This window comes from Pseudomonas sp. HB05 (genome assembly GCF_016756915.1).
GTDB lineage: Bacteria > Pseudomonadota > Gammaproteobacteria > Pseudomonadales > Pseudomonadaceae > Aquipseudomonas > Aquipseudomonas alvandae.
Genome location: NZ_JAESPG010000044.1, coordinates 1 through 41,909, shown reverse-complemented (window position 1 = coordinate 41,909; position 41,909 = coordinate 1). Strand labels below are relative to the sequence as shown.

Here is a 41,909-nt window from a genome sequence, read left to right as displayed (position 1 = left end):
TGGGCCAGTAGGCATAAATAATGACTGACCCACCGCATTCGCGAGCAAGCCCGCTCCCACCCAGATTTCACTTGGCTAAGCGGCCGCCCGCCATTGAACCATCCCACGTCTACGCTTCTCTATGAATAACACCATGCATTCATAGGGAAGCCCGCATGCTCAAGCCCTCTCATCTTTTGATCGTCGCCCTTGCTACAGGGCTAGTCGCTTGCGGCGAGTCTTCCACCTTGCAGGTTTCCGATGGGATCGGCCCGTCGCCGAAACTGCCCGAGCCGAACAAGACCCTGATCCCCACGGTGAATATCGCCGAAGCCGTCGGCTGGCCGGACGGCGCCAAGCCAACCCCGGCCCAGGGCCTGAAGGTAGTGGCGTTCGCCGAGGGGCTGGATCATCCACGCTGGCTCTATGTCCTGCCCAATGGCGATGTATTGGTGGCGGAAACCAACGCACCGCCCAAGCCCGACGATGCCAAGGGCATTCGTGGCTGGGTCATGAAAAAAGTCATGGGACGCGCCGGCGCTGGGGTGCCAAGCCCCAACCGCATTACGTTGCTGCGCGATGCAAACCATGACGGCGTTGCTGAAACCCGGACGATCTTCCTGGAAAATCTCAACTCACCGTTCGGCATGACGCTGGTAGGCAATGAGCTGTACGTGGCCGATACCGATCGGTTGATTCGCTTCCCTTATAAGGAAGGCGACACGAAGATCACGGCACAGCCGACCAAAGTGGTCGATTTGCCGGGCGGCACGCTCAACCACCACTGGACCAAGAACGTGATCGCCAGCCGGGACGGCAGCAAGCTGTACGTCACCACGGGCTCGAACAGCAACGTTGCGGAAAATGGCATGGAGGCGGAAGAAGGCCGCGCGGCGATCTGGGAGGTGGACCGGGCCACCGGCGCTCATCGCATTTTCGCCTCGGGCTTGCGCAACCCCAACGGCCTCGCATGGGAGCCCCGCAGTGGCGCGTTGTGGACCGCGGTAAACGAACGGGACGAGATTGGCAGTGACCTGGTGCCGGACTACATCACCTCGGTGAAGGATGGCGGTTTCTACGGTTGGCCCTACAGTTATTACGGGCAGAACGTGGACATCCGGGTCGAACCACAAAACCCCGAGCGGGTGGCCAAGGCTATCGCCCCCGACTATGCCGTCGGCCCCCACACGGCGTCATTGGGCCTGGCCTTCGCCGAAGGCAGCACCTTGCCCGCGCCCTTCACCGAAGGGGCCTTCGTCGGGCAGCACGGCTCCTGGAACCGCAAGCCCCACAGTGGTTATAAAGTGATCTTCGTCCCGTTTAGCGCAGGTAAACCGGTGGGACCACCGGTGGATGTGCTGACAGGTTTTCTCAACGCAGACGAAAAAGCCCAGGGCCGGCCGGTGGGCGTGGTGATTGATAAACAGGGCGGGGTGTTGGTGGCGGATGACGTCGGGAACAAGGTCTGGCGGGTTTCGAAGAACTAAGAACCGGAACCGAACCGTGGCGAGGGAGCTTGCTCCCGCTGGGCTGCGTAGCAGCCCCAAGCTTTTAGCGGTTGCTGCGCAACCGAGCGGGAGCAAGCTCCCTCGCCACAAGAGCCTCTCCAGCAGAGTCGATCTTCTTAATCGTCAGGGATTACGCGCCAGATGCTCCGGCTGCAACACGCGCTTGGCGCCCAGGTAGGCTTTCTGCCAATAGGCCTTGGACAGGCTGTCCAACTTGACCGTCCCGCCCGTGGCCGGCGCATGGACGAAACGCCCTTCCCCGACATAAATCCCGGCGTGGCTGACCTGGGAGCCGCCATTGGTGGCGAAGAAAACCAGGTCGCCGGTCTCCAACGCATCCTTGCCGACCTCCGGCGCTCGCATGCTGATCATTTCCCGGGTGGAACGCGGCAGGGAAATACCGGCGGCGTCACGGTACACGTAGCCGATCAAGCCACTGCAATCGAAACCTGAATCCGGCGTGTTGCCACCCCAGCGATAGGGCGTTCCCACGAGCCCCAGCGCGCGGAACAGCACGTCTTCAGCGGCCGGAGACGAAGGTTGGGAGGGAGCGAATACCACCGGAGCCCGCACGGGTGCGGGTGGCGGAGTACGACTGGCACATGCGCTGAGCAGCGCGGCAAGGAGCATGAGAGCGAGGCGGGCCGACGTCGACATATGCAGAACAATCCTGATCTGGATGCGGCTTTTTCTGCCGTGGAGATGGAAACAAATCCGCCCGCGTAATACGCAGGCGGATTGCCATCAATCAATGATCAAGGATTCTAGCGGCTATGGGGCAAACTTCAAGTAAGACTTTAAGTTTGCCCTACAAACTGTGCGCTTACTTGCGAGCGGTGACCACGGTCGGTGCCATGGCGAGGGCGCGCTTGGCTTCGAGGAAGGTCTTGCTCCAGTAGCTGTCGCCCAGGCTGTCGATTCGCACCCCACCGCTGCGGCGGCTGCTGGAGTGGATGAACTGGTTGTCACCCAGGTAGATACCGGCGTGGCTGACACGACCGCGACGACCGTTGGTGCTGAAGAACAGCAAGTCACCCGGTTCCAGCTGATTGCGTGCAACCAGTGGGGCGTTCACGTTGATCATTTCGCGAGTGGAACGCGGCAGGTTCATGCCGGCCTCTTCGCGGAACAGATAACCGATGAAACCGCTGCAATCGAAGCCGGCCTCAGACGTACCGCCAAAACGATAACGAGTACCGATCAAGGACATGCCACGCTCCAGGATGCTGTCTGCCAGCACTGGAAGCTGATAAGGCTTGCTGCCGGCGAACTCTGCCAGCTCTTTGTCGGTGGCCATTTCTTCCTGGAACGCAACGGAGGAAGACTGGGCGGTTACGGAATTCTTGACCTGTACTTGCGGCGCTTGCTGGGACACTGGGGAGTGGGCAGCGCAACCGAACAACAGGCTAACGAGTGCGAGAGGCACGAGGGGTGCGAAGCGATTTAGCATGGGCACGACCGTGGCTGAAGTAGTAAAGATGGCGAGACTATGCCTTCTATCGTCCTCATTTGCAAATTCAATCGATGCAAATGTGACTTCTCGGTTTTACGTTTACATCTAAGCGCTTAAGCCCCATTTAGAACGTCACGCAGCCTGCAACCCAGCAGGACCGCGGGTTTCGCCGCGCCCAGAGCAGGCTATAAGCCACTATTTGCGCCGGTTCTACCAGCCCAAGGTTTCTTTCAAAAAAGGAATAGTCAGCTTGCGCTGCGCCTGGAGGGAGGCCTGGTCGAGGCGTTCGAGCAGCTCGAACAACGCGCTCATGCTGCGGGTGCCACGGGTGAGGATGAAATGCCCGACCTCATCGGTCAGGTGCAGGCCACGGCGGGAAGCGCGCAGTTGCAGCGCCCGCAGCTTGTCTTCATCGGAGAGCGGGCGCATCTGGAAAATCAGCGCCAGGGTCAGGCGGGATTTCAAGTCAGCCAGTTTAACCGGCAGCTCTCGCGGCGACGTGGATGCCGCGATCAACAAGCGCCGCCCACTGTCGCGCAACCGGTTGAACAGGTGGAACAGCGCTTCTTCCCAATCAGCCTTGCCGGCCACGGCCTGGAGATCGTCCAGGCAGACCAGTTCGTATTGTTCAAGGTTGTCGAGAATTTCAACACCGCGATCAAGCAGCTCGGCCAGCGGCAGGTAAACCGCCGGCTCGCCCAGTTGTTCGAATCGCAGGCACGCAGCCTGCAGAAGATGCGTGCGCCCTACTCCATCCTTGCCCCACAGGTAGATCAGGCTCTCGGTCCAGCCAGCGTCGGCTTCGCAAAGCCGCTCGACATAGCCGAGTGCAGCGGCATTGGCGCCTGGATAGTAGTTGATGAAGGTGGCGTCATCACGCAGACGCACACCAAGGGGCAGCTGAATCGGTTTCATGCTGACTGAACAGTTCCAAAGGAACCATTAGTGGCCTCTGTGTAAAGTTCGCAAAGTTTATACCCGTGACGCGGACCGCACAATGCACCGGACCACGAGGAAAATCAAAGGTTTGCAGCGACAAGGGCGCGCAGCGTCAGTTTCCCTGACACCGCGCGCGCCCTTGGCCTTACAGGTCGGGGTCTTCGACGCCGCTATAGATGTCCGAATCCTTGTACAGATCGTGCACGTGACGCACCAGCACCATGATCACCGCTGCCACCGGCAGCGCCAGCAAAATCCCGGTGAAACCGAACAACTCGCCACCGGCCAGGATCGCGAAGATCACCGCCACCGGATGCAAGCCAATGCGATCGCCTACGAGCAGGGGCGTCAGTACCATGCCTTCCAAGGCCTGTCCAACCATGAACACCGCCACGATGCCGACCATGGGGTACAAGTCGCCGCCGAATTGGAACAGCCCGGCGACCAGCGCCGCGCCGATGCCGATGACAAATCCCATGTAAGGCACGATGGCCGCCAACCCGGCGATCATCCCGATCAACAACCCAAGCTCCAGCCCCACCAGCATCAACCCGGCCGCATAGATGAAGCCCAGCGCCACCATGACGAGCAACTGCCCGCGCACAAAGGCGCCCAGCACCTCATGGCATTCGCCGGTCAGGGTCATGATGCGTTCTTCGCGATGACGCGGCAGCAGGCTGCGGATCTTGGCCATCATCAGGTCCCAGTCACGCAGCAGATAGAAGGCCACCACCGGAATCAGCACCAGGTTCGCCAGCCAACCAATCAACGCCAGGCTCGAAGCCGTGGCCTGGCTCAACACAACCCCGACGATATCGGTGGTCTGGCCCATGTGCTCGCTGATGGCAGCCTTGACCCTGTCGAATTTCCAGAAGCCGTCCGCCAACCCCAGCTTCGATTGCACCCAAGGCACCGCGCTGTGCTGGAGCCAGTCGAGCATCTGTGGCGCCAGTTCATACAGGCGAAACAGTTGCTTGGCGAGCATGGGAATCAGCACCAGCAACAGGGCGCTGACGATCAAGGTAAACAGAGCGAACACCGCCACTACGCCCCAGGTCCTGGACAGCCCGAGCTTCTCCAGGCGATCCACCACCGGATCGAACAGATAGGCCAACAGCAGCGCAACCAGGAACGGCGTGAGGATCGGATGCAGCAAGTAGATAAATGCAATCAGCAGGGCGACCCCACCCAACCAGAACCAACGCCGCGTATCGCCCATGAACCACTCCTGATCCTATATAAAGAAGAAACTACCAGCGGAACCGCAGATTGGCCGCCGGCGCCGGCGCTGGCTGGGCGGGCGCAACGGTCCCATCGACGGCGGGCTGGGCCGCAGGCGGTGGCGCAACAGCCTCACCGGCGGGGATTTCCTGCAGCTTCGCCAGGGCCAACTGCGCCTTCAACTGCTCGGCACTGCCGTTGACCTTGTAGAAACTCATGTCACCCTCGACCCGCTGCAACTGCCCAGCGAACGGTTCGAGCAACCGCCCCAGCGCCGCGTAACGCTCAAGATTCATGCCCTGCACTTCCAGCAACTGCTCGGTCGCCACGCCCGGCTTGGCCACGAAACGTGGTGCCAGGCGCTGGCTCACCGCCAACATTACGGCATCGGCCAATGCCGCCGGATCAGCCCCTTGCGCGCTGCCTTGTTCGCGCTGGTCGCCCAACCACAGGCGCCAAGTCGCTTGCCATTGGCCGCCCTCTTCTTTCGCGTGGACAGCCAGCAAGGCGTCGGAGCCATAACGCTCCGAAGCATTACGCAACGGGGCCGGATCATTGCCTTCCAGGCTGGGTGCCGTCGCGACAATCTGCTCGCTCAGGTCAGCCAGCGGCAAGTGCAACGGCAAACCCCGGTGCTGAGCGGCACGGCGCAGCGGCGTAGCGCTGCCTTGCCCATCCCCCACCAGGCTGGAACCTTCCGCCGAATCATTCAGCCACCAGGCCAGGATCGAAGGACGATTCGCTCCCCAAAGCGATAGACCCGCCGAGCGCAACGCGCGATCGGTGCTGGCGGGATCGAAGTCCACCTGCAGGCTCTCAGGCGGACCGGCATCGTAGCCGTATTGAAGAATGATTTGCTGCGGGTCCTTGCGGATCGCCGCCAGGCCTGGGTTCTGCGCAGCCTTGGTGTCACCGGTCAGGCGCAGCACCAAGGTGTCCAGGGCTCGCAATGTCGCCTGGTTACGCTCGTCCGGCGCCTGGCTGCTGACCGGCTCACGCACCTGGTAAAGGTTATTGAGGGTTTCGGCATGGCTCGCGAGGCTGACCAGCGACAAGCAGCCAACAGACAAGAATTTGAACAAACGCATGGAAGATTCCCGGACATAACGGCTGGCACCGGCCGTGTGGAGAAGATTGAGCATGGCTGTGACACGGCACCAGGCAAAACATTCACCTGCCCGATGCAAGTTTCCACGGTCATAACCATAGTCGCTTACCGCTACACCTTATACAGACGCGTCGCACAGTACCAATACAAGAAATATCGGTTTTTTTTGGCGGATATGTCCCTGCCCGTCGGCGCGAGGATGGCCGCTGCTCCACAAGCCTGATAAAATCGCGCGCCTTCGCAGACCGGCAATGGCTGGGCACCCGGAATAATTCGTACAACGGTTATTCAACGGCCCCGGCGATCGGTCGTTACCCAGAAATCCCCCTTTAAAGGCCTGGATCATGAGCAAGCAACCCTCCCTGAGCTACAAGGACGCCGGTGTAGACATCGACGCCGGTGAAGCATTGGTCGAACGCATCAAGAGCGTCGCCAAGCGCACCGCGCGCCCGGAAGTCATGGGCGGCCTGGGCGGTTTCGGCGCCCTCTGCGAGATCCCGGCCGGCTACAAGCAACCGGTCTTGGTCTCGGGCACCGACGGCGTCGGCACCAAGCTGCGCCTGGCCCTGAACCTGAACAAGCACGACAGCATCGGCATCGACCTGGTGGCCATGTGCGTGAACGACCTGGTGGTCTGCGGCGCCGAACCGCTGTTCTTCCTTGACTACTACGCCACCGGCAAGCTGAACGTCGACACCGCTGCCCAGGTCGTGACCGGCATCGGCGCCGGCTGCGAGCTGTCCGGTTGCTCCCTGGTCGGCGGCGAAACCGCTGAAATGCCTGGCATGTACGAAGGCGAAGACTACGACCTGGCCGGCTTCTGCGTCGGTGTCGTGGAAAAAGCCGAAATCATCGACGGCTCGAAAGTCGCGGCTGGCGATGCCCTGCTCGCCCTGCCATCTTCCGGCCCGCACTCCAACGGCTACTCGCTGATCCGCAAGATCATCGAAGTGTCCGGCGCCGACATCGAGAACACCCAGCTCGACGGCAAGCCGCTGGCCGACCTGCTGATGGCCCCGACCCGCATCTACGTCAAGCCGTTGCTCAAGCTGATCAAGGACACCGGCGCCGTCAAGGCGATGGCCCACATCACTGGCGGTGGCCTGCTGGACAACATCCCGCGCGTGCTGCCAAAAGGTGCCCAGGCCATGGTCGACGTGGCGAGCTGGACCCGCCCGGCGGTATTCGACTGGCTGCAAGAAAAAGGCAACGTCGATGAAACCGAAATGCACCGCGTGCTGAACTGCGGCGTGGGCATGGTCATCTGCGTGGCCCAGGAGCACGTCGAAACCGCCCTGAACGTATTGCGTGAAGCCGGCGAACAGCCTTGGGTCATCGGCCAGATCGCCACTGCGGCGGAAGGCGCTGCACAAGTCGAGCTGAAAAATCTTAAGGCACATTGATGCACGAGCAGATGCCTGCAACCTGTAACGTCGTGGTGCTGCTGTCCGGCACCGGCAGTAACCTGCAGGCCCTGATCGACAGTACGCGGACCGGCGACAGCCCGGTCCGCATCCGCGCGGTGATCTCCAACCGCGCCGACGCCTACGGCCTGCAACGCGCCAAGGATGCGGGAATCGACACCCGCGTCCTGGATCACAAGGCGTTCGAGGGCCGCGAAGCCTTCGACGCCGCACTGATCGAACAGATCGACACCTTCAATCCGCAACTGGTCGTACTCGCCGGCTTCATGCGCATTCTCAGCGCTGGCTTCGTGCGGCACTACCAGGGACGCCTGTTCAATATCCATCCCTCGCTGCTGCCCAAATACAAAGGGTTACACACTCATCAGCGAGCGCTGGAGGCCGGAGACACGGAGCATGGCTGCTCGGTGCACTTTGTCACCGAGGAACTCGATGGCGGACCACTGGTCGTACAGGCAGTAATACCGGTAGAGTTGCACGACACGCCGCAAAGCCTGGCGCAACGGGTCCATGCCCGCGAGCACCAGATCTACCCGATGGCCGTGCGTTGGTTTGCCGAAGGACGGCTGACCCTCGACGATCGCGGTGCTTCACTGGACGGCCAGTTGCTCGCCGCCAGCGGCCATTTGATTCGATACTAGGAGATTTTATGCGTCGCGCCCTGCTCTTCGCTTGCGCTCTGCTTGCCTTGCCCCTGGCACAGGCCGCAGACCTTCAACCGTTCTCCGCCAGCTACACCGCCGACTGGAAACAGTTGCCCATGAGCGGCACCGCCGAGCGCAGCCTGACCAAGGAGGCAAACGGTACCTGGAAGCTGAGCTTCAAGGCTTCGATGATGATCGCCAGCCTGACCGAAGAAAGCACCCTGACGCTGGACAAGGACACCTTGCTTCCGCAGTCCTACCACTTCGAGCGCGGTGGCCTGGGCAAGGCCAAGAAGGCTGACCTGGACTTCGATTGGAACACCAAGATGGTCACCGGCACCGATCGCGGTGACGCAGTCAAGATCCCGCTGAACCGGGGCATGGTCGACAAATCGACTTATCAGCTTGCCCTGCAGCATGACGTGGCGGCCGGCAAGAAAAGCATGAGCTATCAGGTCGTCGATGATGGCGAAATCGATACTTATGATTTCCGCGTGCTGGGCTCGGAAAAAGTCGACACCAAGGCCGGCCAGATCGACGCGATCAAGGTCGAGCGCGTGCGCGACCCGACACAGAGCAAGCGCATCACCGTGCTCTGGTTCGCCAAGGACTGGGACTACCTGCTGGTACGCCTGCAACAGGTCGAGACCGACGGCAAGGAGTACAACATCATGCTCCAGGACGGCACGGTCAACGGCAAGGCTGTGAAAGGCAGCTGATCGACGCCGATAACACCAAGCCCCGCAAATGCGGGGCTTTTTGTTGCCCGGATTTCAAACCCACCCAATGGGCCTTTGGGAGTAAACCTGTGGGAGCGAGCTTGCTCCGGGCGGCGATCCGACGATAGCGCCGGATCAGCCAACTCCACTATCAACTGACACACTGCTATCGCGAGCAAGCTCGCTCCCACAGGTTTTATTTACGCTCACGCCTGGCAACATGAAAACTTTTTCATGAACACCACCTGCGACCGAATGCCGCGCCCTGCCTGGCCTGCAGGATTGTTGCGCTTTTCATGAAAACTTCTTAACGAGCCGGGGCATTTACTTAGCACGCTACCAAAATCTATAACAAAGTCCTGCACACGCCTTGCTGCAGATAACAGAGATTGGAGCTTGCAAGATGACTGTGAAAGTAACTGAACGCGACGACGCCCATATGTCCCACGAAGGGATTGCCGCCGGTATCCGGATCTGGGACGTGCATCAACAGGACATGCTGGTAGGGATGTTCCACTCCGAGACGGACGCCCACAGCTACAAAGCCGAGCTGGAGCGCGAGGAGCGGCAGCGTTTGCGTGAGACAGCTGAATCCTGAACCACACAAAACACCTGTGGGAGCGAGCTTGCTCGCGATAGCATCGTATCAGTCAATATTTCTGTCACTGATATACCGCTATCGCGAGCACGCTCGCTCCCACAGGGTTTGTGTTCAACTCAATAGCATTGTCCCGCTTACCACATCAAATCATCAGGAATCTGATAGGCCGCGTACGGATCATCGGCATCGACTTCTTCGGTCTGGGTGTTGAGCTGGACGATGCGCTTGGGGTCGCGCTCCTGGATCTTCAGCGCCGCTTCGCGCGGGATCACTTCGTAGCCGCCGGCATGGTGAACGATCGCCAGGGAGCCGCTGCTGAGCTTGTTGCGCATCAGCGTATTGACCGAGATGCGCTTGACCTTCTTGTCGTCGACAAAATTGTAGTAGTCCTCGGTGGTCAGCTTCGGCAGGCGCGAGACTTCGATCAATTGCTTGATCTGCGCAGCCCGGGCTTTCTGCTCGGCCTTTTCCTGCTGCTGGCGATTGAGTTCCTGGTCGCGCTTGACCTTCTCGGCCATGGCTTCCTGGGCAGCACGCTGCTGGGAATCATCCAGTTCGACCTGGCCTTTGTGGGCCAGGCGTTGCTGTTTCTGTTTCTCTTTGCCGACCTGCTTGGCCTGCTTTTGGTTGACCAGCCCTGCTTTGAGCAACTGGTCGCGAAGGGAAAGGCTCATGGTGCTTACTCACTTAGGCAACGGCCTCAGCCACAGCTGGGCAAATTCTTTTCCTGACGTTTGGCTTCGCCCCACAAGGCGTCCAACTCTTCGAGGGTGCAATCTTCCATGGGACGGTGGGTGTCGCGCAATGCCTGTTCGATAAATCGGAAACGGCGCTCGAACTTCGCGTTGGCGCCACGCAGGGCTGTCTCGGGGTCCACCTTGAGGTGTCGCGCCAGGTTGACCACGCTGAACAACAGATCGCCCACCTCATCGCTGATGGCTACGGGATCGTTGTCTGCCATGGCTTCAAGCACTTCGTCCAGCTCTTCCCTGACCTTATCGAGTACCGGTAACGGCCCCGGCCAGTCGAAACCCACCTGGCCAGCACGCTTCTGCAGTTTTGCCGAACGGGACAAAGCCGGCAGCGCCGCCGGGACGTCGTCGAGCAACGACAGCTGCTCGGGCGCCGAAGCCTTCTCGGCACGTTCTTCGGCCTTGATTTCTTCCCAGCGCTGCTTGACCTGCTCTTCGCTCAATCGCGGGATATCCACCGGTGCATACAAGTCACCGGTAGGAAACACGTGGGGATGGCGACGAACAAGCTTGCGCGTGATGCTATCGACCACGCCGGCGAATTCGAAACGGTTCTCTTCCCGCGCCAATTGGCTGTAATACACCACCTGGAACAGCAAGTCGCCCAATTCGCCCTGCAAGTGATCGAAATCGCCGCGCTCGATCGCATCGGCCACTTCATAGGCTTCTTCCAGGGTATGGGGGACGATGGTGGCGTAGGTTTGCCTGATGTCCCACGGGCAACCATATTGCGGGTCCCGCAGGCGATTCATCAGGTGGAGCAGGTCTTCGAGGCTGTACATCAATCCATCCCGTCACAAAAAAACGTGTGGGCGCGTGCTTGCGCGGTATTGCGGTGTGTCAGATAACCTTGATGCGTCTGATATACCGCTATCGCGAGCAAGCTCGCTCCCACATAAACCAAGACAACCAGCGATCACCCCGGTGTCCGATTCCGCCGCGTCTCGATGATGTTCGGCAACTGGGAAATCCGCCCCAGCAACCGTCCCAATGCATCCAGCCCCGGAATCTCGATGGTCAGGGACATCAGCGCGGTATTGTCTTCCTTGTTCGAACGAGTGTTGACTGCCAGCACGTTGATCCGCTCGTTGAGCAACACCTGGGACACATCACGCAGCAGGCCGGAGCGGTCGTAGGCGCGAATGACAATGTCCACCGGATAGGTGAGCACCGGCACCGGGCCCCAACTGACCTGGATGATCCGTTCCGGTTCGCGCCCCGCCAATTGCAGCACCGAGGCGCAGTCCTGGCGGTGAATGCTCACGCCGCGGCCTTGGGTGATGTAGCCGACGATCGCATCCCCCGGCAACGGCTGGCAGCAGCCGGCCATCTGCGTCATCAGGTTGCCCACGCCCTGGATCTGGATGTCGCCGCGCTTGCCGGGCTTGTAGCCCGTGGCCTTGCGCGGGATCAACTCCAACTGTTCGTTGCCGCGCTCCGGCTCCACCAACTGCTGGGCCAGGTTGACCAGTTGCGCCAGGCGCAAATCGCCGGCACCGAGGGCGGCGAACATGTCCTCGGCAGTCTTCATGTTGGCTTTTTCGGCCAGCTTGTCGAAGTCCACCTGCGGCAGGCCGAGGCGACTCAGCTCGCGCTCGAGCAAGGTCTTGCCGGCGGCGACGTTCTGGTCGCGGGCCTGCAATTTGAACCAATGGACGATTTTCGCCCGTGCCCGCGAGGTGGTGATGTAGCCCAGGTTCGGGTTCAACCAGTCGCGGCTCGGCGTGCCGTGCTTGCTGGTGATGATCTCGACCTGCTCACCGGTCTGCAGGCTGTAGTTGAGCGGCACGATCCGCCCGTTGATCTTGGCGCCACGGCAGTTGTGGCCGATCTCGGTGTGGACCCGATAGGCGAAGTCCAGCGGCGTCGCACCCTTCGGCAAGTCGATCGCATGGCCGTCGGGCGTGAAGATGTAGACCCGGTCAGGTTCGATATCGACCCGCAGCTGTTCCGCCAGGCCGCCGATATCGCCGAGCTCCTCGTGCCATTCCAGCACCTGGCGCAACCAGGAGATTTTCTCTTCGTAATGGTTGGAGCCGGACTTGACGTCGGTGCCCTTGTATTTCCAGTGGGCGCAAACACCCAGCTCGGCTTCTTCGTGCATGGCGTGGGTGCGGATTTGCACTTCCAGCACCTTGCCTTCCGGGCCGATCACGGCAGTGTGCAGCGAGCGATAGCCGTTTTCCTTGGGGTTGGCGATGTAGTCGTCGAACTCCTTCGGGATGTGCCGCCACAAGGTGTGGACGATCCCCAGCGCGGTGTAGCAGTCGCGCATTTCCGGAACCAGCACGCGAACGGCGCGAACGTCGTAGATCTGGCTGAATTCCAGCCCTTTGCGCTGCATTTTTCGCCAGATCGAATAGATGTGCTTGGCGCGGCCACTGATATCGGCTTCGACGCCGGTGGCCTGCAGTTCTTCGCGCAACTGGGTCATCACATCGGTGATGAAGCGCTCGCGATCCAGGCGTCGCTCATGCAGCAGCTTGGCGATCTGCTTGTATTGGTCGGGCTCCAGGTAGCGGAAGGACAAATCCTCCAGCTCCCACTTGATATGACCAATACCGAGGCGATGGGCCAGCGGTGCATAAATGTCGAAAACTTCCCGGGCAACGCGATTGCGCTTCTCGTCGTCGGCGGATTTCACGGCACGGATCGCGCAGGTGCGCTCGGCCAGCTTGATCAATGCGACGCGCACGTCGTCAACCATCGCCACCAACATCTTGCGCAGGTTTTCCACCTGGCCCTGGGTGCCCAGCACCATGGACTGGCGCGGGCTGAGGCTGGCGCTGATCGCCGCCATGCGCAGCACGCCGTCGATCAGCTTGGCGACCACGGTGCCGAAGCGCTGGCTGACCACTGGCAACTGGATCTGCCCTTCGCGCACGCCACGGTACAGCACCGCGGCGACCAGTGAATCCTGGTCCAGCTTGAGGTCAGCGAGGATTTCCGCGATCTCGAGGCCTGTCTGGAAACTCGACGTGCCTTCGGACCACAGGTTCTTCGCCGCGTTGTGCTGCTGTTCCGCCTCGCGAGCGAACTCGCAGGCGGCCTTCAAGGCTTCGCGATCCAGTGCCGTGTCGATACTGACCGCGTGATCGAGCCAAGCCTCGAGATTGATACTGCCGTCGGTGTTGATCGGCTGGTGTGCTCTCACCTGTACCATCTTTACTTACCTTCCCTACGACGCAGATTCAATGCGTCAACATCGCTGACCTTCGTTGCCCGTGTTTCCGCCCAGGGCCGTGGCGGACTGGCACGAACGGGTCAGTCGGACAAGCCATCCTGGCTCGCTTCAAATAACGCCATGGCCTCGACATGCGCCGTTTGAGGAAACATATCGAGAATCCCGGCACGTTTTAACCGGTAGCCCTGCTTGATCAGTTCGACCGTATCCCGGGCCAAAGTTGCCGGGTTGCACGATACAAAAACCAACCGTCTGGCACCCAGGGACGACAGCTTGCGTACCACCTCGAAAGCACCGTCACGGGGTGGGTCCAAGAGTACCGCAGAAAAGCCTTCGCCGATCCATTCGGCACCCACCAAAGGCTGGGATAAATCGGCCTGAAAAAAAGCAGTGTTATGCAAATTGTTGCTGAGGGCGTTGGCCGCGGCACGGTCGACCATGGTCTGCACGCCTTCCACCGCCACCACCTCGCGCACGCTTTTGGCGAGCGGCAAGGCAAAATTGCCCAGGCCACAGAACAGATCCAGCACGCGCTCTTCGGATCGAGGCGCCAGCCATTGCAAGGCCTGGGCGACCATAGCCTCGTTGACGGCGGCATTCACCTGGATGAAATCCCCTGGCCGGTAAGCCAGGTCCAGGCCCCAGGTTTCCAGGCGATAGCCCAAGGACAATCCCGGATCGACCGGTTGCGGCTCGCCTTCGCCATGCAGCCATAACTGGGCTTCGTGGAGGGCGCAGAAATCCTTGAGGAGCGTCAGGTCGGCGTCCGACAGCGGCGCCATGTGCCGCAACAACAGCGCCAGGGACGAACCGGCGAACAATTCCACGTGGCCCAATGCCTGGGGCTTGCCCAAGCGGCGAAGCATTTCCGGCAAGCGGCTCATGATCGGCTGCAAGGGCTGTACCAGCACTGGGCATTCGTCGATGGCGACGATGTCCTGGCTGCCGACGGCACGGAAACCCACTTCGAGTTTTTTTGCTTTCTGGTCCCAACGCACCGCCACCCGGGCGCGACGCCGGTAACCGAATTCCGGCCCGCTCAAAGGCTCAGCCCATTCCTCCGGCTCGACGCCCGCCACCCGTGACAGTTGCTCGGCGAGCATGCGCTGTTTCAGGGCGAGTTGTTCGTTGTGGGGCAAGTGTTGGACGCTGCAGCCGCCGCAGCGACCGGCATGGACACACGGCGCGGCACGACGCAGCTCGCTGGGCGAAAACACCCGTTCGGTGCGGGCCTCGACCACTTTGCCGTGGGCCCCGAGCACCCGCGCCTCGACCTCTTCGCCGGCCAGTGCACCGATGACAAACCAGGTGCGCCCGTCGACAAAGGCAATGCCACGGCCATCGTTGGCCAGGCGCTCGATGGTCAGGCGCTGCTTTTTGCCGGTGGGCACTTGCGGGGCCCGGCTTCCGCCGCTGGGCTGGAAGCGCAAGCCTCGTTCTTGCTTGGCCATCAGTTGGGCGCGTCGAAAATGCCGGTCGACAGGTAACGGTCGCCACGGTCGCAGATGATCGCGACGATCACTGCATTCTCAACTTCCTTGGACAAGCGCAGCATGCCCGCCACGGCACCGCCGGAAGACACGCCGCAGAAGATGCCTTCTTCGCGAGCCAGGCGACGGGTCACGTCCTCGGCTTCGCTCTGGGCCATGTCGATGATCCGGTCCACGCGCTCGGCCTGGTAGATCTTCGGCAGGTATTCCTGGGGCCAGCGGCGAATGCCGGGGATCGCCGAGCCTTCCATCGGCTGCAATCCGACGATCTGTACGTTCGGGTTCTGTTCTTTCAAATAGCGCGAGGTGCCCATGATGGTGCCAGTGGTGCCCATCGAGCTGACGAAATGGGTGATCGTGCCGTCGGTCTGGCGCCAGATCTCCGGGCCCGTCGTGGTGTAGTGGGCCTCGGGGTTGTCACCGTTGGCGAACTGATCCAGCACCTTGCCACGGCCTTCGGCCTGCATGCGCTCGGCCAGGTCGCGAGCACCTTCCATGCCCTCTTCCTGAGTCACCAGGATCAGCTCGGCGCCATAAGCCGTCATCGCGGCTTTACGCTCGGCGCTGGAGTTGTCGGGCATGATCAGGATCATCTTGTAGCCCTTGATCGCCGCAGCCATCGCCAGGGCAATGCCGGTGTTGCCGGACGTCGCCTCGATCAGCGTATCGCCGGGCTGGATCTGCCCACGCAACTCGCCACGGGTGATCATCGACAGCGCCGGGCGGTCCTTGACCGAACCCGCCGGGTTGTTCCCTTCGAGCTTGAGCAGAAGCGTATTGCTGGTCGCGCCGGGCAGGCGCTGCAAACGAACCAGCGGAGTGTTGCCGACGCAATCGGCGATGGTTGGGTACTGCAAAGTCATGGCGTATTCGCAATCCGGGCTGCGGGGGCGCCTATCATACCGACAAACCCGGCGAGGCCATATCACGCAAAGTGTGGTGGTTATGGCTTATGGGAATAAGCGTGCGCATACCCAGCCCCCACACCCGACTTCCCTTGGTTGCGGTCCCCATGGATCACGAACCCGGCGTCCGTGAATTTTTACGAAGATCACCTGCCCGCAAATCGCTACACTGCGCAGGTATTGCGTGCCGGATGCGCGCAAAGCTCAATCAGACCGCTGGATGCAGGAGACAAGTGTGCTCAAGAAACTGGGAATCAAAGGCCGCGTCCTGTTGCTGACCCTGTTGCCGACCAGCCTGATGGCGCTGGTCCTGGGCGGCTATTTCACCTGGATGCAGCAGTCGGACCTGCACGCCCAGTTGCTGCAACGGGGCGAGATGATCGCCGAACAGCTGGCCCCGCTGGTTGCGCCGGCGATGAGCCAGCACGACACCGATCTGCTGGAGCGCATCGCCACCCAGTCCCTCGAACAAGCGGACGTACGCGCCGTGACCTTCCTCGCCCCCGACCGCTCGCCCCTGGCCCATGCCGGCCCGACCATGCTCAACCGCGCGCCCGACGGCAACAGTACACAGTTGCTGCAGCGCACCGGTAACGACGCGACGCGTTACTTGCTGCCGGTGTTCGGCAAGCACCGCAACCTGGCGGGTGAACTGATTCCCGAGGAAGCCGACCGCCTGCTGGGCTGGGTCGAGCTGGAGTTGTCCCACAGTGGCATGTTGCTGCGCGGTTATCGCAGCCTGTTCGCCAGCCTGTTGCTGATCGCCGCCGGCCTGGGATGCACCGGGCTGCTGGCCTTGCGCATGGGTCGCACCATCAATCGCCCGCTGAGCCAGATCAAGCAGGCCGTGGCGCAGCTCAAGGATGGCCACCTGGAAACCCGCCTGCCGCCGCTGGGCAGCCAGGAACTGGATGAGTTGGCGTCGGGCATCAATCGCATGGCCGGCACGTTGCAGAATGCCCAGGAAGAATTGCAGCACAGCATTGACCAGGCCACTGAAGACGTGCGCCAGAACCTGGAAACCATCGAGATCCAGAACATCGAGCTGGACCTGGCGCGCAAGGAAGCCCTGGAGGCGAGCCGGATCAAATCCGAATTCCTGGCAAACATGAGCCATGAAATCCGCACGCCGCTGAACGGCATCCTGGGTTTCACCCATTTATTGCAGAAAAGCGAACTGACTCCGCGCCAGCTCGACTACCTGGGCACCATCGAAAAATCCGCCGACAGCCTGCTCGGGATCATCAACGAGATCCTCGATTTTTCGAAGATCGAAGCCGGCAAGCTGGTACTCGACAACATCCCGTTCAACCTGCGGGACCTGTTGCAGGACACCCTGACCATCCTCGCCCCCGCCGCCCATGCCAAGCAGCTGGAATTGGTGAGCCTGGTCTACCGCGACACGCCTTTGTCGCTGGTGGGCGACCCGCTGCGCCTCAAGCAGATCCTCACCAACCTGGTGAGCAACGCGATCAAGTTCACCCGCGAAGGCACCATCGTCGCCCGCGCCATGCTCGAAGACGAGCATGAAGACAGCGTGCAATTGCGCATCAGCATCCAGGACACGGGCATCGGTCTCTCCGCCCAGGACGTCCGGGCGCTGTTCCAGGCCTTCAGCCAGGCCGATAACTCGCTGTCCCGGCAACCTGGCGGCACCGGGCTGGGCCTGGTGATTTCCAAGCGGCTGGTGGAACAGATGGGCGGCGAGATCGGCGTGGACAGTACGCCCGGCGAAGGTTCGGAGTTCTGGATCAGCCTGCGCCTGCCCAGGACCCGGGACGACGCCGAGGACTTGCCCGGCCCACCGCTGCTGGGTCGACGCGTCGCCGTCCTGGAAAATCATGAGCTGGCCCGCCAGGCCTTGCAGCACCAGCTTGAAGATTGCGGCCTGCAGGTCACGCCGTTCAATTCGCTGGAAAACCTGACCAACGGTGTCACCGTCGCCCACCAGACCGACCAGGCCATCGACCTGGCCGTGCTCGGCATTACCAGCAACGACATGCCGCCGGAACGCCTCAACCAGCACATCTGGGACCTGGAACACCTGGGCTGCAAAGTCCTCGTGCTTTGCCCGACCACCGAGCAGACGCTGTATCACCTCTCTGTTCCCAACCCCCACAGCCAGCTCCAGGCCAAGCCCGCCTGCACCCGCAAGTTGCGCCGCTCGCTGTCCGACCTGGTCAATCCGCGCCCATTGCGCAACGAACCCAACGAACCGGCGCCCAGCCGTGCCCCCAAAGTGCTGTGCGTGGACGACAACCCGGCCAACCTGCTGCTGGTGCAGACCTTGCTCGAAGACATGGGCGCCCGGGTGCTGGCGGTGGAAAGCGGTTACGCAGCGGTCAAGGCCGTGCAGAAGGAAACCTTCGACCTGGTCTTGATGGACGTGCAGATGCCCGGCATGGACGGTCGCCAGAGCACCGAGACGATTCGCCAGTGGGAAAGCGAGCGACACTGCTCGCCGCTGCCGATCGTCGCCCTCACCGCCCACGCCATGGCCAACGAGAAACGCGCCTTGCTGCAAAGCGGCATGGATGACTACCTGACCAAGCCCATCAGCGAGCGGCAACTGGCCCAGGTCGTGCTCAAATGGACCGGCCTGGCCTTGCGCAACCAAGTGCCGGACCGAGGCTGGGACGGCCATGGCAGCGGAGAGCTGCTGGTGCTCGATCACGAAGAAGGCTTGCGCCTGGCCGCGGGCAAGGCCGATCTGGCAGCGGACATGCTGGCAATGCTGCTGGCCTCCCTGGAAGCCGACCGCGAAGCCATTCGCCAGGCCAGCGAAGCCAACGATCACAACGCCCTGATCGAACGGGTCCACCGCCTGCACGGTGCCACGCGTTATTGCGGCGTACCGCAATTGCGCGCGGCCTGCCAGCGCAGCGAAACCCTGCTCAAGCAGCAGGATCCCAAAGCGGCGGCGGCCCTTGAGGACTTGGAGCGCGCCATCGATCGCCTGGCCAGCGAGGCGCGTATCAGTGCCTGATCCAAGGCAATATCCTGGAAATCGGAATCACTGAAAATCCCCGCTCCGCCCCCCGGACCGTAGGAGCTCCTACGCAGTTCCTACAGGCTTATTTTTTTGCCAGGAGGCCGTCATGCGCGCCATTATTTTCAGCAGCCAGACCTACGACCGTGACAGTTTCAGCAACGCGCCCGTACCTGCCAACCTGGAGCTGCAGTTTCAACCTGCACGCCTGAACCTCGACACCGTGGCCCTGGCCGAACGGCACGAGGTGGTGTGCGCCTTCATCAATGACGATCTCAGCGCCCCGGTGCTCGAACGACTGGCTGAAGGCGGCACGCGGCTGATCGCCTTGCGTTCGGCCGGCTACAACCATGTCGACCTGCTCGCCGCCAAACGCCTGGGATTGAGCATCGTCCGGGTGCCGGCCTATTCGCCCCATGCCGTGGCCGAACATGCGGTGGCGTTGATCATGATGCTCAACCGATGCCTGCACCGGGCCTGCAACCGCACCCGGGATGGCAACTTCAGCCTCAACGGGCTGACCGGCTTCGACCTGGTGGGCAAGACGGTGGGCGTGATCGGTACCGGCCAGATCGGCGCGACCTTCGCCCGGATCATGGCCGGCTTCGGCTGCCAGTTGCTGGCGTACGACCCTTATCCCAATCCCCAGGTCGAAGCCCTGGGCGCCCGTTATGTGCCGCTAGCCGATCTGCTGGCGCAAGCGCAGATCATCAGCCTGCATTGCCCGCTCAACGAACAGAGCCGACACCTGATCAACGCCCGTTCCCTGGAAACCATGCAACGCGGCGCGATGCTGATCAACACCGGTCGCGGCGGCCTGGTGGACACACCGGCACTGATCGAAGCGTTGAAAAGCGGCCAGTTGGGGTATCTGGGACTCGATGTCTATGAGGAAGAAGCCCAACTCTTCTTCGAGGACCGCTCCGGCCTGCCATTGCAGGACGACGTTCTCGCACGACTGCTGACCTTTCCCAATGTCGTCGTGACCGCCCACCAGGCATTCCTGACTCGGGAAGCCTTGGCGGCGATCGCCACCACTACCTTGGACAATATCGCGGCCTGGGCCGCCGGCGCGCCGCAGAACCTGATAGCCAACTAGCCCCCCTGTGGGAGCGAGCCTGCTCGCGAATTAGATGGGTCATCTGACATCATTGCTGACTGATACACCGCTTTCGCGAGCAGGCTCGCTCCACAGGGGATGCATGGAGTTTCGTCGGCATGCCTTCCATCTGGATCATTCCAAGCCATGCCCCGTGCTAGCATGTCGCGCCTATTTGGAGGACCCATGGCCGAACACGATTTCCGCTACACCCTGATGAACCCACAGCACACCTTGACCGAGGTCCGCGCGCTGGCGCCGGGTCGTTATCAGGTCACCGGCAACGGCGGTTCGATCCAGGCCAACGATGTATTGCTCGTCACCCTCAAGGGCAGCAAGGATTTGTCCATGCGACTGACCGTGGACACCGTTCGCCATCTGCTCAAGCCGATGGGCCAATGGACCGCCATGACCACCGGCCCGGTGTTCGGCGAACTGGCGATCCACACCTGGCAGGTCAATTGCGACCGCTGCGCCAAGGAGCTGAGCTTCGAATTCGCCGTCGATGCCAAGCTTGGCACCAAGGCCCAGAAGCCAGCCGCCACCGCACGCATCGCCGAGTTGGGCTGGACGACGGTCGGCGAAAAACACCTGTGCCCTCAATGCCAGGAAGCCGCTTGATGAAACGCCTGGTCCTGGCCGCGCTGATCGGCGCCGGCCTGCTGGGTTGTGCCGGTGAGCCGGTGCAACTGCAACAAAACCGCAGCTACATCCTTGAATGGATTGGTGAGCGACCATTGATGGATTACAGCCACCTGACCATCACCCTGGGCGATGATGGCCGGGCCTATGGCAATGCCGGCTGCAACCATTGGTTTGCGCCGTATACCCTGGAAGGCCATCGGTTGAGTTTCGGCAAGGTTGGCAGTACCCGCAAACTCTGCGCCCCGGCAGTGATGGAGCAGGAGACGCGTTTCTTGCAGGCGCTGGAGAAGGTAGAGCGCTGGGACGTTTCGCCCATCGAACAGATGCGTTTCTGGCCCGCCCAGGGCAAGCCGCTGCGTTGGTGGTTGGAAGAAGGCTGAGAACAGCTGTTCGGGTTAACTGTGTGGCGAGGGAGCTTGCTCCCGCTGGACCGGTCCGACGCGTCGGGCGTAGCAGGCCCCTGCTTTCTACCTGACACACCGCAGTGGCAGATCCAAGGGGGCCGCTTCGCGGCCCAGCGGGAGCAAGCTCCCTCGCCACAAAAGCCCCATTATTTCAGTGCCTGCAACGCCTCCAGCTTCGCCATCACCGCCGCCGCCGTCTGCTCGCCCAGCAACTGCTCACGCACCTTGCCTTGGTTATCGATGATGTAGGTCACCGGCAGTCCTTCGCTGCGTGGAAGGTCGAAGATCTCGGCCGGGTCACGGGCCAGCACGGTGAAATGAATGCCCATCTTGTCGCTGGCACTCTTGAGTTCCTCGCCCTGTACCTGATCGAAGTTGACGCCGAACACCCCCACGTTCCGTCCCTTGAGCTGTTCGGCCAAGGCATTGAATTCCGGAATTTCAGTGCGGCATGGCGCGCACCACTCGGCCCAGTAATTGAGCACCACCCATTGTTTGTCCAACCGTTGCGAAGCAATGGGCTGGCCGTGCTGATCCACGCCGTAATCGTTTCCACAGCCGGCGAGCAATAAAATGCCGATGAATGTCATTGCCGCCGCCAATCGCCTTGTCATGTGCCAATCCTTGCCTGAAATGTGAACGCTGGCCGCCCATCAGGTGCTAGGCGCCTCGCTGCACAGTAGAATAGCCGCCACCTTACGCAAGATGCGACCCGCTCATGACTGATCTGACGCTTTATCACAACCCGCGCTGCTCGAAATCCCGCGGTGCGCTGGAACTGTTGGAAGCCCGCGGCCTGGCGCCCACCGTCGTCCGCTATCTGGAAACCCCGCTGGACGCCGCGCAGCTCAAGCGCCTGCTGGGCAAGCTCGGCATCGGCGCGCGGCAGTTGCTGCGCACGGGCGAGGACGAGTACAAGACCCTGAACCTGGCCGACGAAAACCTGGCCGAGGACGATCTGATCGCCGCCATCGTCGCCCACCCGAAACTCATGGAACGGCCGATCCTCGAAGCCGGGGAAAAAGCCATTATCGGCCGTCCGCCGGAAAAGATCCTGGAGATCCTGCCGTGACCACGCCGTACATCCTGGTCCTGTATTACAGCCGCAGCGGCTCCACCAACGAAATGGCCCGGCAAATCGCCCGGGGCGTCGAGCAGGCCGGGCTGGAAGCCAGGTTGCGCACGGTGCCGGCGATTTCCACGGAATGCGAAGCGGTGTCGCCGGATATCCCGGAACAGGGCCCGCTCTACGCCACGCTCGATGACCTTAAGAACTGCGCGGGCCTGGCCCTGGGCAGCCCGACCCGTTTCGGCAACATGGCCGCGCCGCTCAAATATTTCCTCGACGGCACCAGCAACCTCTGGCTGACCGGCGCCCTCGTGGGCAAGCCAGCCGGCGTATTCACCTCCACCGCCAGCCTGCACGGTGGCCAGGAAACCACGCTGTTGTCGATGATGCTGCCCCTGCTGCACCACGGCATGCTGATCACGGGCCTGCCCTACAGCGAATCGGCCCTGATCGATACCCAGGGTGGCGGTACGCCCTACGGCCCGAGCCATCACGCCGGCGCCGACGGTAAAAGCGGCTTGAACGCGCATGAAGTCGAGCTGTGCCGAGCCTTGGGCCTGCGCCTGGCGAAAACCGCTCTATTGCTGGAGAACGGCCGTGGCTAAGAAGCCCAAGATCCTCCCACCGGTCCACTGGCTGGAACCGCGCGTACGCATCGCCCGCGCCCTCAGCCTGCTGTGCTTTTTCGGTTTGGTGGGGTTGCTCAGTGCGTATTACTTGCTGATCGCCGACCTGCACGGCGCGCGCCCTTGGGTGATCCTGCTGATCGAGCTGGTGCCGCTGTTGATCCTCGCGCCGGGCATGCTCATCGGCAGCGCCCGCGGGCATTCCTGGATGTGTTTCGTGGTGAACCTGTATTTCATCAAGGGTGCACTGGCCGCATACGATCCGAACCGGCATGTGTTCGGCTTGCTTGAGATGGCGGCGAGCATGGCGGTGTTCTGCTCGGCGTTGCTGTATGTGCGCTGGCGGTTTCAGTTGAATCGAAGGTTGGCGGGCGAAGGCGAACCCTCCGTCGCCTGATATACCGCTATCGCGAGCAAGCTCGCTCCCACACTGGGTTTTTGAACGCTGAAAATCCCCTGTGGGAGCGAGCTTGCTCGCGATGGGCGCTACGCGGTCTCAATGATTCACTGTGTAAGCCAGCATCATCGAAATCTGCGACATCGGCCGCCCACCGCTCTCTTCATGCCACTGGTTGAAGGCATTCTGCACCGTCGCCAGGTCCCGCTGGCTGGTGGGGACTTTGTCGATGATGTCCTGGGCATTGAGCGCCGCGACCACGTCGTAACTGGGCACGAACGTGTCCTTGCCCATCATCCGCAGGAAGCGGGGTGCCGACAGGCCGCCCAGTTGATGGCCGTGTTTTTTCAGATAAGTCCACAGGCCGACGATCTCGGTCACCGGCCAGTCGGCGACCAGCGCGCCGAAACTGCCTTTTTCATGGGCCACGTCCAATATCAATTGCGCATTGCGCGGTACGCTCTTGAGCTTGCCCAGGTGGCGGATGATCCGCGCATCCTGCATCAGCCGCTCCAGGTGCTCGGCACTCATCAGCACGACTTTTTCCGGGTCGAACTTGAAGAACACTTCTTCGAACGCCGGCCACTTGGCGTCCACCAGGCTGTGCTTGAGCCCGGCACGGAACACTCGCAGCGCCATGGTCGAGAGGTAGCGGTCGTCGCTGATCTTGCGCAGTTGCGCCGGGGTCTTGGGTACAGGCAGGTGGGCTTCCAGTTCAGCCGCCGAACCGAAGCGGTTCAGACAATACTCGTGCAGCCACTTGTAATCGCGCATGCCCTCTCCTAGGGGTTAAAAACAAAAACGGCGCCTTCAAGCGCCGTGAATAGTGTCGTTGCGACCGTCAGAGATTCACCACATTGACGAACCGCGGCGTGGCGTTTTCATCGATGCGCAGGTTGGTAAAATCGAACAGGTTGCGATCCGCCAGTTGCGACGGAATGACGTTCTGCAAGCCGCGAAAAATGCTCTCGGTACGCCCCGGAGTCTTGCGTTCCCATTCCTGGAGCATCTCCTTGACCACTTGGCGCTGCAGGTTTTCCTGGGAGCCGCACAGGTTGCAGGGGATGATCGGGAACTGCTTGAAATCCGAATAGGCCTGGATGTCCTTCTCGTTGCAATAGGCCAACGGGCGAATCACCACGTTGCGCCCGTCGTCGGCACGCAGCTTGGGTGGCATGGCCTTGAGCGAGCCGTTGTAGAACATGTTCAGGAAGAACGTCTCGACGATATCGTCGCGGTGATGACCCAGGGCCATCTTGGTCGCGCCAATCTCGTCGGCGAAGGTATAGAGCGTCCCGCGGCGCAGGCGTGAGCACAGCGAGCAGGTGGTCTTGCCCTCGGGAATCAGTTCCTTGACCACCGAATAGGTGTCTTTCTCGACGATGTGGTACTCAACGCCCAACGACTCGAGGTAGGCCGGCAGCACATGCTCGGGGAACCCGGGCTGCTTCTGGTCCATGTTCACCGCGACGATGTCGAACTTGATCGGTGCAACCTTCTGCAGATGCATCAGCACGTCGAGCAAGGTGTAGCTGTCCTTGCCGCCGGACAGGCAGACCATGACCTTGTCGCCGTCCTCGATCATGTTGTAGTCGGCGACCGCCTCACCGGCCAGGCGGCGCAGGCGCTTTTGCAGTTTGTTCTGGTTGACCGTAAGAGTGCCCATGACGCGAAATCCGTGAGGTGTGACGAAAGGCCGGCATTTTACGCAAAAAATCCGCCGTCGGCGAAGGCTGATGACAGGCACTTTTGTGGCGAGGGGATTTATCCCCGTCGGGTTGCGCAGCACCCCCTGCGTTTAGCCTGACACTGCGCGGTGGTATGGGAATAATTGGGGCCGCTGCGCAGCCCAGCGGGGATAAATCCCCTCGCCACAGTAAAATCCGGCGCGCCAGAAACCTCGCGCACAGACCTAACGGCGATTAGCGCTCCCGGCTACAGCGCGATTTGCTCTAAGCCCCCCATCCCCCTCGCCGCCACTCCTTTCTATACTGCGGCATAAGGTCGCACACACTTACAGACCTTAACTTACCCGGCCACTTGGCCCGTAGGCGCTCCGTTGGGGGGCGATGGCAATAACAAAGGAGTGACTGACTATGATCCATCATGTCGTGGGGCTCTTTACCCACCCTGATCAAGAATGGAAAGAAATCCGTGGCGATCAGGAGGAAAGCATCAGCCACATGTACCTCACCCACACGCTGATCCTGGCGGCCATCCCGGCGGTGTCGGCGTTCATCGGTACCACGCAGGTGGGATGGGTCATCGGCAATCGTCCACCGGTCATGCTCACCCAGGAGAGCGCGCTGTGGATGACCATCATGTCCTACCTGGCCATGTTGGGCGGCGTGGCGGTGATGGGTGCGTTCATTCACTGGATGGCCCGCACCTATGACGCCAGCCCGAGCCTGGCCCGGTGTGTCGCGTTTGCCACCTACACCGCAACCCCGTTGTTCATTGGCGGCCTGGCGGCGCTCTATCCACACATGTGGCTGGGGATGATCGTCGGCACTGCGGCGATCTGCTACACGGTCTACCTATTGTACGTGGGCCTGCCGACGTTCATGAACATTCCCCAGGACGAAGGCTTCCTGTTTTCCAGCTCGGTGCTTGCCGTCGGCCTCGTGGTGCTGGTGGCGATCATGGCGTTCACGGTGATTGTCTGGGGGCTGGGCGTTGGTCCGGTCTATACCAATTGAAGGATTGAGGCTCTCCAACAAAAAACGATCTGCCACCACAGGCCGCCGCAAGGCGGCCTTCCTCTGTATCTGGATCTGCCGGGACGACCATTGGGCACCTGGGCGATTCGCAACGGCCAGCGCTTGCGGCATACTCGCCTTTCTGGAGACCCGTAAAGCATGCTCGAGCAACTCAATACCCGCGTCGAAGAGTGTTACCAACAAGCCGAATCCTTTTTCAAACGTCCTTTCAAACGCCCGGTGGTCAGCCTCAAGTTGCGCGGCCAGAAAGCCGGCGTCGCGCATTTGCATGAAAACCTGCTGCGCTTCAACCCGCAGCTGTACCAGGAAAACGCCGAAGACTTCCTCAAGCAGACGGTGGCCCACGAGGTGGCGCACCTGATTGCCCATCAGTTGTTTGGCGACCGTATCCAGGCCCATGGCGAGGAATGGCAACTGATCATGCGTGGAGTCTACGAACTGCCACCCAACCGTTGCCACACCTACGAGATCAAACGCCGCACCGCGACCCGCTACATTTATAAATGCCCGTGCGACGGCAGCGATTTCCCGTTCACGGCCCAGCGCCATCGCCTGGTGCGTCAGGGGCGGCGGTATTTATGCCGCAGTTGTCGCAATACCTTGGTGTTCAGTGGGGAGACGCGGGTCGAATAGTGCTTTTTGTAGTGTTTGGACTGGCCTCATCGCGAGCAAGCTCGCTCCCACACTGGATCCGTGAACGACATTAATCCCCTGTGGGAGCGAGCTTGCTCGCGATAGGGCCCTGACGGTCGCTACACAACCACCCTGTCACTGCGCAATTGATTGATCCGCTCCGCACTGAACCCCAACGCCCCCAATACCTGGTCCGTATGCTCCCCCAGCCTCGCGCCGATATGCCGCGGCTCGGGCAGCCCTTCGGAAAACTTCAACGGACAGGCGATCTGCGGCTGTCGCGAGCCATCACCACGGGGTACTTGGGTGACCAGGTCCCGAGCTTTCAACTGAGGATGCTCAAGCGCCTCGTCCAGCCCCAGCACCGGCTCGACGCAGGCATCGACCTTGGCGAACATCGCCTGGAGCTCAGTGAAATCGTATTTTTCGAATTCGCTCTGCAGCTCCCGTTTCAGCAGGTGTTGTTGCCCAGGCTCGGACGACAATCCCTGCGCTGCCAGCTCCGGTCGCCCCAACACTTCGCACAATGCCTGCAGGAAAGCCGGTTCCAGGCTCCCCACCGACATCCACCGGCCATCGCGGGTGCGGTAGTAGTCATAAAAACTGCCGCCGTTCAGCACGTGATTTTCCCGCGCCGGCTCCACGCCACAAGCCAGGTAACCGGCGCCGGCCAAGGCATTCAGGCTGAAAACGCAATCGGTCATGCTCACGTCCAAGTGCTGGCCCTGCCCGCTCTGCTGACGGGCGATCACCGCCGCCAACAGCCCGATCACCCCATGCAGCGAACCGCCAGCGATGTCTGCCGCCTGGATCCCCAGCGGCAACGGGCCGCTGTCGGCACGGCCGGTATGGCTGGCCAAACCCGCCAGGGCCAGGTAGTTGATGTCATGGCCGGCGCGGTCCTTGTAGGGCCCCGTCTGGCCGTAGCCGGTAATCGACACGTAGATCAGCCGGGGATTGATCGCCTTCAGCGCTTCATAGCCCAGCCCCAACCGTTCCATCACGCCGGGGCGGAATTGCTCCAACAGGATGTCATGGTCGGCCAATAGCCGTTTGATGATCTCCAGCGCCGCCGGCTGCTTGAGGTCCAGCGCCAGGCTGCGCTTGTTGCGATTGAGGTAGGCATGGCTGGCCGAGACGCCCTGGTCGTGGGGCGGCAGGATCCGCAGCAGGTCCGGACGGTCCGGCGATTCGATGCGCAGCACCTCGGCGCCCATGTCCGCCAGCAACAGCGAGGCGAACGGCCCTGGCAGCAGGGCCGAGAAATCCAGAACCTTGAGCGATGCCAGTGGCCCCTGCATGGAAGATCTCCGCTTTGAATGTGCATCCAAGACTAGGCAGGGGTTGGCGGTGGGGCAATTACCGAAGGGGTTGTCTGGGCTGACAATTATGCTCAGCACAACTTCATGGTGGCGAGGGAGCTTGCTCCCGCTGGGACGGTCCGACGCTTCGGGCGAAGCGACCCCAAACCAACCGCCGCGGTGTATCAGGTAGACAGCATTCAAGTGGTCGGGGGGCTGCTGCGCAGCCCAGCGGGAGCAAGCTCCCTCGCCACAAAAGCCTGTCTGCCGATAATTGCGTCCAACAAAAAACCCGCCGAAGCGGGTTTTTCGTCACAGGCCGAAGATCACTTCACAGGCACTGCGGTATCAGCCGCTGCAACCACGTCGTCTTCTTCACGGACATCGGAGATACCGCGACCACCGGAAGCCAGTTCGGTCTGCAATTGGTCTTCGTCCAGCTCTTTGACCCACTTGGCGACCACGATCGTGGCAACGGCGTTGCCCACCAGGTTGGTCAGCGCACGGGCTTCGGACATGAAGCGGTCGATGCCCAGGATCAGCGCCAGGCCGGCAACCGGCAAGGTGCCCACGGCCGACAGGGTGGCCGCCAGCACGATGAAGCCGCTACCGGTCACGCCAGCCGCACCTTTGGAGGACAGCAACAGCACCGCCAGCAAGGTGATCTGGTGAGTCAGGTCCATCGGGGTATCGGTGGCCTGGGCGATGAACACCGCGGCCATGGTCAGGTAGATCGAAGTACCGTCGAGGTTGAACGAGTAGCCAGTCGGGATGACCAGGCCAACCACGGACTTCTTGGCACCCAGGCGCTCCATCTTGATCAGCATGCGCGGCAGGGCCGATTCCGAGGAGGAAGTGCCCAGCACGATCAGCAGTTCTTCACGGATGTAACGGATCAGTTTGACGACGCTGAAACCGTGGGCGCGGCAGATGGCGCCCAGCACCACCAGCACGAACACCACGCAGGTGATGTAGAAGCAGATCATCAGCTGGCCCAGTTGCACCAGCGAACCGACACCGTAGGCGCCGATGGTGAAGGCCATGGCACCGAACGCACCGAGCGGCGCCAGCTTCATGATCATGTTGATGATGATGAACATCACGTGGGCGAAGCGATCGATGAAGTCCAGCACCGGCTTGCCGTAGGCACCCAGGCGATGCAGGGCAAAACCGAAGATCACCGAGAACATCAGCACTTGCAGGATGTCGCCGTTGGCGAACGCACCGACAATGGTGTTCGGGATCACGTTGAGGATGAAGGCAATGATGCTCTGGTCTTTACCGGCAGAAATGAAACCGGCGATCTTGCTGGTGTCCAGGGTCGACACGTCGATGTGCATGCCGTTGCCCGGTTGCACGACGTTGACCACGACCAGGCCGATCAGCAGAGCGATGGTGGAAACGATTTCGAAGTACAGCAGCGCGTAGCCGCCGGTCTTGCCGACCGATTTCATGTTCTGCATGCCAGCGATACCGCTGACGACGGTGCAGAAGATGATGGGGGCGATGACCATCTTGATCAACTTGATGAACCCGTCACCGAACGGCTTGAGGGCAACGCCGGTCTGCGGGTAGAAGTGACCGAGCAAAATGCCGATGGCAATGGCTACGATCACCTGGAAATACAGGGATTTGTACAGTGGCTGACGAGTCGTCATGGCAAACCTTCCTCAAGAGTCCCGTGGGGCAACATCCACCTGTTGTCCACGACACCTCAATTGCGAACCCTCCTGCACTGGAGGGATTTGTTTTGTCGGCTGCACGCGGCAGACCTGCACAGGGCATCGCAAGGTCCGTGCCATTTTGAGGAAATGCCCTACAACCCGCGTTGCAGAACGCTTTTGTTTATTTGTCGCCGGTTAAACAGGCGGCGAAGGATGGCGGATTTCCGCCAAGACGCCGTTTCTCACTCCTGGATTTGGCGGATATCCGCCTTGTCCAGCCCGGACGCCCTGCTACCATCGCCGGCTTAACGGACGGATTTGAGCCATGCGCCAACGCACGATTGCCAGCCACTTCGCCCGCGCAGCCCTGGGCGGCGCGCGCCGGCACGGGTTTGACTATCTCCCTCTGCTGCAACAATTGGGCATCAGCCCCGAGCTGCTCGACGAACCGCGAGCGCGAATCGCCCCGGAGCAGTTCGCCCGGCTGTTGCAGGCGCTATGGGCGGATCTGGAGGATGAATTCCTCGGATTTGGCCGGGCCGCGAGTAAACCCGGGACGTTTGCCATGATGTGTCACACGTTGATCCACTGTCGGACCCTGGGCAAAGCCCTGCAACGCGGCCTGCTCTTTTACAGCCTGTTTCCCGATGCGCCGAGCCTGACCCTGGAAACCGAAGGCGACCGGGTACGGTTGAACCTGGATGAGTCGACGCTGCGCGATCCCGATCATTTCCTGACAGAAAGCCTGCTGGTCATCTGGCATCGCCTCGGCAGTTGGCTGATCGGCCAGCGGATCGGTCTGGAGCAGGCGACCTTCAGCTATGCCAAGCCTGCCCACGGCGCGGAGTACGACCTGCTGTTCCCCTGCCCGCTGGTATTCGAGGCTCGACGGACCAGCCTGTTGTTTCACGGGCGCTACCTGGACATGCCGCTGCTCCAGGACGAGCGAACGCTCAAGCATTTTCTCGAACGCTCACCCGCCGACCTGCTCTCGCGCCCGGACGATGGCCACAGCCTGAGCAGCCAACTGCGCCGCCTGCTCAGCCGCGACACAGCGCGTTGGCCCGACCTGGACACCGTCGCCGCGCATCTGCACATCAGTTCCCAGACGCTGCGCCGGCATCTTCGCGAAGAAGGCACCAGCTTCCAGGAACTCAAGGATCAACTGCGGCGGGATATCGCCATCTACCATTTGGGCCGGGCGGATCTGTCGTTGCAGCAGATTGCCGAGCAGCTCGGGTTCTCGGAGCCGTCGGCGTTTCATCGGGCGTTCAAGAAGTGGACGGGGGTGACGCCGGGGGCGTATCGGGAGTTGGAAAACTGATGGGGGATATCCCACTTCTGTGGTGTGCTGCCCCGTGGCGAGGGGATTTATCCCCGCTGGGCTGCGAAGCGGCCCCCTGCATTCTGTCTGACACACCACGCCACCCATTTGGGGCTACTGCGTAGCCCAGCGGGGATAAATCCCCTCGCCACAGGGGCTCGCGACACACTGAAACGCCAATCAAACCACCGGAAAGTGAATCCGGAACGCCGCCCCGCCCAATTCCGAATCCCCCAAGGTCAACCGCGCGCCATAGCTCTCGATGATGTCCTTGACCACCGCCAGCCCGATCCCTTGCCCCGGATGCTGGCGATCCAACCGTTCGCCTCGCTGGAGAATCCGCGCACGCTGGTCCGGCGGTACGCCTGGGCCATCGTCCTCGACGCTCAACTCCGTACCGCCGAGGGTCTGGTGCACGCTGATCCGCACTTCACCCAGGCACAGCCGATAAGCGTTTTCCAGCAAATTGCCAAGCATCTCCAGCAGGGCGCCCTGTTCGATCGGCACCTGGCAGTGCTCCGGCAAATCGAAATGGACCTGGACACGCTTGTCGCGATAGACCTTGTCGAGGGTGTCGCACAGACTCTGCAGGACCGGGCGCAGACGCACCTGGTGGCGCACCAGCCCGCTTTTGCGCAGGCTGGCCCGTTGCAACTGGTAGCCGATCTGCTGGCTCATGCGTTCGATCTGGGTCTGCAGCACCCAAGCCTGCCCACGGTCCTGCGGGCGCCGGGCCATGTCTTCGCTGACGCCCTGCAACACGGCCAGCGGGGTTTTCAGGCTGTGGGCCAGGTCATCGAGGGAGTCGCGATAGCGGCTGCGCTGTTCACGCTCGCTGTGCAACAACCGGTTAAGCGAGCCCGTCAGGCGCAACAGCTCCCGAGGGTGTGCAGTGCTCAGGCTTTCCCGCGTACCCGCTTCGATTTCGTCCAATTCCTGGCTCAGGCGTCGCAAGGCGCGCAACCCCCAGGTCAGGCCGATCCACAACAGCGCCAGCAGCACCACCAAGGCCGCACCAAAACCAAGGTAGAGATTGTCCCGCAGCCCTTGCAAGGTCAGTTCGTAATCACGCACCGGCTGCAAGGTGACGATACTGAACGCCGCGCTCTGGCCGCCGAGCAGCTTGACCTCGACGTCATAGACAAAGAATTCCTGGCCGTTGTCCTCGCGGATACGCGCGAACTGGTTGCCTTGGCCGTCATACCGCGGCGTGTAGTTGATGTGTTCTTCCTGGGTCGCCTTCGAGCGCCAGACCAGGTTGCCGTCGCGATCATAGATGTAGCCCAGCAATCGGGCATCGGCGAGGTTGAAGCGTTCATCCGGCAATTGCGCCGGCATCTTCAATCGACCATTTTCCACCCGGGCGGCGGAAATCAGCGTGGTCACATCCGATGCCAGGCGTTGTTCGATGGACTCCTGCAGGGCCAGGCTGAACGCCCCCTGCATCGCCGGCAACAAGGCCAGCATGAACAGCGCCGCCAGGGTCATGGCGGCCAGCATCAACCGCAGTCGCAGCGAACGAATCACTGGCAGCGCTCGTTGAACAGATAACCCAGGCCCCGCACGGTGTCGATCGGCTTGAAGCCGGCCGGGGCTTCCAGTTTGCGGCGCAAGCGGCCCACCAATACCTCGATGACATTGGGATCGCGCTCGTCGTCATCCGGGTACAGTTGCTCCATCAAGCGGTCCTTGGCGACCACCTGCTGGTGGTGGCGCATCAGGTATTCAAGGATGCGATATTCATAAGCCGTCAATGCGAGTGGTTCTTCGCCGAGGGACGCCTGCTTGCGGTTGAGGTCCAGCAGCAATGGCCCGGCGACGATGGTCGACTGGGTGAAGCCACTGGAACGTCGCAGCAAGGCATTGAGCCGGGCCTCCAGCTCTTCGAACTGGAACGGCTTGACCACATAATCGTCCGCCCCGGCGGCAAGGCCTTCGACCTTGTCCTGCCAGTTGCCGCGGGCGGTGAGGATCAGGATCGGGAAAGTCTTGTCCTGTGAGCGCAGCCGGCGAATCAACTCCAGGCCGCTGATGCCTGGCAAGCCGAGGTCGATCACCGCCAGGTCATGATTGAACTCGCGGACCTGATACAGGGCCTCTTCGGCATTGGCCACGGCCTGCACCACATGGCCGCTGTCAGTGAGCCGGGTTTGCAGGTGATGACGCAACAGCGCTTCGTCTTCGACAACCAATAGTTTCATGGGCCTCTCCCAGGCGATTCAGAACAGCCATGTCAAACGCGGCGCCGGATCGTCTTGGGCCGACCCGGCTGCACGTTTCCATCTCCTGCCGCCTAGAACGTGTAGTTCGCCGACAGATAGGTCTGGGCGCTGCTGGTCAGGTCCAGCGAGCCAACCTTGGCGCCACCGTGCGGACTCATTTCGGTGCTGGCATTGCTGCGCAGGTAACGGTACCCCAGTTCCACCGAGGTGTTTTGTGAAATCTGTTGCAGGACGCCGCCTTGCAAGCCCACCGCGTAGCCGATGTCGGTGTCGCGGCTGAAGCCTGGCGAGTCCTGGGTCAATTTGGTCAGGCCCGCCGTGCCGCCGCCAAACAGTTTGGTGCTGCTGGTGACCGGATAGAACAAGTCATAGCTGCCCAGCAGGTTTTCCTGGCGCAGCTTGATGCCGTTGTGGCTGCCCGATACGTTGTCGTAGGTGGCGTAGTAGCGACCTTGATCATTCTGCCGACCCAGGCGCAGGCCGTAGGTGGTGGCCTTGGCGATCGCGCCGTCGGCGTTCGGATGGTTCAGGTTCTGGTCCAGGGCGTTGGATTTCTTGACCTTGTCGCTGGTCTGGCCGAGGGTCAGGCTGGCGAAGTTGTCATCGGCGTGGGCCATGGCGCTGGCGCCCAGTACAGTGAATGCCAGCAACAGTTTTTTCATAGCAGTCATGATCAGGTTCCTTGTGAAGCAATGGTTGTGTGAAGTCGCAGCCACGATAGCCATCGCTCCCTGAACACCCCTTGAATGTTCTCTGAACCTCGGCTGAATGAATCGGCTAGTCTGTGTGCACCACTTTTTAAGGAGATCGATCATGCGCAGGTTGCTTGCTGTTGTACTGCTGGCCTTGAGCGGCGCCAGCCACGCCGCCATCCAGACCCAGGAGATTCCCTACACCAGTGCCGACGGCACGAAGCTGATCGGCTATTACGCCTACGACGACGCGGTCAAGGGCCCGCGCCCGGGCGTGGTGGTGGTGCATGAATGGTGGGGACTGAACGATTATTCCAAGCGCCGCGCCCGTGACCTTGCCGGTCTTGGCTACAGCGCCCTGGCCATCGACATGTACGGCGATGGCAAGAACACCGAGCATCCCAAGGACGCCATGGCGTTCATGCAGGCAGCGCTCAAGGACAGCCAGGCGGCCAGCGCGCGCTTCCAGGCCGGGCTCGACCTCTTGAAGAAACAACCCCAGACCGATCCGGACAAACTCGCCGCCATCGGCTACTGCTTCGGTGGCAAGGTGGTGCTGGACGCAGCGCGCCAAGGCGTGCCACTGGCCGGCGTGGTGAGTTTCCACGGGGCCCTGGTCACCAACACGCCGGCCACTCCCGGCAGCGTCAAGGCCAAGATCCTGGTGGAGCACGGCGCGCTGGACAGCATGGTCACCGAGGACAACGTCACCGCGTTCAAGAGCGAGATGGACAAGGCCGGCGCCGACTATAAATTCGTCAGCCTCGACGGCGCCAAGCACGGCTTCAGCAACCCCGACGCCGACCGTTTGAGCCACGGCGAACACGGCGGGCCGGACATTGGCTACAACAAGGAAGCCGATCAGAAGTCCTGGGCGGACATGCAGAAGTTCTTCAAGAAGATTTTCTGACACATACTGCTCCTGTGGCGAGGGAGCTTGCTCCCGCTGGGACGGTCCGACGCTTCGGGCGAAGCGGCCCCAAGATTGTCGGCGACCGCTGCGCAGTCGAGCGGGAGCAAGCTCCCTCGCCACAAAAGCGATCCCGCTCAAACGTCTTCCCACTACCCAGCCTCAAGCCAACCCGGCAAAATGCCGGGCATGAACCCACTCCCCGCCCTGCCCGCCTGCTGCTCGCCTCTGGATGAACATTGGCTGCTGCCCGACGCCTTGCCCGATACGGTGCTGCTCAGCACTCGCTTCGATCCACTGCTGCTCGTCGCGGCTGATTTCCCCAACAGCGCCATCGAAAAGCCGGACAGCATCCAGCGCTCGGTGGCCAAGCGCCAGGCGGAATTCCTCGCCGGGCGGATCTGCGCCCGGGCGGCCTTGCATCGGCTTGATGGGATCGCCTGTATTCCTCCCATCGGCGAAGACCGCGCCCCCGTCTGGCCAGCCCATATCAGCGGTTCGATCACCCACAGCACCGGCCGGGCAGCGGCCATCGTCGCGCAGAAACAGCGTTGGCAAGGCCTGGGCATGGACCTGGAAAACCTGCTCGACCCGGAGCGCGCCGAGCGCCTGGCCGGGGAAATCCTCACGCCCGCCGAACTGCTGCGCATGACAACCACTTCGCGAGAGGACCGGGCGCTACTGGTGACGTTGACCTTCTCGATCAAGGAAAGCCTGTTCAAGGCGCTGTATCCAATCGTCGGGAAGCGTTTCTATTTCGAACATGCCGAGGTGCTGGAATGGTCCCATGGTGGGCAAGTGCGCCTGCGGCTGCTGACCGACCTGTCGCCCGAATGGCGTCATGGCAGTGAGTTGCAAGGGCAGTTTGGGGTGAAGGATGGGCAGTTGTTGAGCCTGGTGGGGATCGAGGCCTGAGATTTGTATTGCCTGGAGTGCCGCCTTCGCGGGCAAGCCCGCTCCCACAGGTGGTATGCATTTTCAAAATGTGGGAGCGGGCTTGCTCGCGAAAGCGGAATATCATTCAGCGCTTATCTCAAGACCGATCCTGATGCCTCGGCCAGCTCAAGCTGAAACACGCCCCGCCCAGGCTTTTGCTCTTGCCGATCAAGGCGCGCCCGTCATGCCAGTGAATGATCCGCCGCACGATCGACAGCCCCAATCCATGGCCACCCGAGGCACGCGCGCGGCTGTCGTCCAGGCGCAGGAACGGCTTGAAGACTCGCTCCCAGGCCGCCTCTGGCACGCCCGGTCCGTCATCCTCGACATCGATCCGGCAGCGCAACTGGCCCACCTGGTAACTCACCGTCACCCGGGATCTGGCGTGGCGCATCGCGTTGCCCACCAGGTTCTGCAGGGCGCGATGCAGGAATCTCGGCTCGGCCTCGACCCAGGCGCCATCGCAATCGGCTGCGGACAGGCAAAGGCCACGCTCCACGGTAACCCCGGCCCGCAGAGGGCCCAATTCTTCGATGACTTGACTGACCAACGCGTCCAGGTCCAATCGCTGGAAATTCAACGCCGGTGAGCCCTGCTCCAGACGCGCATACGTCAGCATTTCATCCACCAGCCGGTCGAGGTCTTCGATGTCGTGGTCCATGCCGGCCAGGTATTTGTCCCGGGCCTGGGGCGTGCTGGCGCTTCCGAGCATTTCCAGGCCGAACCGCAGGCGCGCCACTGGCGTGCGCAATTCGTGGGACACCGCACGCACCAGCTCCCGCTGGATCGCCAGCAATTGCTGCAGATGCTCGGCCATGCCATTGAACGCCGAGGCCAGCCGCCCCACCGAGTCGGCCCCGCGTGCCGGCACGCGGGTTTCCAGGCTGCCCTGGGCGATCTGTGTGGCGGCTGACTCCAGGCCGCGCAAACGTCGTTCCAACTGGCGCACCAGCAGATAGACGATCAAGCCGATCAGGCTCAACCCCAACGCCGCGATCAACACCAGCCATTCGGGCGGGTAAGGATTCATCTGGTACAGCGGGCCGATTTCCAGGACCCACGGCGTGCCGACCATCCCGGCGAACACACGGATCGAGTCGCCGCCCTTGCCCAGTGCCATCACCGTATCGCCCTCCGAGACCCGACGACGCTGGTCTTCGTCCATGTCTGCCTGGTCGACGGTCATCAGGCGCAAGTCGAAACCGAAGCCCTTTTCCTGTTTGAGTTGTGCAAGCCGCTCGGGCTGCTCGGCCACGGGGTAGCGCACCAGCTCGTCGGCCAACAAGTAGATCGTCGCCCGGGCCAACTGCTCGCTGATCTGGCGAACTTCGCCTACCAACGCCAACTGCTCGCCATCGCTGACCAGCCGATAGACCTTCGCCGCATGGGGGCCGATCTGTTCCACCAGGACCTGCCCACGCAAGACGCGGGTGCGCTGGCCCAGGTCGAGCTCCGCCTGGCTGAGCACCTGCAGTTCCAGCGGGATGCCCAGCAGGCGCGCCCACACTGCCAGGGCCCGACGACGCTCGGTGTCATTCATCGGCCGCAAATTATCGGCCATCAAGGAAAACGTACCGTGGGCCAGGCGCTCGCGGTATTGCTCGCCGCGCGTCTGGTTGAGCAGGTGCAGCGCCAGTACGCCAAGCACCGCCACCAACACCAGTGCCGCGCACATGCCGCCATAGATGCGCAGGAAGATTGAGTTCACGGAGCGGTGTCTACGCAAGCTTCAGGGACGAATAAGTAGCCTTTGCTGCGGATGGTCTTGATCAAACGCGGATGGTCGGGGTCGTCGCCGATCTTGGGACGGATGCGCGAGATGCGCACGTCAATGGAGCGGTCCTGGCCGTCGTAGCCGATACCGCGCAGGGCAGTGAAGATCTCCTCGCGGGACAGGATGCGCCCGGCATTGGAGACCAGCAGCCAGAGCAAATCGAACTCGGCGCTGGTCAGTTCGATGCCATTGCCCTGCAGCCAGGCTTCGCGCAAGGCGTCGTCCACCACCAACGGACCGAACTCCAGGCGCCTCTGCTTCGGTGGCACGGCAGGTTCCGGTTCGCTGCGCCGCAGCAGGGCCTGGATGCGCGCCAGCAGCAAGCGCGGGCGCACGGGCTTGCAGACATAATCGTCGGCGCCCAGGTCCAAGCCCTGGATCTGGTCGCTGTCGTCGGTACGCGCCGTCAGCATCAGGATCGGTCCGTCGTAGCGCTCGCGCACCCTGCGGCAGATGCTCAGGCCGTCCTCGCCGGGCAGCATCAGGTCGAGAATGACCAGGTCCGGCTGCTCGTCGATGATCCGCTGCGCCGCCACCGCGCCGTTGCCTTCGATGGCGACGCGCAGGCCGTTGCTTTCCAGGTATTCGCGGGTCAGCTCGGCGAGACGCTGGTCATCCTCGACGATCAAAATCTGCCAGGCTTCTTGTTCCACGGGGGGCCTCGTCTTGCTGTGAATATAAAAGAAGGATCAGCACTATCCCGTGGCGAGGGAGCTTGCTCCCGCTCGGTTGCGCAGCGGCCGCAAAAATCATGGGGGCGCTACGCACCCCAGCGGGAGCAAGCTCCCTCGCCACAAAGGTGCCCGCTTGGAAATCTGCATCCTCCCATCTTTTTGTCATCTAAAAGGAGGATAAACACGCCCATGCACCGGCCGATTGTATAAACGCCACCTTCGCAGAAAACAAGCGGACAAATGCGTTCGGTCGGGTTGGATTTGTGTGGTAACGTCCGCGCCCGCAAAAAACCTCGGGCTGTTTTCGAGTCGTCAAAAACATCGAAAAAAGGCTCGCTCCAGCTAGGTCGCGGCCTACAGAGCAGTTCCACGTTTCGCACACAAATTACGCACAGGCTTATCCACAGGTAGCACGTTGATTCACGCCTGAAAACGCATTATCTTGTAGCCCGCCGCGTAAAAAACCCTACATGTAGGGTTTCAGGCCAAAAACCCAACACAAGTCGGATAGAGAATTCAAGCGCTTTTCTTGCCTCTGTCCTTCTGCAACACCGCAGTTTCCAAGTCCAGACCGCCCCTGCGGATGGCAACCGTTTCGAACGGTCGAAAACGACCGAAACGGTACGGGTGTTGCAGTCCTTCGCTGCCACCTTGGCAAACCCGGTTTCGAGCCCAGGCCCGTTACCCAAGAACTTCGGATGGAGGCGGTGCCCGTGGCCCGCTTCCTACTGTCCCGAAGTTGTTATACCCGGCGCCAGTCGGTTGTAGTGCTTCAGGACGGAACGGTGGGCACCGTGATGGTGCCCAAATAAACATAGAGAACGTGGAGACACCCATGCACACCGACACAACTCGCGAGAACCCGCAGGGCACCGCGCCGCTGGCCGCCGATTCGAGCCCGGATCTGTCCGCCACCGCGCCGGGCCAACTGCGTGTGATCAAGCGTAACGGCACTGTCGTTCCCTACACCGATGACAAGATCACCGTCGCCATCACCAAAGCGTTCCTCGCAGTTGAGGGCGGCACCGCTGCCGCTTCGTCGCGAATCCACGACACCGTGGCCCGCCTGACCGAGCAGGTCACCGCGACCTTCAAGCGTCGCATGCCGTCGGGCGGCACCATCCACATCGAAGAAATCCAGGACCAGGTCGAACTGGCCCTGATGCGTGCCGGCGAGCAGAAAGTCGCTCGCGACTACGTGATCTACCGTGACTCCCGCGCCAAGGAGCGTGCCACCCGCACGCCGGCCGACGCACCGGTCCAGGCCCACCCTTCGATCCGCATCGCACGCGCCGACGGCAGCCTCGCGCCGCTGGACATGGGCCGCCTGAACACCATCGTCACCGAGGCCTGCGAAGGCCTGGAAGAAGTCGATGGCGACCTGATCCAGCGCGAAACCCTGAAGAACCTCTATGACGGCGTCGCCCTCAAGGACGTCAACACAGCCCTGGTGATGACTGCACGGACCCTGGTGGAACGCGAGCCGAACTACTCGTTCGTGACCGCGCGCCTGCTGATGGACACCCTGCGCGCCGAAGGCCTGAGCTTCCTGGAAGTCGCCGAGAGCGCGACCCACCACGAAATGGCCGACCTGTACGCCAAGGCCCTGCCGGCCTACGTCGCCAAGGGTATCGAATACGAATTGCTGAACCCTGTCCTGGCCGAATTCGACCTGGAAAAACTCGGCAAGGCGATCAACCACGAGCGCGACCAGCAGTTCACCTACCTGGGCCTGCAGACCCTGTACGACCGTTACTTCATCCACAAGGATGGCGTGCGCTTCGAACTGCCGCAGGTCTTCTTCATGCGCGTGGCCATGGGCCTGGCGATCGAAGAGAAGCAGCGTGAAGACCGTGCGATCGAGTTCTACAACCTGTTGTCGTCCTTCGACTACATGGCCTCGACGCCGACCCTGTTCAACGCCGGCACCCTGCGTCCACAGCTGTCGAGCTGCTACCTGACCACCGTGCCGGACGATTTGTCGGGCATCTACGGCGCGATCCACGACAACGCCATGCTGTCGAAATTCGCCGGCGGCCTGGGCAACGACTGGACCCCGGTTCGCGCATTGGGCTCGTACATCAAGGGCACCAACGGCAAATCCCAGGGCGTCGTGCCGTTCCTCAAAGTGGTCAACGACACCGCCGTTGCGGTCAACCAGGGCGGCAAGCGCAAGGGCGCGGTCTGTGCCTACCTGGAAACCTGGCACATGGACATCGAAGAGTTCATCGAGCTGCGCAAGAACACCGGTGATGACCGTCGTCGTACCCATGACATGAACACCGCCAACTGGATCCCCGACCTGTTCATGAAGCGCGTCTTCGATGACGGCAAGTGGACCCTGTTCTCGCCGTCCGAAGTGCCGGACCTGCACGACCTGACCGGCAAGGCCTTCGAAGAGCGCTACGAGTACTACGAAGCCCTGACCGAGTACAACAAGATCAAGCTGTTCAAAGTCGTCCAGGCCAAGGACCTGTGGCGCAAGATGCTGTCGATGCTGTTCGAGACCGGCCACCCATGGCTGACCTTCAAGGACCCGTGCAACCTGCGCAGCCCGCAGCAGCACGTGGGCGTGGTCCACAGCTCGAACCTGTGCACCGAGATCACCCTGAACACCAACAAGGATGAGATCGCGGTCTGCAACCTGGGCTCGATCAACCTGCCGAACCACATCGTCGACGGCAAGCTGGACACCGCCAAGCTGCAACGCACCGTCAACACCGCCGTGCGCATGCTCGACAACGTGATCGACATCAACTACTACTCGGTGCCGCAAGCGAAGAACTCGAACTTCAAGCACCGTCCGGTCGGCCTCGGCATCATGGGCTTCCAGGACGCGCTGTACCTGCAGCACATCCCGTACGGTTCGGACGCCGCAGTCGAGTTCGCCGACAAGTCCATGGAAGCGGTCAGCTACTACGCGATCCAGGCGTCCTGCGACCTGGCCGACGAGCGTGGCGCCTACGAGACGTTCCAGGGTTCGCTGTGGTCCAAGGGCGTCCTGCCGCTGGACTCGCAACAGATCCTGATCGCCCAGCGTGGCGAGAAGTACATCGACGTCGACCTGAAGGAAACCCTGGACTGGGCACCGGTTCGTGCCCGTGTGCAGAAAGGCATCCGCAACTCGAACATCATGGCCATCGCACCGACCGCCACCATCGCCAACATTACCGGCGTGTCGCAGTCGATCGAACCGACCTACCAGAACCTGTACGTGAAATCGAACCTGTCGGGCGAATTCACCGTGATCAACCCGTACCTGGTCCGCGACCTCAAGGCCCGCGGCCTGTGGGACTCGGTCATGATCAACGACCTGAAGTACTACGACGGTTCGGTGCAGCAGATCGAGCGCATCCCGCAAGAACTCAAGGAGCTCTATGCGACCGCGTTCGAAGTGGACACCAAGTGGATCGTCGACGCTGCCAGCCGTCGCCAGAAGTGGATCGACCAGGCTCAGTCGCTGAACCTGTACATCGCCGGCGCCTCGGGCAAGAAGCTGGACGTGACCTACCGCATGGCTTGGTACCGTGGCCTGAAAACCACTTACTACCTCCGCGCCCTGGCCGCCACCAGCACCGAGAAGTCGACCATCAACACCGGCAAGCTGAACGCGGTTTCCAGCGGCGGCAACCACGGTGACGATTCGGTCCTGGCTGCTCCAGCCGGCCCGGCACCCGTGCCAAAGGCTTGCGCGATCGACGAGCCGGATTGCGAAGCTTGCCAATAAGCTGAGCGGGCGGGCGCGTAAAGGCGCCCGCTGAAAGAAGCCCCCGATAGGCCATTGGTTTATCGGGGGCTTTCTTTTGCCTGGAGGAAAGTCGGCGCCTGTGCCGGCCCCATCGCGAGCAAGCTCGCTCCCACAAGGATTTGTGAACGCCGAAAATCCAGTGTGGGAGCGAGCTT

Annotated in this window: 38 protein-coding genes; 18 read left to right on the top strand and 20 right to left on the bottom strand. The window is 61.7% G+C overall.

Annotated features, from left to right (window positions below; all coding sequences use genetic code 11):
• Window positions 1–155 precede the first annotated feature (155 nt).
• A complete protein-coding gene (locus JMN22_RS25555) occupies window positions 156–1,466 on the top strand; it encodes a PQQ-dependent sugar dehydrogenase (protein ID WP_198798069.1) in 1,311 nt (436 codons plus the stop codon).
• Between the two features lie 144 nt (window positions 1,467–1,610).
• Here the strand turns inward: JMN22_RS25555 and JMN22_RS25550 are convergent, their stop codons facing one another.
• From JMN22_RS25550 to JMN22_RS25530, 5 genes are all read right to left on the bottom strand, one after another.
• On the bottom strand, window positions 1,611–2,144 hold the full coding sequence (locus JMN22_RS25550; RefSeq protein ID WP_030142395.1) for a C40 family peptidase: 534 nt from the start codon (window positions 2,142–2,144) through the stop codon (window positions 1,611–1,613).
• A 166-nt stretch (window positions 2,145–2,310) separates the two neighbouring features.
• Window positions 2,311–2,937 (bottom strand): C40 family peptidase, encoded by a 627-nt coding sequence (locus JMN22_RS25545; protein WP_030142396.1) that lies wholly within the window; start codon window positions 2,935–2,937, stop codon window positions 2,311–2,313.
• A gap of 213 nt (window positions 2,938–3,150) precedes the next feature.
• A complete protein-coding gene (hda, locus tag JMN22_RS25540; RefSeq protein WP_003178999.1) occupies window positions 3,151–3,855 on the bottom strand; it encodes a DnaA regulatory inactivator Hda in 705 nt (234 codons plus the stop codon).
• Between the two features lie 169 nt (window positions 3,856–4,024).
• Entirely contained in the window at window positions 4,025–5,098 is a 1,074-nt protein-coding gene (locus JMN22_RS25535) for an AI-2E family transporter (protein WP_030142397.1), read from the bottom strand.
• Window positions 5,099–5,129: 31 nt separating this feature from the next.
• Window positions 5,130–6,188 carry a DUF2066 domain-containing protein gene (locus JMN22_RS25530; protein ID WP_030142398.1) on the bottom strand — a complete coding sequence of 353 codons (1,059 nt, stop codon included), beginning with the start codon at window positions 6,186–6,188 and terminating at the stop codon, window positions 5,130–5,132.
• A 364-nt stretch (window positions 6,189–6,552) separates the two neighbouring features.
• On the opposite strand from JMN22_RS25530, the gene purM reads away from it, so the two are divergent.
• The 4 genes from purM to JMN22_RS25510 all read left to right on the top strand — a co-directional run bounded on the left by purM (window position 6,553) and on the right by JMN22_RS25510 (window position 9,593).
• Window positions 6,553–7,611 carry a phosphoribosylformylglycinamidine cyclo-ligase gene (purM, locus tag JMN22_RS25525; RefSeq protein ID WP_030142400.1) on the top strand — a complete coding sequence of 353 codons (1,059 nt, stop codon included), beginning with the start codon at window positions 6,553–6,555 and terminating at the stop codon, window positions 7,609–7,611.
• Between the two features lie 11 nt (window positions 7,612–7,622).
• Complete coding sequence (gene purN, locus JMN22_RS25520) at window positions 7,623–8,273, top strand: phosphoribosylglycinamide formyltransferase (protein ID WP_030142401.1); 651 nt, start codon at window positions 7,623–7,625, stop codon at window positions 8,271–8,273.
• A gap of 8 nt (window positions 8,274–8,281) precedes the next feature.
• Window positions 8,282–8,995, top strand: coding sequence for a DUF3108 domain-containing protein (locus tag JMN22_RS25515; protein ID WP_030142402.1), 714 nt, complete (start codon window positions 8,282–8,284; stop codon window positions 8,993–8,995).
• 403 nt (window positions 8,996–9,398) lie between these two features.
• A complete protein-coding gene (locus JMN22_RS25510) occupies window positions 9,399–9,593 on the top strand; it encodes a hypothetical protein (RefSeq protein ID WP_030142403.1) in 195 nt (64 codons plus the stop codon).
• A 137-nt stretch (window positions 9,594–9,730) separates the two neighbouring features.
• On the opposite strand, the gene JMN22_RS25505 is transcribed toward JMN22_RS25510, so the two are convergent.
• The 5 genes from JMN22_RS25505 to cysM all read right to left on the bottom strand — a co-directional run bounded on the left by JMN22_RS25505 (window position 9,731) and on the right by cysM (window position 15,885).
• Window positions 9,731–10,270, bottom strand: coding sequence for a DUF2058 domain-containing protein (locus tag JMN22_RS25505; protein WP_198798070.1), 540 nt, complete (start codon window positions 10,268–10,270; stop codon window positions 9,731–9,733).
• 26 nt (window positions 10,271–10,296) lie between these two features.
• Window positions 10,297–11,130: a nucleoside triphosphate pyrophosphohydrolase gene (gene mazG / locus JMN22_RS25500; RefSeq protein ID WP_198798071.1), complete on the bottom strand. Its 834-nt coding sequence runs from the start codon at window positions 11,128–11,130 to the stop codon at window positions 10,297–10,299.
• A gap of 134 nt (window positions 11,131–11,264) precedes the next feature.
• Window positions 11,265–13,511, bottom strand: coding sequence for a GTP diphosphokinase (gene relA, locus JMN22_RS25495; protein WP_030142406.1), 2,247 nt, complete (start codon window positions 13,509–13,511; stop codon window positions 11,265–11,267).
• A gap of 101 nt (window positions 13,512–13,612) precedes the next feature.
• Complete coding sequence (gene rlmD, locus JMN22_RS25490) at window positions 13,613–14,983, bottom strand: 23S rRNA (uracil(1939)-C(5))-methyltransferase RlmD (RefSeq protein WP_198798072.1); 1,371 nt, start codon at window positions 14,981–14,983, stop codon at window positions 13,613–13,615.
• On the bottom strand, window positions 14,983–15,885 hold the full coding sequence (gene cysM / locus JMN22_RS25485; RefSeq protein ID WP_030142408.1) for a cysteine synthase CysM: 903 nt from the start codon (window positions 15,883–15,885) through the stop codon (window positions 14,983–14,985). The genes rlmD and cysM overlap by 1 nt, the downstream gene beginning before the upstream one ends.
• A 277-nt stretch (window positions 15,886–16,162) precedes the next feature.
• Here cysM and JMN22_RS25480 point away from each other — a divergent pair, with 277 nt between their 5' ends.
• The 4 genes from JMN22_RS25480 to JMN22_RS25465 all read left to right on the top strand — a co-directional run bounded on the left by JMN22_RS25480 (window position 16,163) and on the right by JMN22_RS25465 (window position 21,040).
• The gene (locus JMN22_RS25480; protein ID WP_198798073.1) at window positions 16,163–18,913 is read left to right on the top strand and encodes a response regulator; all 2,751 of its coding nucleotides are present in this window, start codon (window positions 16,163–16,165) and stop codon (window positions 18,911–18,913) included.
• 112 nt (window positions 18,914–19,025) lie between these two features.
• A complete protein-coding gene (locus tag JMN22_RS25475) occupies window positions 19,026–20,015 on the top strand; it encodes a 2-hydroxyacid dehydrogenase (RefSeq protein WP_198798074.1) in 990 nt (329 codons plus the stop codon).
• Window positions 20,016–20,201: 186 nt separating this feature from the next.
• Window positions 20,202–20,636, top strand: a complete 435-nt coding sequence (locus JMN22_RS25470) for a hypothetical protein (RefSeq protein ID WP_030142411.1) — start codon at window positions 20,202–20,204, stop codon at window positions 20,634–20,636.
• Window positions 20,636–21,040, top strand: coding sequence for an META domain-containing protein (locus JMN22_RS25465; protein WP_198798075.1), 405 nt, complete (start codon window positions 20,636–20,638; stop codon window positions 21,038–21,040). The genes JMN22_RS25470 and JMN22_RS25465 overlap by 1 nt, the downstream gene beginning before the upstream one ends.
• A 170-nt stretch (window positions 21,041–21,210) precedes the next feature.
• On the opposite strand, the gene JMN22_RS25460 is transcribed toward JMN22_RS25465, so the two are convergent.
• Entirely contained in the window at window positions 21,211–21,678 is a 468-nt protein-coding gene (locus JMN22_RS25460) for a TlpA disulfide reductase family protein (protein WP_198798076.1), read from the bottom strand.
• Window positions 21,679–21,782: 104 nt separating this feature from the next.
• Between JMN22_RS25460 and arsC the strand changes: the two genes are divergently transcribed.
• The 3 genes from arsC to JMN22_RS25445 are packed head-to-tail and all read left to right on the top strand — an operon-like array spanning window position 21,783 to window position 23,156.
• Window positions 21,783–22,136 (top strand): arsenate reductase (glutaredoxin), encoded by a 354-nt coding sequence (gene arsC, locus JMN22_RS25455; RefSeq protein ID WP_198798077.1) that lies wholly within the window; start codon window positions 21,783–21,785, stop codon window positions 22,134–22,136.
• Complete coding sequence (gene wrbA / locus JMN22_RS25450; protein WP_181288516.1) at window positions 22,133–22,738, top strand: NAD(P)H:quinone oxidoreductase; 606 nt, start codon at window positions 22,133–22,135, stop codon at window positions 22,736–22,738. Before arsC ends, wrbA begins: the two co-directional genes overlap by 4 nt.
• On the top strand, window positions 22,731–23,156 hold the full coding sequence (locus JMN22_RS25445) for a DUF2069 domain-containing protein (protein ID WP_198798078.1): 426 nt from the start codon (window positions 22,731–22,733) through the stop codon (window positions 23,154–23,156). Before wrbA ends, JMN22_RS25445 begins: the two co-directional genes overlap by 8 nt.
• A gap of 99 nt (window positions 23,157–23,255) precedes the next feature.
• Here JMN22_RS25445 and JMN22_RS25440 read toward each other — a convergent pair whose 3' ends face one another.
• Complete coding sequence (locus tag JMN22_RS25440) at window positions 23,256–23,930, bottom strand: DNA-3-methyladenine glycosylase I (RefSeq protein WP_030142417.1); 675 nt, start codon at window positions 23,928–23,930, stop codon at window positions 23,256–23,258.
• Between the two features lie 67 nt (window positions 23,931–23,997).
• A complete protein-coding gene (ttcA, locus tag JMN22_RS25435) occupies window positions 23,998–24,822 on the bottom strand; it encodes a tRNA 2-thiocytidine(32) synthetase TtcA (RefSeq protein ID WP_030142418.1) in 825 nt (274 codons plus the stop codon).
• A gap of 430 nt (window positions 24,823–25,252) precedes the next feature.
• Between ttcA and JMN22_RS25430 the strand changes: the two genes are divergently transcribed.
• Both JMN22_RS25430 and JMN22_RS25425 read left to right on the top strand, forming a co-directional pair.
• A complete protein-coding gene (locus JMN22_RS25430) occupies window positions 25,253–25,855 on the top strand; it encodes a Yip1 family protein (protein WP_030142419.1) in 603 nt (200 codons plus the stop codon).
• A 159-nt stretch (window positions 25,856–26,014) separates the two neighbouring features.
• A complete protein-coding gene (locus JMN22_RS25425; RefSeq protein ID WP_030142420.1) occupies window positions 26,015–26,509 on the top strand; it encodes a SprT family zinc-dependent metalloprotease in 495 nt (164 codons plus the stop codon).
• Window positions 26,510–26,628: 119 nt separating this feature from the next.
• Here JMN22_RS25425 and JMN22_RS25420 read toward each other — a convergent pair whose 3' ends face one another.
• Both JMN22_RS25420 and JMN22_RS25415 read right to left on the bottom strand, forming a co-directional pair.
• Window positions 26,629–27,810 carry a CaiB/BaiF CoA transferase family protein gene (locus tag JMN22_RS25420; protein WP_198798079.1) on the bottom strand — a complete coding sequence of 394 codons (1,182 nt, stop codon included), beginning with the start codon at window positions 27,808–27,810 and terminating at the stop codon, window positions 26,629–26,631.
• Between the two features lie 326 nt (window positions 27,811–28,136).
• Entirely contained in the window at window positions 28,137–29,468 is a 1,332-nt protein-coding gene (locus tag JMN22_RS25415) for a dicarboxylate/amino acid:cation symporter (RefSeq protein WP_198798080.1), read from the bottom strand.
• A 331-nt stretch (window positions 29,469–29,799) separates the two neighbouring features.
• On the opposite strand from JMN22_RS25415, the gene JMN22_RS25410 reads away from it, so the two are divergent.
• Window positions 29,800–30,798 carry an AraC family transcriptional regulator gene (locus JMN22_RS25410; protein ID WP_198798081.1) on the top strand — a complete coding sequence of 333 codons (999 nt, stop codon included), beginning with the start codon at window positions 29,800–29,802 and terminating at the stop codon, window positions 30,796–30,798.
• 180 nt (window positions 30,799–30,978) lie between these two features.
• On the opposite strand, the gene JMN22_RS25405 is transcribed toward JMN22_RS25410, so the two are convergent.
• The 3 genes from JMN22_RS25405 to JMN22_RS25395 form a co-directional block, all read right to left on the bottom strand.
• A complete protein-coding gene (locus tag JMN22_RS25405; protein WP_198798082.1) occupies window positions 30,979–32,325 on the bottom strand; it encodes an ATP-binding protein in 1,347 nt (448 codons plus the stop codon).
• On the bottom strand, window positions 32,322–32,999 hold the full coding sequence (locus JMN22_RS25400; RefSeq protein WP_013694070.1) for a response regulator: 678 nt from the start codon (window positions 32,997–32,999) through the stop codon (window positions 32,322–32,324). Before JMN22_RS25400 ends, JMN22_RS25405 begins: the two co-directional genes overlap by 4 nt.
• Window positions 33,000–33,091: 92 nt before the next feature.
• Window positions 33,092–33,691 carry a hypothetical protein gene (locus JMN22_RS25395; RefSeq protein ID WP_198798083.1) on the bottom strand — a complete coding sequence of 200 codons (600 nt, stop codon included), beginning with the start codon at window positions 33,689–33,691 and terminating at the stop codon, window positions 33,092–33,094.
• A 142-nt stretch (window positions 33,692–33,833) separates the two neighbouring features.
• Here JMN22_RS25395 and JMN22_RS25390 point away from each other — a divergent pair, with 142 nt between their 5' ends.
• Together JMN22_RS25390 and JMN22_RS25385 are read left to right on the top strand one after the other, a co-directional pair.
• A complete protein-coding gene (locus tag JMN22_RS25390; RefSeq protein ID WP_030142426.1) occupies window positions 33,834–34,622 on the top strand; it encodes a dienelactone hydrolase family protein in 789 nt (262 codons plus the stop codon).
• 189 nt (window positions 34,623–34,811) lie between these two features.
• Window positions 34,812–35,537, top strand: a complete 726-nt coding sequence (locus JMN22_RS25385) for a 4'-phosphopantetheinyl transferase family protein (RefSeq protein ID WP_187293362.1) — start codon at window positions 34,812–34,814, stop codon at window positions 35,535–35,537.
• Between the two features lie 118 nt (window positions 35,538–35,655).
• Here JMN22_RS25385 and JMN22_RS25380 read toward each other — a convergent pair whose 3' ends face one another.
• Window positions 35,656–37,266 (bottom strand): ATP-binding protein, encoded by a 1,611-nt coding sequence (locus JMN22_RS25380; protein WP_198798084.1) that lies wholly within the window; start codon window positions 37,264–37,266, stop codon window positions 35,656–35,658.
• Window positions 37,263–37,985 carry a response regulator gene (locus JMN22_RS25375; protein WP_198798085.1) on the bottom strand — a complete coding sequence of 241 codons (723 nt, stop codon included), beginning with the start codon at window positions 37,983–37,985 and terminating at the stop codon, window positions 37,263–37,265. Before JMN22_RS25375 ends, JMN22_RS25380 begins: the two co-directional genes overlap by 4 nt.
• An 856-nt stretch (window positions 37,986–38,841) precedes the next feature.
• Between JMN22_RS25375 and JMN22_RS25370 the strand changes: the two genes are divergently transcribed.
• Window positions 38,842–41,733 carry a ribonucleoside-diphosphate reductase subunit alpha gene (locus tag JMN22_RS25370; protein WP_181288529.1) on the top strand — a complete coding sequence of 964 codons (2,892 nt, stop codon included), beginning with the start codon at window positions 38,842–38,844 and terminating at the stop codon, window positions 41,731–41,733.
• Window positions 41,734–41,909 lie beyond the last annotated feature (176 nt).

Excerpts from the sequence above, each read along its gene's own strand:
- cysM (WP_030142408.1), bottom strand. The coding sequence starts at position 15,885 with ATGACTTTGCAGTACCCAACCATCGCCGATTGCGTCGGCAACACTCCG.
- relA (WP_030142406.1), bottom strand. The coding sequence starts at position 13,511 with ATGGTACAGGTGAGAGCACACCAGCCGATCAACACCGACGGCAGTATC.
- JMN22_RS25390 (WP_030142426.1), top strand. The coding sequence starts at position 33,834 with ATGCGCAGGTTGCTTGCTGTTGTACTGCTGGCCTTGAGCGGCGCCAGC.
- JMN22_RS25555 (WP_198798069.1), top strand. The coding sequence starts at position 156 with ATGCTCAAGCCCTCTCATCTTTTGATCGTCGCCCTTGCTACAGGGCTA.
- JMN22_RS25440 (WP_030142417.1), bottom strand. The coding sequence starts at position 23,930 with ATGCGCGATTACAAGTGGCTGCACGAGTATTGTCTGAACCGCTTCGGT.
- JMN22_RS25420 (WP_198798079.1), bottom strand. The coding sequence starts at position 27,810 with ATGCAGGGGCCACTGGCATCGCTCAAGGTTCTGGATTTCTCGGCCCTG.
- JMN22_RS25530 (WP_030142398.1), bottom strand. The coding sequence starts at position 6,188 with ATGCGTTTGTTCAAATTCTTGTCTGTTGGCTGCTTGTCGCTGGTCAGC.
- ttcA (WP_030142418.1), bottom strand. The coding sequence starts at position 24,822 with ATGGGCACTCTTACGGTCAACCAGAACAAACTGCAAAAGCGCCTGCGC.
- purN (WP_030142401.1), top strand. The coding sequence starts at position 7,623 with ATGCCTGCAACCTGTAACGTCGTGGTGCTGCTGTCCGGCACCGGCAGT.
- JMN22_RS25395 (WP_198798083.1), bottom strand. The coding sequence starts at position 33,691 with ATGACTGCTATGAAAAAACTGTTGCTGGCATTCACTGTACTGGGCGCC.
- JMN22_RS25370 (WP_181288529.1), top strand. The coding sequence starts at position 38,842 with ATGCACACCGACACAACTCGCGAGAACCCGCAGGGCACCGCGCCGCTG.
- JMN22_RS25510 (WP_030142403.1), top strand. The coding sequence starts at position 9,399 with ATGACTGTGAAAGTAACTGAACGCGACGACGCCCATATGTCCCACGAA.
- JMN22_RS25460 (WP_198798076.1), bottom strand. The coding sequence starts at position 21,678 with ATGACAAGGCGATTGGCGGCGGCAATGACATTCATCGGCATTTTATTG.
- JMN22_RS25550 (WP_030142395.1), bottom strand. The coding sequence starts at position 2,144 with ATGTCGACGTCGGCCCGCCTCGCTCTCATGCTCCTTGCCGCGCTGCTC.
- JMN22_RS25415 (WP_198798080.1), bottom strand. The coding sequence starts at position 29,468 with ATGACGACTCGTCAGCCACTGTACAAATCCCTGTATTTCCAGGTGATC.
- JMN22_RS25545 (WP_030142396.1), bottom strand. The coding sequence starts at position 2,937 with ATGCTAAATCGCTTCGCACCCCTCGTGCCTCTCGCACTCGTTAGCCTG.
- JMN22_RS25470 (WP_030142411.1), top strand. The coding sequence starts at position 20,202 with ATGGCCGAACACGATTTCCGCTACACCCTGATGAACCCACAGCACACC.
- mazG (WP_198798071.1), bottom strand. The coding sequence starts at position 11,130 with ATGTACAGCCTCGAAGACCTGCTCCACCTGATGAATCGCCTGCGGGAC.
- arsC (WP_198798077.1), top strand. The coding sequence starts at position 21,783 with ATGACTGATCTGACGCTTTATCACAACCCGCGCTGCTCGAAATCCCGC.
- JMN22_RS25535 (WP_030142397.1), bottom strand. The coding sequence starts at position 5,098 with ATGGGCGATACGCGGCGTTGGTTCTGGTTGGGTGGGGTCGCCCTGCTG.
- JMN22_RS25410 (WP_198798081.1), top strand. The coding sequence starts at position 29,800 with ATGCGCCAACGCACGATTGCCAGCCACTTCGCCCGCGCAGCCCTGGGC.
- JMN22_RS25465 (WP_198798075.1), top strand. The coding sequence starts at position 20,636 with ATGAAACGCCTGGTCCTGGCCGCGCTGATCGGCGCCGGCCTGCTGGGT.
- JMN22_RS25515 (WP_030142402.1), top strand. The coding sequence starts at position 8,282 with ATGCGTCGCGCCCTGCTCTTCGCTTGCGCTCTGCTTGCCTTGCCCCTG.
- JMN22_RS25505 (WP_198798070.1), bottom strand. The coding sequence starts at position 10,270 with ATGAGCCTTTCCCTTCGCGACCAGTTGCTCAAAGCAGGGCTGGTCAAC.
- hda (WP_003178999.1), bottom strand. The coding sequence starts at position 3,855 with ATGAAACCGATTCAGCTGCCCCTTGGTGTGCGTCTGCGTGATGACGCC.
- purM (WP_030142400.1), top strand. The coding sequence starts at position 6,553 with ATGAGCAAGCAACCCTCCCTGAGCTACAAGGACGCCGGTGTAGACATC.
- JMN22_RS25430 (WP_030142419.1), top strand. The coding sequence starts at position 25,253 with ATGATCCATCATGTCGTGGGGCTCTTTACCCACCCTGATCAAGAATGG.
- JMN22_RS25425 (WP_030142420.1), top strand. The coding sequence starts at position 26,015 with ATGCTCGAGCAACTCAATACCCGCGTCGAAGAGTGTTACCAACAAGCC.
- JMN22_RS25385 (WP_187293362.1), top strand. The coding sequence starts at position 34,812 with ATGAACCCACTCCCCGCCCTGCCCGCCTGCTGCTCGCCTCTGGATGAA.
- rlmD (WP_198798072.1), bottom strand. The coding sequence starts at position 14,983 with ATGGCCAAGCAAGAACGAGGCTTGCGCTTCCAGCCCAGCGGCGGAAGC.
- JMN22_RS25475 (WP_198798074.1), top strand. The coding sequence starts at position 19,026 with ATGCGCGCCATTATTTTCAGCAGCCAGACCTACGACCGTGACAGTTTC.
- JMN22_RS25400 (WP_013694070.1), bottom strand. The coding sequence starts at position 32,999 with ATGAAACTATTGGTTGTCGAAGACGAAGCGCTGTTGCGTCATCACCTG.